The 57671-nt window shown below is 71.4% G+C and carries 55 protein-coding genes (2 of these 55 cut by a window edge); 2 read left to right on the top strand and 53 right to left on the bottom strand.

The window, feature by feature from the left end; translation table 11 throughout:
• The 10 genes from metK to carA form a co-directional block, all read right to left on the bottom strand.
• A protein-coding gene (gene metK, locus ABLE53_RS23840) for a methionine adenosyltransferase (protein WP_348861673.1) crosses the window boundary here: on the bottom strand, positions 1-409 show its 5' end (the start). Its footprint begins 788 nt before the window's first position; only the first 409 of its 1197 coding nucleotides appear in the window; it begins with the start codon at positions 407-409; its stop codon lies beyond the left edge, outside the window.
• Between the two features lie 152 nt (positions 410-561).
• Complete coding sequence (coaBC, locus tag ABLE53_RS23835; RefSeq protein WP_348861672.1) at positions 562-1761, bottom strand: bifunctional phosphopantothenoylcysteine decarboxylase/phosphopantothenate--cysteine ligase CoaBC; 1200 nt, start codon at positions 1759-1761, stop codon at positions 562-564.
• A 121-nt stretch (positions 1762-1882) separates the two neighbouring features.
• A complete protein-coding gene (rpoZ, locus tag ABLE53_RS23830) occupies positions 1883-2179 on the bottom strand; it encodes a DNA-directed RNA polymerase subunit omega (protein ID WP_348861671.1) in 297 nt (98 codons plus the stop codon).
• A gap of 8 nt (positions 2180-2187) precedes the next feature.
• The gene (gene gmk / locus ABLE53_RS23825) at positions 2188-2814 is read right to left on the bottom strand and encodes a guanylate kinase (RefSeq protein ID WP_348861670.1); all 627 of its coding nucleotides are present in this window, start codon (positions 2812-2814) and stop codon (positions 2188-2190) included.
• Positions 2807-3127, bottom strand: a complete 321-nt coding sequence (gene mihF, locus ABLE53_RS23820) for an integration host factor, actinobacterial type (protein ID WP_348861669.1) — start codon at positions 3125-3127, stop codon at positions 2807-2809. Before mihF ends, gmk begins: the two co-directional genes overlap by 8 nt.
• Positions 3128-3267: 140 nt before the next feature.
• Entirely contained in the window at positions 3268-3714 is a 447-nt protein-coding gene (locus ABLE53_RS23815; protein ID WP_348861668.1) for a hypothetical protein, read from the bottom strand.
• Complete coding sequence (gene pyrF, locus ABLE53_RS23810; RefSeq protein ID WP_348861667.1) at positions 3711-4562, bottom strand: orotidine-5'-phosphate decarboxylase; 852 nt, start codon at positions 4560-4562, stop codon at positions 3711-3713. The genes ABLE53_RS23815 and pyrF overlap by 4 nt, the downstream gene beginning before the upstream one ends.
• Positions 4563-4566: 4 nt before the next feature.
• Entirely contained in the window at positions 4567-5694 is a 1128-nt protein-coding gene (locus ABLE53_RS23805) for a quinone-dependent dihydroorotate dehydrogenase (RefSeq protein ID WP_348861666.1), read from the bottom strand.
• Positions 5687-8992, bottom strand: coding sequence for a carbamoyl-phosphate synthase large subunit (gene carB, locus ABLE53_RS23800; RefSeq protein WP_348861665.1), 3306 nt, complete (start codon positions 8990-8992; stop codon positions 5687-5689). The genes ABLE53_RS23805 and carB overlap by 8 nt, the downstream gene beginning before the upstream one ends.
• Positions 8992-10173 carry a glutamine-hydrolyzing carbamoyl-phosphate synthase small subunit gene (gene carA, locus ABLE53_RS23795; RefSeq protein ID WP_348861664.1) on the bottom strand — a complete coding sequence of 394 codons (1182 nt, stop codon included), beginning with the start codon at positions 10171-10173 and terminating at the stop codon, positions 8992-8994. Before carA ends, carB begins: the two co-directional genes overlap by 1 nt.
• 167 nt (positions 10174-10340) lie before the next feature.
• Here carA and ABLE53_RS23790 point away from each other — a divergent pair, with 167 nt between their 5' ends.
• Positions 10341-11396, top strand: a complete 1056-nt coding sequence (locus ABLE53_RS23790; protein ID WP_348861663.1) for a zinc-dependent alcohol dehydrogenase family protein — start codon at positions 10341-10343, stop codon at positions 11394-11396.
• A 6-nt stretch (positions 11397-11402) separates the two neighbouring features.
• On the opposite strand, the gene ABLE53_RS23785 is transcribed toward ABLE53_RS23790, so the two are convergent.
• The 33 genes from ABLE53_RS23785 to ABLE53_RS23625 all read right to left on the bottom strand — a co-directional run bounded on the left by ABLE53_RS23785 (position 11403) and on the right by ABLE53_RS23625 (position 45110).
• A complete protein-coding gene (locus ABLE53_RS23785; RefSeq protein ID WP_348861662.1) occupies positions 11403-13028 on the bottom strand; it encodes an ABC-F family ATP-binding cassette domain-containing protein in 1626 nt (541 codons plus the stop codon).
• 94 nt (positions 13029-13122) lie between these two features.
• Entirely contained in the window at positions 13123-14430 is a 1308-nt protein-coding gene (locus ABLE53_RS23780) for a dihydroorotase (RefSeq protein ID WP_348861661.1), read from the bottom strand.
• Positions 14427-15380: an aspartate carbamoyltransferase catalytic subunit gene (locus ABLE53_RS23775; protein WP_348861660.1), complete on the bottom strand. Its 954-nt coding sequence runs from the start codon at positions 15378-15380 to the stop codon at positions 14427-14429. Before ABLE53_RS23775 ends, ABLE53_RS23780 begins: the two co-directional genes overlap by 4 nt.
• Positions 15377-16015 carry a bifunctional pyr operon transcriptional regulator/uracil phosphoribosyltransferase PyrR gene (gene pyrR / locus ABLE53_RS23770; protein WP_348861659.1) on the bottom strand — a complete coding sequence of 213 codons (639 nt, stop codon included), beginning with the start codon at positions 16013-16015 and terminating at the stop codon, positions 15377-15379. Before pyrR ends, ABLE53_RS23775 begins: the two co-directional genes overlap by 4 nt.
• Positions 16016-16130: 115 nt before the next feature.
• Positions 16131-17147: an NADPH:quinone reductase gene (locus ABLE53_RS23765; protein WP_348861658.1), complete on the bottom strand. Its 1017-nt coding sequence runs from the start codon at positions 17145-17147 to the stop codon at positions 16131-16133.
• A 43-nt stretch (positions 17148-17190) separates the two neighbouring features.
• Positions 17191-18687, bottom strand: a complete 1497-nt coding sequence (locus ABLE53_RS23760) for a MinD/ParA family ATP-binding protein (protein WP_348861657.1) — start codon at positions 18685-18687, stop codon at positions 17191-17193.
• Between the two features lie 90 nt (positions 18688-18777).
• The gene (gene nusB / locus ABLE53_RS23755) at positions 18778-19206 is read right to left on the bottom strand and encodes a transcription antitermination factor NusB (RefSeq protein WP_348861656.1); all 429 of its coding nucleotides are present in this window, start codon (positions 19204-19206) and stop codon (positions 18778-18780) included.
• 3 nt (positions 19207-19209) lie between these two features.
• The gene (gene efp / locus ABLE53_RS23750; RefSeq protein WP_348861655.1) at positions 19210-19776 is read right to left on the bottom strand and encodes an elongation factor P; all 567 of its coding nucleotides are present in this window, start codon (positions 19774-19776) and stop codon (positions 19210-19212) included.
• Between the two features lie 151 nt (positions 19777-19927).
• Entirely contained in the window at positions 19928-20380 is a 453-nt protein-coding gene (locus ABLE53_RS23745; protein ID WP_348861654.1) for a type II 3-dehydroquinate dehydratase, read from the bottom strand.
• A complete protein-coding gene (gene aroB, locus ABLE53_RS23740) occupies positions 20377-21474 on the bottom strand; it encodes a 3-dehydroquinate synthase (RefSeq protein WP_348861653.1) in 1098 nt (365 codons plus the stop codon). The genes ABLE53_RS23745 and aroB overlap by 4 nt, the downstream gene beginning before the upstream one ends.
• Positions 21471-21989, bottom strand: coding sequence for a shikimate kinase (locus ABLE53_RS23735; RefSeq protein ID WP_348861652.1), 519 nt, complete (start codon positions 21987-21989; stop codon positions 21471-21473). Before ABLE53_RS23735 ends, aroB begins: the two co-directional genes overlap by 4 nt.
• 33 nt (positions 21990-22022) lie before the next feature.
• Positions 22023-23204, bottom strand: coding sequence for a chorismate synthase (gene aroC / locus ABLE53_RS23730; protein ID WP_348861651.1), 1182 nt, complete (start codon positions 23202-23204; stop codon positions 22023-22025).
• 70 nt (positions 23205-23274) lie between these two features.
• A complete protein-coding gene (locus ABLE53_RS23725; RefSeq protein WP_348861650.1) occupies positions 23275-23664 on the bottom strand; it encodes a type II toxin-antitoxin system VapC family toxin in 390 nt (129 codons plus the stop codon).
• On the bottom strand, positions 23661-23912 hold the full coding sequence (locus tag ABLE53_RS23720) for a type II toxin-antitoxin system VapB family antitoxin (RefSeq protein ID WP_348861649.1): 252 nt from the start codon (positions 23910-23912) through the stop codon (positions 23661-23663). The genes ABLE53_RS23725 and ABLE53_RS23720 overlap by 4 nt, the downstream gene beginning before the upstream one ends.
• Positions 23913-23953: 41 nt before the next feature.
• Positions 23954-25333, bottom strand: coding sequence for an MFS transporter (locus ABLE53_RS23715; RefSeq protein WP_348861648.1), 1380 nt, complete (start codon positions 25331-25333; stop codon positions 23954-23956).
• Complete coding sequence (locus tag ABLE53_RS23710) at positions 25330-25920, bottom strand: VOC family protein (protein ID WP_348861647.1); 591 nt, start codon at positions 25918-25920, stop codon at positions 25330-25332. The genes ABLE53_RS23715 and ABLE53_RS23710 overlap by 4 nt, the downstream gene beginning before the upstream one ends.
• Positions 25917-26060, bottom strand: a complete 144-nt coding sequence (locus ABLE53_RS23705) for a ribbon-helix-helix domain-containing protein (protein ID WP_348861646.1) — start codon at positions 26058-26060, stop codon at positions 25917-25919. Before ABLE53_RS23705 ends, ABLE53_RS23710 begins: the two co-directional genes overlap by 4 nt.
• Positions 26061-26085: 25 nt before the next feature.
• A complete protein-coding gene (locus ABLE53_RS23700; RefSeq protein ID WP_348861645.1) occupies positions 26086-26844 on the bottom strand; it encodes a prepilin peptidase in 759 nt (252 codons plus the stop codon).
• Positions 26845-27089: 245 nt separating this feature from the next.
• On the bottom strand, positions 27090-27920 hold the full coding sequence (locus ABLE53_RS23695; RefSeq protein WP_348861644.1) for a shikimate dehydrogenase: 831 nt from the start codon (positions 27918-27920) through the stop codon (positions 27090-27092).
• A 7-nt stretch (positions 27921-27927) separates the two neighbouring features.
• Complete coding sequence (mltG, locus tag ABLE53_RS23690; protein WP_348861643.1) at positions 27928-29181, bottom strand: endolytic transglycosylase MltG; 1254 nt, start codon at positions 29179-29181, stop codon at positions 27928-27930.
• Positions 29174-29647 (bottom strand): Holliday junction resolvase RuvX, encoded by a 474-nt coding sequence (gene ruvX / locus ABLE53_RS23685; protein ID WP_348861642.1) that lies wholly within the window; start codon positions 29645-29647, stop codon positions 29174-29176. The genes mltG and ruvX overlap by 8 nt, the downstream gene beginning before the upstream one ends.
• Positions 29647-32322: an alanine--tRNA ligase gene (gene alaS / locus ABLE53_RS23680; RefSeq protein WP_425474915.1), complete on the bottom strand. Its 2676-nt coding sequence runs from the start codon at positions 32320-32322 to the stop codon at positions 29647-29649. Before alaS ends, ruvX begins: the two co-directional genes overlap by 1 nt.
• Positions 32323-32345: 23 nt before the next feature.
• Positions 32346-32648, bottom strand: a complete 303-nt coding sequence (locus ABLE53_RS23675; protein ID WP_348861640.1) for a DUF6167 family protein — start codon at positions 32646-32648, stop codon at positions 32346-32348.
• A complete protein-coding gene (locus tag ABLE53_RS23670; protein WP_348861639.1) occupies positions 32645-33184 on the bottom strand; it encodes a hypothetical protein in 540 nt (179 codons plus the stop codon). Before ABLE53_RS23670 ends, ABLE53_RS23675 begins: the two co-directional genes overlap by 4 nt.
• Positions 33185-33208: 24 nt before the next feature.
• A complete protein-coding gene (locus tag ABLE53_RS23665; RefSeq protein WP_348861758.1) occupies positions 33209-34600 on the bottom strand; it encodes a replication-associated recombination protein A in 1392 nt (463 codons plus the stop codon).
• 60 nt (positions 34601-34660) lie between these two features.
• On the bottom strand, positions 34661-35779 hold the full coding sequence (locus ABLE53_RS23660; RefSeq protein WP_425474914.1) for an ABC transporter ATP-binding protein: 1119 nt from the start codon (positions 35777-35779) through the stop codon (positions 34661-34663).
• A gap of 197 nt (positions 35780-35976) precedes the next feature.
• The gene (locus tag ABLE53_RS23655; protein WP_348861637.1) at positions 35977-37068 is read right to left on the bottom strand and encodes an ABC transporter ATP-binding protein; all 1092 of its coding nucleotides are present in this window, start codon (positions 37066-37068) and stop codon (positions 35977-35979) included.
• Positions 37065-38072: an ABC transporter permease gene (locus ABLE53_RS23650; protein WP_348861636.1), complete on the bottom strand. Its 1008-nt coding sequence runs from the start codon at positions 38070-38072 to the stop codon at positions 37065-37067. The genes ABLE53_RS23655 and ABLE53_RS23650 overlap by 4 nt, the downstream gene beginning before the upstream one ends.
• A gap of 144 nt (positions 38073-38216) precedes the next feature.
• The gene (locus ABLE53_RS23645) at positions 38217-39992 is read right to left on the bottom strand and encodes an ABC transporter substrate-binding protein (RefSeq protein ID WP_348861635.1); all 1776 of its coding nucleotides are present in this window, start codon (positions 39990-39992) and stop codon (positions 38217-38219) included.
• Between the two features lie 75 nt (positions 39993-40067).
• A complete protein-coding gene (locus ABLE53_RS23640) occupies positions 40068-41081 on the bottom strand; it encodes an ABC transporter permease (RefSeq protein WP_348861634.1) in 1014 nt (337 codons plus the stop codon).
• A gap of 158 nt (positions 41082-41239) precedes the next feature.
• Positions 41240-43027: an aspartate--tRNA ligase gene (gene aspS / locus ABLE53_RS23635; RefSeq protein ID WP_348861633.1), complete on the bottom strand. Its 1788-nt coding sequence runs from the start codon at positions 43025-43027 to the stop codon at positions 41240-41242.
• Complete coding sequence (gene hisS, locus ABLE53_RS23630; protein WP_348861632.1) at positions 43024-44391, bottom strand: histidine--tRNA ligase; 1368 nt, start codon at positions 44389-44391, stop codon at positions 43024-43026. Before hisS ends, aspS begins: the two co-directional genes overlap by 4 nt.
• A 5-nt stretch (positions 44392-44396) precedes the next feature.
• Positions 44397-45110 carry an MBL fold metallo-hydrolase gene (locus ABLE53_RS23625; protein ID WP_348861631.1) on the bottom strand — a complete coding sequence of 238 codons (714 nt, stop codon included), beginning with the start codon at positions 45108-45110 and terminating at the stop codon, positions 44397-44399.
• Positions 45111-45269: 159 nt separating this feature from the next.
• On the opposite strand from ABLE53_RS23625, the gene ABLE53_RS23620 reads away from it, so the two are divergent.
• Positions 45270-46505, top strand: a complete 1236-nt coding sequence (locus ABLE53_RS23620; RefSeq protein ID WP_348861630.1) for a DUF349 domain-containing protein — start codon at positions 45270-45272, stop codon at positions 46503-46505.
• A gap of 119 nt (positions 46506-46624) precedes the next feature.
• Here the strand turns inward: ABLE53_RS23620 and ABLE53_RS23615 are convergent, their stop codons facing one another.
• From ABLE53_RS23615 to ABLE53_RS23570, 10 genes are all read right to left on the bottom strand, one after another.
• Positions 46625-47749, bottom strand: coding sequence for a hypothetical protein (locus ABLE53_RS23615; RefSeq protein ID WP_348861629.1), 1125 nt, complete (start codon positions 47747-47749; stop codon positions 46625-46627).
• Between the two features lie 10 nt (positions 47750-47759).
• Positions 47760-49991 (bottom strand): RelA/SpoT family protein, encoded by a 2232-nt coding sequence (locus ABLE53_RS23610; protein WP_348861757.1) that lies wholly within the window; start codon positions 49989-49991, stop codon positions 47760-47762.
• A gap of 110 nt (positions 49992-50101) precedes the next feature.
• Complete coding sequence (locus ABLE53_RS23605; protein WP_348861756.1) at positions 50102-50662, bottom strand: adenine phosphoribosyltransferase; 561 nt, start codon at positions 50660-50662, stop codon at positions 50102-50104.
• A gap of 5 nt (positions 50663-50667) precedes the next feature.
• Positions 50668-51921 (bottom strand): protein translocase subunit SecF, encoded by a 1254-nt coding sequence (gene secF, locus ABLE53_RS23600; RefSeq protein WP_348861628.1) that lies wholly within the window; start codon positions 51919-51921, stop codon positions 50668-50670.
• Positions 51921-53696 (bottom strand): protein translocase subunit SecD, encoded by a 1776-nt coding sequence (gene secD / locus ABLE53_RS23595; RefSeq protein ID WP_348861627.1) that lies wholly within the window; start codon positions 53694-53696, stop codon positions 51921-51923. Before secD ends, secF begins: the two co-directional genes overlap by 1 nt.
• Positions 53697-53698: 2 nt before the next feature.
• Positions 53699-54127 (bottom strand): preprotein translocase subunit YajC, encoded by a 429-nt coding sequence (gene yajC, locus ABLE53_RS23590; protein WP_348861626.1) that lies wholly within the window; start codon positions 54125-54127, stop codon positions 53699-53701.
• A gap of 174 nt (positions 54128-54301) precedes the next feature.
• On the bottom strand, positions 54302-55393 hold the full coding sequence (gene ruvB, locus ABLE53_RS23585) for a Holliday junction branch migration DNA helicase RuvB (protein WP_425474913.1): 1092 nt from the start codon (positions 55391-55393) through the stop codon (positions 54302-54304).
• Positions 55394-55398: 5 nt separating this feature from the next.
• On the bottom strand, positions 55399-55995 hold the full coding sequence (ruvA, locus tag ABLE53_RS23580; RefSeq protein WP_348861625.1) for a Holliday junction branch migration protein RuvA: 597 nt from the start codon (positions 55993-55995) through the stop codon (positions 55399-55401).
• The gene (gene ruvC, locus ABLE53_RS23575; RefSeq protein WP_348861624.1) at positions 55992-56552 is read right to left on the bottom strand and encodes a crossover junction endodeoxyribonuclease RuvC; all 561 of its coding nucleotides are present in this window, start codon (positions 56550-56552) and stop codon (positions 55992-55994) included. Before ruvC ends, ruvA begins: the two co-directional genes overlap by 4 nt.
• 115 nt (positions 56553-56667) lie before the next feature.
• A protein-coding gene (locus tag ABLE53_RS23570) for a calcium-binding protein (protein WP_348861623.1) crosses the window boundary here: on the bottom strand, positions 56668-57671 show its 3' portion. Its footprint extends 382 nt past the window's final position; only the last 1004 of its 1386 coding nucleotides appear in the window; its start codon lies off the right edge, out of view; its stop codon occupies positions 56668-56670.

Genomic DNA, 57671 nt, shown 5'->3' with positions numbered 1-57671 from the left:
CGAAGCCGAACATCAGCCCCTGGTCGCCGGCGCCCTGCCGGTCGAGCAGGTCGGCCGACGCCTCGAGACGCGCCTCGTAGCCGGTGTCGACGCCCTGGGCGATGTCGCCGGACTGGCCGCCGATCGCCACCATCACGCCGCAGCTGTGGCCGTCGAAGCCCTTGTCGGAGTGGTCGTAGCCGATCTCCAGGATGCGGTCGCGCACGACCTGCTTGACGTCGACGTAGCCGGTCGTGTCGACCTCGCCCGCGACGACGACGACACCGGTGGTCAGGAGCGTCTCGACCGCGACCCGCGACCGGGGGTCCTGCGCCAGCATGGCATCGAGGATCGAGTCGCTGATCTGGTCGGCGATCTTGTCCGGGTGACCCTCGGTCACCGACTCCGAGGTGAAGAGACGTCCGGTCACAGGAGAGCTCCGTTCAGCGGTTCGTGGTTCATCGAGCAGCAGTCTGGTCGAGAAAGGGTATCGGTCCCCGCGGTCGCGGCGGAGGCGGTCTCATTGTGTCAGCCCCCATATCGGGGAGACAGGCGGCCCGCCGTACGGCGGCTTACGCGGTGCTAGCGGGGAAGGCGGGCGACCACCTGGTCCCAGATGACCTCGGCGAGGGCCGCCTTGGCGCCCGACGGCACCTCGACGACCGCCCCGTCCTTGGCGAGGATGACCGCCTCGTTGTCGGGGCTGCCGAAGACCGCTCCCCCGCTCACGTCGTTGACGACGAGCAGGTCGCAGCCCTTGCGCTCCAGCTTGGCACGGGCGAGGTCGAGGACGGTGCCGGTGTCGTCGCCGGTCTCGGCGGCGAAGCCGACGATCACCGTGTCCGGGCGCGTCCGGTGGTGGCTGATCTCGTGGAGGATGTCGGGGTTCTGGGTGAGCTCGATGGCCGGCGCGGAGCCGTCGGCGGCCTTCTTGATCTTCGCCTCGCTCACGGTGGTCGGCCGAAAGTCGGCGGGAGCCGCGGCCATCACGACGGAGTCGGCGCCGGAGGCGGCGGCTACGACGGCGTCCCTGAGCTGGGCGGTCGTCTCGACCCTGACCACCTTGACGCCCGCCGGGTCGGCCAGGGTGACGTTGGCGGCGACGAGGGTGACCTCGGCGCCGCGTGCGGCGGCGGCCCGGGCGAGGGCGTAGCCCTGCAGCCCCGAGGAGCGGTTGCCGAGGAAGCGGACCGGGTCGAGGAACTCCCGGGTGCCGCCCGCGGAGACGACGACGTGCCGGCCGGCGAGGTCGGTACGTCCGCCGTTGACCAGCACGGAGCGGCACAGCTCGAAGATCTCGACCGGCTCGGGGAACCGGCCCTTGCCGGTGTCCTTGCCGGTCAGCCGGCCCTCGGCCGGCTCGATAACGAGGGCGCCGCGGCGGCGGAGCGTGGCGACGTTGTCCCGGGTCGCGGGGTGCTCCCACATCTCGGTGTGCATCGCCGGCGCGAAGACGACCGGGCAACGGGCGGTCAGGAGGGTGTTGGTGAGCAGGTCGTCGGCGAGCCCGTGCGCGGCCTTGGCGACGACGTCGGCCGTCGCGGGCGCGACGACCACCAGATCGGCGGTCTGACCGATCCGGACGTGGGGCACCTCGTGGACGTTGCTCCACACGTCGGTCGCGACCGGCTTGCCGGACAGGGCGCTCCAGGTGGGCGCGCCGACGAACTCCAGCGCCGCGGCGGTGGGTACGACGGTCACGTCGTGGCCGGACTCGGTGAACAGGCGCAGCAGCTCGGCGGCCTTGTAGGCGGCGATGCCGCCCGAGACGCCGAGAACCACCCTTCGAGACGGTCGCTGCGCGACCTCCTCAGGAACCGCACGGGGCCGCTCCCCGGTCGTGGGAGCGGCCTCGTGGGCGCTGCTGGTGGTCAGCGCAGGTCCTCGGACGGGGATCCGCCGCTCACTCGGCGGCGGCCTCCGCGGCGGCGGCCTCGGCCGGGTCGACGTCCTCGCAGGTCAGCAGGTCGTCGTTGATCTCGCGGAGCGCGATCGAGAGCGGCTTCTCCTGCACGTGCGTGTCGACCAGCGGGCCGACGTACTCCAGCAGGCCCTCGCCCAGCTGGGAGTAGTAGGCGTTGATCTGGCGGGCCCGCTTGGCGCTGTAGAGGACCAGCTTGTACTTGCTGTCGGTCTTCGTCAGCAGGTCGTCGATGGACGGGTTGGTCACGCCCTGGGCGTCGATTTCGGGGGCAGCCACGTTCAGCCTCACTGCGGATCGGGAGTCGTGCTCGGGGTGCCGAGCGTCATCAAGGCTACCAACTCCTCGGCCGCCTGATGAACTTCGCGGTTGACGATGGTCACGTCGAACTCCGGCTCGGCGGCGAGCTCGACCCGCGCCGTCTCCAGTCGGCGCTCCCGCTCGGCCTCGCTCTCGGTGCCGCGACCGACCAGGCGGCGTACGAGCTCCTCCCAGGTGGGCGGCGCAAGGAAGACGAACAGCGCGTCCGGCATCGTACGACGGACCTGGCGCGCGCCCTGCAGGTCGATCTCGAGCAGGGCCGGCCTCCCGGCCGCCAGCGCCTCCTCGACGGGGCCGCGGGGCGTGCCGTAGCGGGCGGACCGGTGGACCACCGCCCACTCCAGCAGCTCGCCGTCGGCGACCATCCGGTCGAACTCCTCGTCGGAGACGAACCAGTAGTGCACGCCGTGGACCTCGCCCGGCCGTGGCCGCCGGGTGGTGGCCGAGACCGAGAGGTAGATCTCGGGATGGGACTCGCGGATGGCGGCGGCCACCGTGCCCTTGCCGACCGCGGTCGGTCCGGCGAGCACGGTCAGGCGCGGCCGCGGCGCGGCGGCCCGGGGGTCTGCTGCGGCGGCCGGGCCGTCAGTCACGCGAGGAGAACTCCTCGGCGAGCGCCGCCGCCTGCTTGGCACCCAGACCGCGCACCCGCCGGCTCTCGGCGATCCCGAGCCGCTCCATGAGCTGCTTGGCGCGGACCTTGCCGAGGCCCGGCATCGCCTGCAGGAGGTCGAGGACCCTCATCTTGCCGACCACGTCGTTGGTCTGCCCGTCCTTGATGACCTCGGCGATCGACGCCCCGGAGTTCTTGAGACGGTTCTTCACCTCGGCCCGCTCCCGGCGGGAGGCGGCCGCCTTCTCCAGTGCCGCCTGTCGCTGTTCAGGGGTGAGCGGGGGCAGTGCCACGAAGGAACCTTTCGCCTCGACGCCGCCTCGACGGCGGCGGAACTGTTCGGTGAAGGACGGCTGACGCGCATGCGTCACGCCCGCGACAATCTAGCCACGTTGCGGACCGGGCAGCAATTGCTCGCGCCCCACGGGCATGTCTACAGGCTGAGCGGCGTGTGGCAGACGTCGCGGGCCTGCTGCTGCACGTCGACGGCTGCCTGCTGCGCGTCGGCGATCTCGTCGGCGGCGGCCGTGATCCGCGCCCGCTGGTCGGCGGTAAGCCCTTTCGGCGGCCTCCCGGCGTGGTAGTCCGACGGCTTGATCCCGGCCGCGTCGAGGGCGCTCTTCAGGTGGCTGATGGCGGCGACCAGCTGGTTCCAGTCCGCCCGGATGTCGTCGGGTGAGGAGTCGCGCAGGTCCTCCAGCGCGGGCAGCGCGTCGATCAGCGCACCGTCGCCGCCCTGCCCGAGCGTGTCGGTCAGCCCCGCCTGGTGGGCCTTGACCTTGTCGCAGTAGGCGTTGTAGTCGTTGCCGCCGCAGCCGACGAGCACCGGCACCAGGGCAAGGGCGCTGGCCGCCACCGCCAGGCGCCGCCGCGCGGTCACGCGAGGACGGCGAGCTCGTCGCGTACGGCGAGGGCGGCGTCGCGCAGCCGCTCCACTGACGGACCGCGCCGCAGCAGGCCGCGGCTGGAGCTCGCGACGACGTTGCGCGCGGCCGCCCCGAAGATCCGGGCGATGTCGGCGGGGGTGCCACCCTGCTCGCCGAAGCCGGGTGCCAGGATCGGCCCGTTGAACGAGAAGTCGTGGTCAGCGCCGTCGATCGTCGCGCCGACGACGGCGCCGTAGGACCCGAGCGGCTCGACGCCGTCGTTGAGCCGACGCAGATGGTCGAGCATGAGCCCGCCGACCGTCCCGCCCTCGGCGGGTATGGCCGAAGCGGAGCCCGAGGCAACGGGTACCGCGTGCTGGACCTCGGGGCCCTCCTTGTTGGAGGTGAGCGCGAGGACGAACAGCCCGGCGTCGTGCTTGGCCGCGGTCTCGACGAACGGCTGCAGCGAGCCGAACCCGAGGTAGGGACTCACGGTGACCGCGTCGCTGGCCAACGGGCTGGCGGGGTCGAGGTAGGCGTCGGCGTACGCCTGGCTGGTGGAGCCGATGTCACCGCGCTTCACGTCGAGCAGGACGAGCGCCCCGGCGGCCCTCGACTCGGCGATGACCCGCTCCAGCACGGCGATCCCGCGGGAGCCGAACCGCTCGTAGAAGGCGGACTGCGGCTTGATCACCGGGACGTACGGCGCGAGGCCCTCCACGGCGGTGAGCGCGAACCGCTCGAGCCCGGCCACGGAGTCGTCGAGTCCCCACTCGTGGAGCAGCGAGGCGTGCGGGTCGATGCCGGCGCACAGGTGCCCCCGCGCGTCGAGCGCTGCCACGAACCGGCTGCCGAACGTCATGGGCTCACTCTCCCCCATCGGCCCGTGCCCGGGTCGGACGGCTCGCCACGCCCTGCGCGATCCGGCGGGCCCACAGCGGGCCCTCGTAGATGAAGCCGGTGAAGCCCTGCAGCAGGTCGGCGCCCGCGTCGAGACGCTCGCGCGCGTCCTCGACGGTGGTGATGCCGCCGACGCCGATCAACGTCATACGGTCGGCGACGCGCCCCCGCAGCAGCCGCATGACGTCCGCGGCCCGATCCCGCAGCGGAGCCCCGGAGAGCCCGCCGGCGCCGATCTCGGCGACGTCGTGCGGGTGGCTGCGCAGGCCCTCCCGGCCGACGGTGGTGTTGGTCGCGATGATCCCGTCGAGGCCGATCGCGAGTGCCATGTCGGCGACCGCGTGGACGTCGTCGTCGGCGAGGTCGGGGGCGATCTTGACGAGCAGCGGCACCCGCTCACGGGTGACCGTGTCGGCGGTGGCGCGGACGTGCTCGAGCAGCGGTCGGAGCTTCTCGACCGACTGCAGCGTGCGCAGACCCGGCGTGTTGGGGCTGCTGACGTTCACGACGAGGTAGTCGGCGTACGGCGCCAGCAGGCGGGTCGACTTGGCGTAGTCGGCCTCGACGGCGGCCTGGTCGTCCTCGGGGACCACCTTGGTCTTGCCGATGTTGATGCCGAGGACCGGCCGCGGCCGGCCGCGGGAGTCGAGCCGGTCGAGCCCGAGCCGGCGCGCACGGGCGGCGAGCCGGTGGGCCACCACCTCGGCGCCGTGGTTGTTGAAGCCCATCCGGTTGACGATGGCCCGGTCGACCGGGAGCCGGAAGAGCCGTGGCTGCGGGTTGCCGGGCTGCGGCTCGCCGGTGACGGTGCCGATCTCGACGTGGCCGAAGCCCAGTGCGCCGAGCCCGTCGATGCCGACGGCGTTCTTGTCGAAGCCGGCGGCCAGGCCGAGGACGTTGGGGAAGATCAGTCCCAGCGCGTCGACCGGCTCGCCGGCGGGGCGTACGCCGAGCCGGTCGAGCCGACCCAGCACCGGGCCGGCCGCACGGATCGCCGCGAAGGCCTGCCGGTGGGCCCGCTCTGGGTCGGTACGGACCAGGACCTGGTCGAAGAGCAGCCGGTAGGCGCGCGCGGTCGCCGCCGGATCAGCCATGGTGCCCCACGAGCGCCGCCCATTCCTGCAGGCTGCGGACCTCGATGTCGCCACGGTTGAGCGCCTCGATCCCCTGGACGGCCGCGCCGAGCCCCTGGACGGTGGTGATGGACGCGATGTTGGCCATGACCGCGGCCGTGCGGATCTCATAGCCGTCGATCCGCGCCTCGCGGCCGCTGCTGGAGCCGTTGGGGGTGTTGATGACCAGGTCCACCTCGCCGTCGAGGATCATCTGGACGGTCGTCTTCTCGCCCTCCGGGCCAGCGCCCTCGAAGTGCTTCCGCACGACCGTCGACGGGACGCCGTTGCGGCGCAGCACCTCCGCGGTGCCCTGGGTCGCGAGGATCTCGAAGCCGTAGTCGGCAAGCACCTTGATCGGGAAGATCATCGTCCGCTTGTCCCGGTTGGCCATCGAGACGAAGATCCGTCCGCGCGTCGGCAGCGGCCCGAACGCGCCGGCCTGCGACTTGGCGAAGGCGCGGCCGAAGTCGGCGTCGAGCCCCATCACCTCACCGGTCGACTTCATCTCCGGCCCGAGCACCGTGTCGACCTGGCGGCCCTCCGCGTCGCGGAAGCGGTTGAACGGCATGACCGCCTCCTTGACCGCGATCGGCTGGGTCGGCGGCAGGGTGCCGCCGTCGCCCTCCGCGGGGAGTACGCCGGCAGCGCGCAGGTCGGCGATCGACTCGCCGAGCATGACCCGGGCGGCGGCCTTCGCGAGCGGCGTCGCGGTCGCCTTGGAGACGAACGGCACCGTGCGCGAGGCGCGCGGGTTGGCCTCGAGGACGTAGAGCACGTCGGAGCCGAGCGCGAACTGGATGTTGATGAGACCGCGCACCCCGACGCCCTCGGCGATCGCGTGCGTCGCCTTGCGGATCCGCTCCACCTCGGAGGCTCCGAGGGTGATCGGCGGCAGCGCGCACGAGGAGTCGCCGGAGTGGATCCCCGCCTCCTCGATGTGCTCCATCACGCCGCCGAGGAAGAGCTCCTCGCCGTCGTACAGCGCGTCGACGTCGATCTCCACCGCGTCGTCGACGAACTTGTCGACCAGGACCGGTCGGTCGGGGCTGATCTCGGTCGCCGCCTCGATGTAGGTCTTCAGCGCGTCGTCGTCGTAGACGATCTGCATGCCTCGCCCGCCGAGGACGTACGACGGCCGGACGAGGACCGGGTAGCCGATCCGCGCGGCGATCTCCTGCGCCTCCTGGAAGGTGGTCGCCATCCCGTGCTTCGGCGCGGTCAGGCCGGCCTGGGCGAGGACCCGGCCGAACGCGCCGCGCTCCTCGGCGAGGTGGATCGCCTCGGGCGTGGTGCCGACGATGGGTACGCCGTTGTCCTTGAGCGCCTGCGCGAGACCGAGCGGCGTCTGGCCGCCGAGCTGGCAGACGACGCCGACGACCGGGCCGGCCTGCTCCTCGGCGTGGACGATCTCGAGGACGTCCTCGAGGGTCAGCGGCTCGAAGTAGAGCCGATCGGAGGTGTCGTAGTCGGTCGAGACCGTCTCCGGGTTGCAGTTGACCATCACGGTCTCGTAGCCGGCCTCGGACAGCGCCAGCGACGCGTGCACGCAGGAGTAGTCGAACTCGATCCCCTGGCCGATCCGGTTCGGGCCCGACCCGAGGATGACCACCGCGGGCCTGGTGCGCGGCTCGACCTCGGTCTCCTCGTCATAGGAGGAGTAGTGGTACGGCGTGGCCGCGGCGAACTCGGCCGCACAGGTGTCGACGGTCTTGTAGACCGGCCGGATCCCGAGCGCGTGCCGCACGCCGCGTACGACGTCGGCGGTCATGCCGCGCAGCTTGCCGACCTGCACGTCGGAGAAGCCGTGCCGCTTGGCCAGCCGCAGCAGCTCGGGGGTGAGCTCCTCGGCCTCGAGGATCGCGACCGCGACCTCGTTGATGAGGAAGAGCTGGTCGACGAACCAGGGGTCGATCCTGGTCGACTCGACGATCTCCTCCGCGCCGGCGCCCGCTCGGATGGCGTCCATGACCTTCTTCAGCCGGCCGTCGGTGGGCGTCCTGATCTCCTCGAGGAGCGCGGCCTTGTCGAGGTCGACGTACTCGTGGCGCCAGTCGAAGACCGCCTCCGGCTTCTCCAGCGAGCGCAGCGCCTTCTGCAGCGCCTCGGTGAAGTTGCGGCCGATCGCCATCGCCTCGCCGACCGACTTCATGTGGGTGGTGAGGACCGGGTCGGCGCCCGGGAACTTCTCGAACGCGAACCGCGGCACCTTCACGACGACGTAGTCGAGGGTCGGCTCGAAGCTAGCGGGGGTCTCGCGGGTGATGTCGTTCTGGATCTCGTCGAGGGTGTAGCCGATCGCGACCTTCGCGGCGATCTTGGCGATCGGGAAGCCGGTCGCCTTCGACGCCAGCGCGCTGGAGCGGGAGACGCGAGGGTTCATCTCGATGACGATGAGCCGGCCGTCCTCGGGGTTGACGGCGTACTGGATGTTGCAGCCGCCGGTGTCGACCCCGACCGCGCGGATGATGCCGATCGCGAGGTCGCGCATCTTCTGGTACTCGCGGTCGGTCAGCGTCATCGCCGGCGCCACGGTGATCGAGTCGCCGGTGTGGACGCCCATCGGGTCGAGGTTCTCGATCGAGCAGACGATCACCACGTTGTCCCGGGTGTCGCGCATGACCTCGAGCTCGTACTCCTTCCAGCCGAGGATCGACTCCTCGAGGAGCACCTCGGTGGTCGGGCTCGCGGCCAGGCCGGCACCGCCGATGCGGCGCAGGTCGGACTCGTCGTACGCCATGCCGGAGCCGGCGCCGCCCATCGTGAAGGACGGGCGGACCACCATCGGGTAGCCGAGCTCGTCGGCGGCGGCGAGGAGGTCGTCCATCGAGTGACAGATCCGCGACCGGGCGACCTCGCCGCCGAGGTCCTCGACGATCTTCTTGAACTGCTGGCGGTTCTCGCCGCGGTCGATCGCCTCGATGCTCGCGCCGATCAGCTCGACGCCGTACTTCTCGAGGACGCCGGCCGCGTCGAGCGCGACGGCGCAGTTGAGGGCGGTCTGGCCGCCGAGGGTCGCGAGGAGCGCGTCGGGGCGCTCCTTGGCGATCACCTTCTCGACATACTCGGGCGTGATCGGCTCGACGTACGTCGCGTCGGCGAACTCGGGGTCGGTCATGATCGTGGCCGGGTTGGAGTTCACCAGGATCACGCGCAGGCCCTCGGCCTTGAGGACGCGGCAGGCCTGGGTGCCGGAGTAGTCGAACTCGCAGGCCTGGCCGATGACGATCGGACCGGAGCCGATCACCATCACGCTGGAGATGTCGGTGCGCTTCGGCATCAGAGCTCACCGCCCATCAGGGCCAGGAACCGGTCGAAGAGGTAGCCGGCGTCGTGCGGGCCGGCGGCGGCCTCGGGGTGATACTGCACGGAGAAGCCCTTCAGCCTGCCGTCCGGGCCCCTCAGCTCGAGGCCCTCGACGCAGTTGTCGTTGAGGTTGACGTGGGAGACCGAGGCGGTGCCGTACGGCGTCTGCGTCTCGCCCTCGAGCGGGGCGTCGACGGCGAAGCCGTGGTTGTGAGCCGTGACCTCGACCTTGCCGGTGGTGCGGTCCATCACCGGCTGGTTGATGCCGCGGTGGCCGTACTTGAGCTTGTAGGTGCCGAAGCCGAGGGCCCGGCCGAAGAGCTGGTTGCCGAAGCAGATGCCGAAGTACGGGATCCCGCGGCCGAGCGCCTGCCCCAGCAGCTCGACCTGGTCCTTCGTGGCGGCCGGGTCGCCCGGGCCGTTGGAGTAGAAGAGGCCGTCCGGCCCTCTTGAGTCGGCACCCACCGCCAGGACGTCGTCGAGGGTGGCCGTCGCCGGCAGCACGTGGACCTCGATGCCGCGCTGTGCCATGAGGTAGGGCGTCATGCCCTTGATGCCGAGGTCGAGCACGGCGACGGTGTGGCGGCGCTCGCCGACGGCGGGGACGACGTACGGCTCGCCGGTGGTGACCTCGTCGGCGAGCTCGGCGCCGCTCATCGCAGGCGCAGCGAGCACCTTCTGGAGCAGCGCGTCCGGGTCGGACTCGACGGTCGAGATGCCGACGCGCATCGCACCGCGCTCGCGCAGGTGGCGGGTGAGCGCGCGGGTGTCGATGCCGGATATCCCGACGACGCCCTGCACCCTCAGCTCATCGTCCAGCGAGCGCTTCGAGCGCCAGCTCGAGGGCACGCGAGCGGGGTCGCGTACGACGTACCCGGCGACCCAGATCCGGCGGGACTCGGGGTCCTCGTCGTTCATGCCGGTGTTGCCGACGTGCGGCGCGGTCATGACCACGACCTGCTTGTGGTAGCTCGGGTCGGTGAGCGTCTCCTGGTAGCCGGTCATGCCGGTCGAGAAGACCGCCTCGCCGAAGGTCTCGCCCTCGGCTCCGAACGACTCGCCGCGGAACGTACGCCCGTCCTCCAGGACGAGGAGGGCTGGTACGCCGGTCGGCCCGGTGATCGAGCCTGTCGAGATCTTGGCATGCAGCGGCACGCCGTACCTCCTTCTCCGCCTCACGGGACGGTGGTTAAAGGATGTCGGTCCGCGCCCGACCCTACCAGCGGGTCCCGCTGCGTCCGCACTCGGCGCGGGCCCTTCGGCCTGTTCGCCGGGTCACGTCAGGGCTAGCGTGCCGGATAGATCCTCGAAAGGAGCCTGGCATGCGCGCACTCGTCTACCACGGTCCCGGGCAGAAGGACTGGGAAGAGGTCCCGGACCCGACGATCCTCAAGCCGACCGACGCGATCGTGAAGGTCGAGACCACCACCATCTGCGGCACCGACCTGCACATCCTCAAGGGCGACGTCCCGGCCGTGACGGAGGGCCGCATCCTCGGCCACGAGGGGGTCGGCACCATCACCGAGATCGGCTCCGCCGTCACCGACCTGGCCGTCGGGGACCGCGTGATCATCAGCTGCATCTCGGCGTGCGGGAAGTGCATCTACTGCAAGACCGGCGTCTACTCCCACTGCCAGGCCGAGGAGGGTGCACCCGGGATCGGCTGGATCTTCGGACACCTCATCGACGGGACCCAGGCGGAGTACGTCCGGGTGCCGTTCGCGGAGACCTCGCTCTACCGGGTGCCCGACGGCGTACCCGACGAGCTGGCCGTCCTCATCAGCGACATCCTCCCGACCGGCCACGAGATCGGGGTGCAGTACGGCGCGGTCAAGCCGGGCGACGTCGTGGCCGTGGTCGGCGCCGGACCGGTGGGGCTCGCCGCCATCACCACCGCCGGGCTCTACGGGCCGTCGCGGGTCATCGCGATCGACCTCGACGCGAACCGGGTCGAGATGGCCAGGTCGTTCGGTGCGAGCGACGGCGTGGTCGCCTCCGACCCGGACTGGAAGGAGCAGGTCCTCGCCATGACCGACGGCCTCGGCGTGGACGTCTCCATCGAGGCCGTCGGCGTTCCCACGACGTGGGACATGGCGCTCTCGCTCGTCCGCCCGGCCGGCCACGTCGCCAACGTCGGCGTCCATGGCAAGCCGGTGGAGTTCCCGCTCGACAAGGCCTGGATCGACAACCTGACCATCACGACCGGCCTGGTCAACACCGACAGCTCACCGATGCTGATCAAGCTGCTCGCCCAGGGCAGGCTCGACGTGGGCGGGTTCGTCAGCCACCGCTACAAGCTGGCCGAGATCCTCGACGCGTACGACACCTTCGGCCGCGCCGCGGAGACCAAGGCGCTCAAGGTGGTCATGACGGCATAGGCCGGCTCAACCACCCAGGGCGAGCACCCGACCGTCCCAGTGACGGCGCAGCCAGCGGTCGTGGGAGGCGACGACGACCGTGCCTGTGGAGGCGCCGATCGCCTCCTCGAGCTCGCTCGCGAGGGCGAGCGAGAGGTGGTTGGTCGGCTCGTCGAGGAGCAGGAGGTCGGGCCCGGACGCGAGGACGACCGCCAACGCGAGCCGGCGGCGCTGGCCGGCCGAGAGCGCACCCACGGGCCGGTGCAGGTCTCGCGGGTGCAGCAGTCCGAGATCACGCAGCGGCCGCTCCGCGGCGAGCTCCTCGCCGACGACGTCGAGGTAGGTGTCGCGCGCACTGCGCCGCAGGTCGACGAACGCCGGGTCCTGGGTGAGCTCGGCCACCTGGCGAGCGGCGACCTGGACGTCGCCGGCGTACGACGTGATCCGGCCGGAGAGGACGCCGACGAGGGTGGACTTGCCGGAGCCGTTGGTCCCGGTGACGAGGAGGTGCTCCTCCGCCGTCACGTCGAGGACGGGGAGTTGGAGCCGGCCGGGTACGTCGAGGTCGCGGACCAGGACGATCCGACCACCGGCACCGGCGGCTCCCACCGTTGCGTTGAGCCTCAGCGGCGCCGGTGGCTTGCGGACCTGGGTGCGCTCGGCCTCGTCCAGTCGGCGCTGCGCGTCCCTCGTGCGGCGGGACACGGTGCGCTCGACCTTGCCGGCCTTGAAGCCGTAGAGGAACTTGTCGGCGTCCCGCGGTCCGCGGTTGTGCGAGACCGCCTCGGTGCCGATCCGCGTCGCCTGGCGCAGACGCCTGAGCTCGTCCTGCTGCTCGGCGTAGGTCTGCTCCCAGCGCCCTCGCGCCGCCCTCCGTGCCTGCTCGTACGCCGTCCAGCCGCCGCCGAACCGCCGCCCGCCCCCACCGTCGGTCCCGAAGGAGCCTGCCGGCACCGGGTCGAGGTCGACGAGCCCGGTGGCGACCTCGTCGAGGAAGACCCGGTCGTGGCTCGCGAACAGCACCGCACCGGGCAGGTCGCGCAGGAACTCGGCAAGGGTCCCGACCGCGTCGTCGTCGAGGTGGTTGGTCGGCTCGTCGAGCAGGAGCGCGTCCGGGCGACGGGTGATCGCGGTGGCGAGTGCGAGGCGGGTGCGCTGGCCGCCGGAGAGGGTGCCGACCCGGCGGTCCGGAGGGAGGCCCGAGAGCCCGAGACGCTCGGCGGCGAGGAGGGCCCGCCTGTCGGCGTCCCAGGCGTCGTGGGCGACCGCGAAGTCGAGCGCCTCGGCGTACCTCTGCCCCGACTCCGGCTCCTCCAGCCGGTCGGCCAGCCGCTCGACCGCGTCGACCGCCGCCCGCAGCGGGCGCAGCGTCGTCGCAAGGACCTGCGCCACCGTGTCGCCGTCGCGGAACGGCGGCTCTTGGGGCAGCCACACGAGGTCGGCGGGTGCCTCGGTGGTCCCGGACACCTGCGCGGTGCGTGGGAGCAGGCCGGCGACCGCCCTCAGCAGCGTCGACTTGCCGGAGCCGTTCTCGCCGACGAGGGCGACCCGCTGCCCAGGGGCGGCGGTGAGATCGATCCCGGTGAGCACCGGGCCGGAGCGGAAGGCGACCGAGAGGTCACGGACGAGGATCGGGGAGATGGGCGCTGGCATGGGCGCTGGCCTTCACTGAAGGTAGGCGAAGACCCGCCGGGCAGTGCCGCGGAAGCGGGTCGGGTCAGCGCTGGATCCACATGATGCGCCCAGTCTACGGACGGGTCCCCTCGGGCGCCACGAGGTTGCCGTCGAGGACGGTGGGGGTGCCGCGCAGGACGGTGGCCACGACCGAGCCGGTGAGCTTGCGACCGTGCCAGGGGTTGTTGCGCGAGAGCGATGCCGAGGCGTCCCGATCGACGACGGTCCGGGCGGCCGGGTCGACGAGCGTGAGGTTGGCCGGCGAGCCGACGGCCAGGGTGTGGCCGTGCCCGTCGAGACCGGCGATGCGGGCCGGCGCGGTCGACATGACCCGGGCGACGCCGGCCCAGTCGAGCAGCCCCTGTTCGACCATCACCGTCGTCACGACCGGCAGCGCCGCCTCCAGCCCGAGCATCCCGAAGGCGGCGTCGACGAAGGCGTGCTCCTTGTCGTGCCGCGCGTGCGGGGCGTGGTCGGTCGCGACCGCGTCGATGGTGCCGTCGGCGAGGGCCCGGCGGAGCACCTCGACGTCCTCGGAGGGGCGCAGCGGCGGGTTGACCTTGTAGGTCGGGTCGTAGGACTCCAGCAGGTCGGTCGTGAGCATGAGGTGGTGGGGCGTCACCTCGGCGGTCACGTTGATCCCCTGCGCCTTCGCCCAGCGGATGACCTCGACGCTGCCGGCGGTCGACACGTGGGCGACGTGCACCCGCGAGCCGGTGTGCCGCGCGAGCATCACGTCGCGCGCGACGACGACCTCCTCGGCCACGCCGGGCCAGCCCGGCAGCGCGAGCCGGCCGGAGAGCTCGCCCTCGTGGCAGCACGCGCTGGCGTACGGCGCGAGCGCCGGGTCCTGGCTGTGCTGGCTGATGACGCCTCCGAACGTCCTGACGTACTCCAGCGCCCGCCGCATCACCCGCGGGTCGGACACGCAGCGCCCGTCGTCGGAGAAGACCCTCACCCTCGCCCGCGAGCGCGCCATCAGGCCGAGCTCGGCGAGCTCCTCGCCGGCGAGCCCCTTGGTGACGGCACCGACTGGCTGCACGTCGACGAGGCCGGCCTCCCGGCCGAGCTCCCAGACCCCGAGCGCCGCCTCGGCGGTGTCGGTGACCGGCGTGGTGTTGGCCATGGCGAGCACGGCGGTGTAGCCGCCGACCGCCGCCGCGCGCGACCCGGTCAGCACCGTCTCGGCGTCCTCGCGGCCCGGCTCGCGCAGGTGGGTGTGGAGGTCGACGAGGCCCGGCAGCGCGACCAGGCCGGCCGCGTCGACGACCGTGTCGGCCGTCGTGCCGACGGAGCCGATCTCCTGGATCACTCCCCTGTCGACGTACAGGTCGGCGGTCCTCTCCCCGAGCAGGGAGGCGCCCTTGATCAGCAGACTCACTCGTTCTCCTCGCCGGCGAGCAGGTGGTAGAGCACGGACATGCGTACGGCGACGCCCGCGGAGACCTGGTCGAGCACGGCCGAGCCGGCCGCGTCGGCGGCGTCCGCGGAGATCTCCAGCCCGCGGTTCATCGGTCCGGGGTGCAGGATCGGCGCGCCGTCCTTGAGCAGCCGCAGCCGGTCCCGGGTGAGGCCGTAGCCGACGGTGTACTCCCGCGGCGACGGGAAGTAGCCGCCGCTCATCCGCTCGCGCTGCACCCGCAGCATCATCACCGCGTCGACCTCGGGGAGCACCGGGTCCAGCTCGTACGACGTCGTGAAGCCGTCGGCCTTCGACCACTCCCCGATCCCCGACGGCATGAGCGTGGGCGGCGCGACCGCCACCACCTCGGCGCCGAGCTTGCCGAGGCACTTCACGTTGCTGCGGAAGACCCGGCTGTGGGTGAGGTCGCCGACGATCGCCACGCGCTTGCCCTCGAGGCTGCCGAGGCCGCCGTCGGCGGCGGCGAAGTGTCGCTGGAGCGTGTAGCTGTCGAGCAGCGCCTGGGTCGGGTGCTCGTGCATGCCGTCGCCGGCGTTGATGACGGGTACGCCGATCCAGCCCGCGACCTGGTGCGCGGCGCCGGATGCGGAGTGGCGCATCACGAGGCCGTCGATGCCCATCGCCGTGACGGTGAGCACGGTGTCGCGCAGGCTCTCGCCCTTGCTCGCGCTCGACCCCTTCGCGGAGAGGTTGATGACGTCGGCGGAGAGCCACTTGCCGGCGATCTCGAAGCTCGACCGGGTGCGCGTGGAGTCCTCGAAGAACAGGTTGATGACGGTCCGGCCGCGCAGCGCCGGGAGCTTCTTCACCTCGCGGCGCTGCACGTCGTGCATCTCGGCCGCCGTGCCGAGGAGCGTCGCGATGTCGTCGGCGGTGAGGTCGTCGATGCTGAGCAGGTGGCGGTTCATGCCTCTCCTCCGTCCGTGCCGGCTCCGCCTCCGAGGGCGGCGCCGACGGGGGCGCCGTCCACGATGCGCACCTCGTCGCTGCCGTCGACCTCGGTGAGGCGTACGCCGACCCGCTCGGACCGGGCGGTCGGGAGGTTCTTGCCCACGTGGTCGGCGCGGATCGGCAGCTCGCGGTGGCCCCGGTCCACGAGCACGGCGAGGCGTACGGCGGCCGGTCGCCCGAGATCGGAGATCGCGTCCAGCGCGGCCCGGATGGTGCGGCCGGAGAAGAGCACGTCGTCGACGAGGACGACCACCTTCCCGTCGACTCCGCCGGCCGGGACCGTCGTACGGTGCGGGCGACGGGTCGGGTGGGAGCGCAGGTCGTCGCGGTACATCGTCACGTCGAGCGACCCGGTCGGCACTCGGAGTCCCTCCACCTCGCCGATCCGTGCGGCGATCCGCTGGGCGAGGGGCACGCCGCGGGTCTGCAGGCCCAGCAGGACCAGGTCGGCGGCGCCCTTGTTGCGCTCCAGGATCTCGTGGGAGATGCGGGTCAGCGCGCGGGAGATGTCGCGGGCGTCGAGGACGACGCGTCCGGCGGTGTCGGCCGACGGGCCGGTCTGGTCGGCCAGGGGGCCGACGGCGTCTGCCATCGCGGCGGGACCTCCTTCTCCGCCTCTCGTGGACGGCTCGTTAAAGGATGTCGATCGCCGCCACCCTACCGCCGCCGGAGCCCGGACGACGAACCGGCCGCGGACTCACGGCGGGTCACTCGAGATCGATCAGCACCTTGCCGACCGCGCCGTCCTCGACGGCCTGGTGGGCGGCGGCGGTCTGCTCGAGCGGGAAGTGGTGGAGGGGTACGCCGACGTCCTCGCCGACCCGCAGCGCCCCCGCGGCGACGGCGGCGGAGAGGTCCTCGGCGGCGGCCTGGATCAGGTCCTCGCCGAGCGCGTAGAGCAGGATGAACTGGTAGCGCAGGTTCTTCGAGAACGTCGCGCGGACCGGCATGGTGAGCTCGTCGCCGCCGTTGTTCGCATAGACCGCGATCGTGCCGCGCACGCGGGTCACCTCGCGGTCGATGTCGTTGTTCTGGGCGGGCGCGACCTCGACGACGACGTCGACGCCGTCGGGCGCCAGCGCCCGGATCTCCGCGACGGGGTCGCCGACGCGGTAGTTCACCGTCTGGTGGGCGCCGGCCGCGATCGCGAGGGCGCCCTTCTCGTCGCTGCTGACGGTCGTGAGGACCGTCGCCCCGGCCCACCGGGCGAGCTGGATCGCCGCGTTGCCCACCGCCCCGGCGCCGCCGTGGACGAGGACCGTCTGGCCCTCCATCGTCCCCGGCGCGAGCCGGCTGGTCGTCTCGCCCGTCGTCAGAGCCCGGTGCGCCGTGACCGCCGGGACGCCCAGGCTCGCGCCGAGGTCGTACGACGCCGTCTCGGGCAGAGGCATCGCGTGTGCGACCGGCACGACGGCGTACTCCGCGGCGGTGCCGTACGCCCGCCCGTGCTGCGCCAGCAGCAGCCACACCCGGTCGCCGACCGCCGGACCGCCGACGCCCTCCCCGACCGCGTCGACGACGCCGGCCCCGTCCTGCCCCGGGGTGATCTCCGGGTAGGGCAGGGCGGCGTAGGTGCCGCCGGCCCGCTGCTTCCAGTCGGTCGGGTTGACCCCGGCCCGGACCAGCCGGACCCGCACCTCGCCGGGCCCGGGCTCGGGGACGTCCCGGTCGACGAGCTTCAGGACGGAGGTCGGACCGGTCTCGGTGTAGACGACTGCGCGCATGGGACCGACGTTACTCACGCCGCCCCACGCTCCCGACGCCGGCTCAGAGCGCCTGGGACATCGCCGCGCACGCCTTGAGCCACGACATCCGGGTCTCCCGGGAGAGCTGGGAGTACTGCACCGTCGAGCCGCCCACCAGGATCGGGTCGAACGGCACCCGGTAGACCCCGCGCGTCCGCTGCTGGTAGACGTCGACGAGGTCCTGGGCGAGCTTGTCGTCGACCTTGTGGGAGGGGTCGGAGAGGACCGTGATCGTCTTGTACTTGAGGTTGGCGTAGCCCGACTCCTGCAGCGCGTCGAGCATCCACAGGCCGCTGTAGCCGGTGTCCTCGCGGACCGTGCTGGTGACCACGAGCAGGTCGGCGGCGTTGGCCGCCGCCAGCCAGTTCTCCGCGCGCATGTTGTTGCCGGTGTCGATGAGGATGACCCGGTAGAAGCGCTCGAGCAGCTTGTGGACCGCGTCGAAGTCGTCGGCGTGGATCTGGCCGGTGACGTCGGGGCGCTCGTCGGAGGCGAGGACGTCGAAGTGGGCGTCGCCCTGGGAGCGTACGAACGCGCCGAGGTCGCCGATCCGGCTCTGGTAGACGTCGCTGAACCGGCCCAGGTCCTCGAGCAGCTCGCGGGTGGTGTTGCGATGGGTGCTGCGGGTGCCACGGATCCCGAGGGTGCCGCGGGTCTCGTTGTTGTCCCAGGCGACCACGCCGCCACCGCGGACCGTGCCGAAGGTGAACCCGGCCGCGAGGACGCCGGTGGTCTTCGCCGCACCGCCCTTCGGGTTGATGAAGGCGATCGTGCGGGGTCCGTCGAAGTCGCGCTGGATGCTGGCCCGGTCCTGCTCGTACTCGAGCTCCCGGCGGCCCATCGACGGCTTGATTAGGCCGCCCGACATCCGGCGTACGGCTCCCCGCCAGCCCCAGGTCGCCGGGCCGTGCCCCACGGTGTCGGCGCGGCGGTCGAGGAAGTCGGTCGCGGTCATGAACCGCCGGACGTCCCCCTCGCCGGACTCCTGCGCCGCGAGCGGCTCCGGGTAGGCCAGCTCCGGGTACGCCTGCTCGGCGTACGGCTGCTCGGGATAGCCCTGGCCGTAGGGCTGCTGGGGAGCAGCCGGCCCTGTGTAGGGCGGGGGCTGCTGCGCCACGACGGGCTGCTGCCCGGGGCGGGTGTGAGACGGCTCCGCGGGTTGCGGCGCCGCGGTCTCCTGCGGCGGCGCCCAGCCCCACGAGTGCTGCGCGGGCGCACGCGGTGCGGGCGCCTCCGGCTCCGCGGGCTGCTGCGGCAGGGGCGGCGGAGGCGGCGCCGCGGCGCCCGGCGGTGGGGCGGGCGGACCCGACGGAGGGGGCCCGGACGGAGGCCCGGACGGAGGCGCGGCCCGGTCGGCGTGCTCGGGCTGCCCGGCGCGGGCCGCCTGCTCCGCCTGCTCGGCGGCGTACGCCTCCAGCTCCTCGGGTGTGTAGGGCCGGTCCACCGTGTCCTCGATCGAGTGGATCGGGTCGGTCAGCGGATCGGGCTGGTCTCCGTGCCCCGGGGTGGGGTGCGTCATGCGCTTCTCCTCCGAGCAGCAGGTGCGCTGTCGGTGCCCAGTATGCACACGTGCGCGCGGCTGAAACGTCGGCGACCGAGCCGTGGAGCGTCAGCCGAGGGTGGCCTTGTCGCGCTGGATCGCGCCGAGCACGCCGTTGACGAAGCTCGGCGACTCGTCGGTGGAGAGGTCGCGGACCAGCGCCATGGCCTCGGTGATGGCGACGTGGTCGGGTACGTCGTCGGCGTACAGCAGCTCCCAGACGCCGAGGCGCAGCACGTTGCGGTCGACGGCCGGCATCCGGTCGAGGGTCCAGTCCTGCGCGTAGCGCCCGATCACGCCGTCGATGCGCTCCCGCTCGGCCTCGACGCCGCGCACGAGCGTCACGGTGTAGGGGTTGCCCGGGACCTCGCCGTCGGCGAGCTGCTGGTCGAGCAGCGCGCCGGCGGCGATGCCGCGCGCCTCGGCGGCGAAGAGCAGGTCCAGGGCGCGCTTGCGCGCCTTGGTGCGGGCGGTGCCGGTGCCGGAGCGGGCGGGCATCGGCTAGCCCTTCACGCGGCTCAGGTAGGAGCCGCCGTCACGGGTGTCGACCTTGATCTTCTCGCCCTGCTCGATGAAGAGCGGGACCTGGATCTCGGCGCCGGTCTCGAGCGTCGCCGGCTTGGTGCGGCCGGTGGCCGAGTCGCCCACGACGCCGGGCTCGGTGTAGGTGATCGTGAGCTCGACCGACGGCGGGAGCTCGATGAAGAGGACACGGCCCTCGTTGGTGGCGACGATGGCGTCGGTGTTCTCGAGCATGAACTGCGCGGCGTCGCCGACGATCTCCGGGCCGACCTCGATCTGGTCATAGGTCTGGACGTCCATGAAGACGTAGTTGGTGCCGTCGTTGTAGAGGTACTGCATCGTGCGCTTGTCGACGGTCGCGGTCTCGACCTTCACGCCGGCGTTGAACGTCTTGTCGACGTTCTTGCCCGACTCGACGTTCTTGAGCTTGGTGCGGACGAACGCCGGGCCCTTGCCGGGCTTCACGTGCTGGAACTCGACCACCTGCCAGAGCTGGCCGTCGAGGTTGAGAACCATGCCGTTCTTGAGGTCGTTCGTGGTAGCCATTGCGTGCGAGCCAGCCTTCGTTCGTCTGTGTCTGCGATGCAGGTTGTCAATCGGTGCCGGACGCCGGTCCGGGGCGTACGCGCACCAGCGCGCACCAGCGGGCAATGCTATCGGGAGGGGCGTACGACGGCCGAATCCGACGGCGCCGACGTCAGGGGCGCCCGAGGAGACGCGCGATGACGGCGAGCGCCTCGGCGTACCCGTCGACGCCGCGGCCCGCGATGACCGCCACCGCGTGCGGCGTGACGTACGACGTGTGGCGGAACTCCTCCGGCCTCGTCAGCGGGTCGCTCAGGTGCACCTCGACGAGCGGTGCGGTGAGCTGCGCGCAGGCGTCGTAGATCGCGAGCGAGTAGTGGGTCCAGGCGGCGGCGTTGAGGACGACCGGCGTGGCGCTGTCGGCGGCGTCGTTGAGCCAGCCGACCATCTCGCCCTCGTAGTTGGTCTGCCGGACCGACACGTCGAAGCCGAGGTCGTGGCCCCACTCGACGCAGAGCTCGACGAGCTGCTCGTAGGACGTGGTGCCGTAGATCTGGGGCTGCCGGCGACCGAGCCGGCCGAGATTGGGGCCGTTGAGGACGAGGACCCGGGTGGTGGCGCTCACGACGCGACCGCCTCGAAGGCCTTGCGTAGCAGCGCGTCGTCGGGGCCGGCCAGGATCGTCGGGTCGGCGAGACCGCGCAGCACGAGGAAGCGGAGCTGCGAGCCGCGGGCCTTCTTGTCGACCCGCATCGCCCCGATCAGGTCGTCGAACCCCACACCGGTGACCGAGACGGGCAGCCCGACCCGGGCGAACGTCTCGCGGTGCCGTACGGCGACGTCGTCGGCGAGTAGCCCGGCGAGCCGGGCCAGCTCGGCGGCGTAGACGCACCCGATGGCGACCGCCTCACCGTGGCGGACGGTGTAGCCGGAGTGCTTCTCCACGGCGTGGCCGAGCGTGTGGCCGTAGTTGAGCACCTCGCGGCCGGGGTGCCCGCCCTCACCGCCGGTCTCCTTGAGGTCGGCGACGACGACCTCGACCTTGACGCGTACGGCGCGCTCGACGAGCTCGGCCAGCACCGGCGAGTCCGCATCGAGCGTCTCCGGATCGGTCGTCTCGACCAGCCGGAGGATCTCCGGGTCGGCGATGAACCCGCACTTGACCACCTCGCCGAGCCCGGCGACGAGCTCGGCGCGCGGGAGCGTGGCCAGCAGGTCGAGGTCGCAGAGCACGCCCGCCGGCTCGTGGAAGGCCCCGACGAGGTTCTTGCCCGCGGCGGTGTTGATGCCGGTCTTGCCGCCCACCGCGGCGTCGACCATCGCGAGCAGCGTCGTCGGGACGTGGACGACGCGCACCCCGCGCAGCCAGGTGGCGGCGACGAAGCCGCCCAGGTCGGTGGTCGCGCCGCCGCCGAAGGTGACGACCGCGTCGGAGCGGGTGAAGCCCTTCTCCCCCAGCGCCTCCCAGCAGTCGTTCGCGACCGCGCTCGTCTTGGCCGACTCGCCGTCGGGCAGGCCCAGCGCGAGGACGTCGTACCTCTCCACCAGCGCGTCGAGGAATGGCCCGGCCTGCTCGGCCAGGTCGGCGGCGTACAGCAGGGCGACCCGCTCCACCCTCTCCCCGAGCACGCCGGGGAGCCGGTCGGCGAGGCCGTGCCCGATGAGGACGTCGTACGGCGAGGCGCCGCCCACGTGGATCGGTGTCGTGGAGCCGGTCATCGCTGTCTCTCCCCTGTCAGTGCGGACCGGATGTCGCTGACCACCTCGTCGGTGGAGCGGCCGTCGGTCTCGACGACGACTCGCGCGAGCGACTCGTAGATCGGCGAGCGCTCGTCGAGCAGCGCCTTCAGCCGGGCGCGCACGTTGCCGAGGAGCAGCGGACGCCCCGACCCGAGGCCGACCCGCTTGACGGCGTCGGCGAGCCCGACCTTGAGGTAGACGACGTCGTGGCCGTGCAGCAGCCTCCGGGTCCCGGGGTCGAGCACCGCTCCCCCGCCCAGCGCGACGACGCCGTCGTGCTCGGCCAGCGCGGCGGCGACGGCGGCCCGCTCCAGCCGGCGGAAGTGCGCCTCGCCCTCGTCCACGAAGAGGTCCTGGACGGACTTGCCGGCCACCGCCTCGACGTCCTCGTCGGTGTCTCGCAGCGTCACGCCCCACGTGGCGGCCAGCTGCCGGCCGACGGTGGTCTTCCCGGCCCCCATCGGTCCGACGAGGACGGCCACCGGCTTCGTCATCGGCGTCGCTCCGCTCGCGGTCTCACCGCTGCCTCACCGGTACCTGAGCGTGTCGAGGTAGGCCTCGGCGTTGCGCTTCGTCTCGCGGACGGAGTCGCCGCCGAACTTCTCCAGCACCGCGTCGGCCAGCACGAGCGCCACCATCGCCTCGGCGACGACGCCGGCGGCGGGTACGGCGCACACGTCGGAGCGCTGGTGGTGGGCGACCGACTCCTCGCCGGTGGCCACGTCGACCGTACGCAGCGCACGCGGAACCGTCGCGATCGGCTTCATCGCCGCACGCACCCGCAGCGGCTCGCCGGTCGTCATCCCGCCCTCGGTGCCGCCGGAGCGGCCGGTCACCCGGCGGATCCCGTCGGGGCCGGGCACGATCTCGTCGTGCGCCTCGCTCCCCGGCGTCGAGGCCAACCCGAACCCGTCGCCGAGCTCGACGCCCTTGATCGCCTGGATCCCCATCAGCGCCCCGGCCAGCCGGGCGTCGAGCCGGCGGTCCCAGTGCACGTGCGAGCCCAGCCCCGGCGGCAGCCCGGAGACGACCACCTCGACCACCCCGCCGAGGGTGTCGCCGTCCTTGTGGGCCTGGTCGATCCGCTCGACCATCAGCTTGGAGGTGTCGGCGTCGAAGCAGCGCACCGGGTCCTCGTCGATCGCCGCCAGGTCGGCCGGACCCGGGAGGGGCGAGCCGGCCGGGACGCGTACGCCGCCGATCTCGGTCACGTGCGAGACGACCTGCGCACCGACGGACTGGAGCAGGAACGCCTGTGCGACCCGGCCCAGCGCCACCCGCGCGGCCGTCTCCCGCGCGGACGCGCGCTCGAGGATCGGCCGGGCGTCCCCGAAGTCGTACTTCTGCATCCCCACCAGGTCCGCATGCCCGGGCCGCGGCCGGGTCAGCGGCGCGTTGCGCGCCAGCCCCTCGAGCACCTCCGGGTCGACCGGGTCGGCGGCCATGACCTGCTCCCACTTCGGCCACTCGGTGTTGCCCACCTCGATCGCGACCGGCCCGCCCTGCGTCTCGCCGTGGCGTACGCCGCCGACCAGCGTGACCTCGTCCTGCTCGAACTTCATCCGGGCACCGCGCCCGTAGCCCAGCCGCCGCCGGGCGAGCCCGTCGGCGATCTCGCCGGAGGTGATGCGGACGTGGGCGGGCAGCCCCTCGAGGATCGCGACCAGGGAGGGGCCGTGGGACTCGCCCGCGGTGAGCCAGCGCAGCATGACGCCAGTGTTTCATCCCTCACCCGCGGCGGGCTCCCCGGTTCGCGAGGCTGAGACGCCAGCGCGCGTCTCACAGGGCGCTTGCCACGTCCGTGAGCGTGAAGTCGTCGCCCTTGAACAGCAGAGGTACGCCGGCCAGCCGGGCCGCTGCGTAGGCGAAGCAGTCCCCCAGGTTGAGCCCCGCGGGATGGCGCCCCTTCCCGAAGCGACGCCACGCGCCGAAGGCGGCGTCGGCGTGCTCGGCGTCGACCGGGACGACGCGTCCGACCGCCCCCTCGACGAGGAGCCCGAGATCGCGCGTCGCGTCGGGCCCCTGCCGCGCCTCGACGACGATCCGCGCCTCGACCAGGGAGACCGCCGACACCGTTGTCTCCTCGTCCTCGATGCGTGCCAGGTAGCGCTCGGCGTCCGGCTCGCCGAGGACCACCGCGACGAGCGCCGAGGTGTCGGCGACGATCACCGGGGCAGCCCGCGCTCGTCGTACCCGATGATCTCCTCGGCGCTGCGGTCGTCGACGGTCGGCCGCTGCCGCCCCCGCTGGATGATCTCCTCGAGCCCGGCCCTGCCCGCCGCCGACCGGCGCGCCCTGATCGCTGCCAGCTTCTCCTCGATGGCCTCGCGCAGCGCCGTGGTGATGGGCTGGCCCGTCAGCGCCGCCAGCTCCCGGGCCAGCCGGTCGGTGGTCGGGTCCTTGATGTTCAGCGCCACGCAGGAAGACTACGATCTTCCTCTGAAGATCACAATCTTCATCACGCCCGCTCGTCTCCGACGGGCACAGTGTGGGGCGCGGTCCTCGCCACGGCCGACGCCAGCGCTGCGGCGACCGCCACCACCGCGAGGACGGCGAGCGCCGAGCCGAGGGTGGTGTGGGCGGGGGCGCCGTCGACGTGGCCGAGGGAGTACCACCCGCCGACGGCCAGCGACCCGACCGTCGTCGCGGCGAGCTCGGCGAACTCCAGCGCGACGGCCGCCGGGGCGACCGCCGCGGTCTCCAGGCCGCCGAGGGCGTCGGAGAAGAGCTGGCGGTAGGCGACGCCCATGCCGGTGCCGCCGACCGTCCAGCCGCCGACGAGGAGCACCGGTCCGACGGGCCCGTCCGGCCGGGCCAGCAGCGTCGCGGCGAGGACGGCGAGCCCGACCGCGACCAGGGCGAGCCCGACGACGGGCGCGTCCCCGAGCAGCGTACGACGGCCGCCGCGGCGCAGCCCGGTCAATGACCAGGCGACCTGGGCGGCCCCGACCGTGACCGCGGCCGTGACCACGCCGCGACCGAGCCCTGCGACCGCGGCGAGCGAGGCGAGCTGGTGGCCGCCGAAGAAGGCGAGGCAGAGCAGCGCGAACGTCACCATCACCCGCAACCTCCCCGGGTCGCCGACCTGGTGACGCAGCACCGTGGCCGACGTCGCGGCGGCCAGCGCCACGCCGCCGACGAGCAGCGCGATCCCGGCCGCTCCGCCCGCCGCCGGCGCGCAGGCGGCCGCGGCGAGACCACCGAGGAGCAGGAGCGCAGGCCCGACGTCGAGCCGCCGGGCCTGCTCGCGCGTCCACGGTACGAGGTCGGCGTCACGCCCGACCAGCACGCGCGCGAGGACGACGAGCACCGCCGGCCAGGCCATCGCGACCCGCCAGGAGGACGCCAGCGTCACCACGCTGTTGAGGACCGGCCCGGCGAGCGAGGGCACCAGCCACACGACCGCGAACAGTCCGACCACCCGGGGCCGCAGCCGGTCGTCGTACAGCGCCCCGATCGCGGTCAGCCCGAACCCCGCGAGCAGGCCACCGGCCAGGCCGCGCACGACCATGCCGGCGAGGACGAGCCACATCGACCACGCACCGGCGCACAGCGCGACGCCGAGGAGGAAGCCGACCGTCGCCAGGAGCAGTGTCCGCCGCGCGGAGAGCCGCGTGAGCGGGCCGAGCCCGGTGGCGAGGACGAGGATCGAGGCGAGGTTGGCGGCGACCACGCAGGCGCCGTAGAGACCGGCACCGTGGAGCTCCTCCGAGGCGACCGGGAGGACGGTGGAGTAGGCGATCCCGGTGACCGCCGCGCCGAGCTCGGCCGCGAGCAGCGCGGCCAGCAGCCGGCCACGGCGACCGGCGAAGATCTCGCGCAGCGAGCCCTCGGTCACGTCACGACCCGCAGCCGCGCCCCGACGTACGCCGTCGGTCGCCCGGGCACCAGCCGGACGATCCCCGACCGGCGGTCGCCGAAGGAGACCCCGTCGTCGCCGGCGTCCAGTCCCAGTGCGCCGAGCAGCGGCTCCCAGCCGGCGGGGTCCCCGGTGGGCACCTCCGCGAGCACGACGCCGCTGCCTGCGACGCTCCGGTCACCCCGGAAGCCGTAGCGGTCGTGCTTGACCTCGGCGATCCGGAGCAGCCCGGCGTCGGGGGTCGCGACCCGGACCTCGCGTCCGTACGCCTCGTCGGTCACGAGCGCGTCCCCGAACCCGGCGGCGCGCAGCCGGTCGGCCGCAGCGTCGGCGTCCGCGACCTCGAACGAGAGCCAGGTCTCCCCCTCCGCGGTCGGCTGGTCGGCGCCGGCCGCCGAGTGGAGGGCGACCAGGCCTCCCTCCCCCGCGAGGTCCACCCAGCCTCCTGCGATCGACTCCTCGCGCGGGTGCAGACCGAGCCCGGCGAGCTCGTCGCGGACCTCGTCGAGCCGGTCGGTGAAGACCAGCGGGCGCACGACCGCGACCACCGCGCCGGCCACGGTCATCGCCGCTCCTTCGCGAGGTACGCCGTCAGCGCCGCCTCCACGAACGCCGACAGGCTCACCTGGTCGTCGATGGCGCGGTGCTTGACCGCGCGGATCAGCTCGGGCGGGAGGTAGATGGTGAACTGCGCCTTCTCCGGCATGACCACATGCTAGCAAGTGTTCACGTCACGAGAACAGCGTCACCGACCCGTCGACCAGCACGCCGAGGACGAGTCCGAGGACCATGAACGGGCCGTACGGCAGCGCCTGCTTCAGCGAGGCCCGCGAGCGCTTCACGACCGCCCGGCCGATCCCCCACAGCGCGAAGACGACGAGGCCGCCGTACAGCCCGAGGACCCAGTCGTTCCAGCCGAGCCGCCCCAGGACGAGGCCGACGAGCGCGGCGAGGCGTACGTCGCCGAACCCCATCCCCGCCTGCCTGACGAACCAGAGCAGCCAGAAGAACGACCGCGCGACCAGCATCGCGACGAGCGCGCGCACCAGCACGTGGGTCTCGCCCGTGAGCGCCCACTCGAGGAGCACGAGCAGCAGGACTACGCCGGTGGCGGGCAGGACGACGATCCGCGGCAGCAACCGGGTGCGCCAGTCCACGATCGAGAGCAGCACCAGCAGCGGCGCCAGCGGCACGAGCACGAAGAGGACCCGGTCCTCGGCGAGGCGCAGCCCGCACGCGCCGGCCACCACCGCCGACGCGAGCGCCGCGAGCGGACCGAGCAGCGGGAGTCGGGCCACGTCGGCGTACGCCTCCTTGGGGCCCTCCTCGCGCAGCATCCGCTCCAGCGCGGTCTCGGGGGGCGCATCTGCCTCGGACTCCCGCTCCGGGCCGGGCGGCGGCTCGGGCAGTCGGGCGATCGCCGCAGGCACGAGCAGGCCGAGCAGTCCGGCGACGACGGCGCACAGGCCCCCGACCGCCCATCCGCTCACGCCGCCGCCTCCGTGGGACAACACAAACGATACGGACGCGGCGGCGTGAGAGCACCAATGGTCGCTCGCTGGCGCTCGCTCATGCCGCCGCCTCCGTGGGACAACACAAACGATACGGACGCGGCGGCGTGAGAGCACCAATGGTCGCTCGCTGGCGCTCGCTCATGCCGCCGCCTCCGTGGGACAACACAAACGATACGGACGCGGCGGCGTGAGAGCACCAATGGTCGCTCGCTGGCGCTCGCTCATGCGCGGACGATACCGAGCGCGCTCTCGCCCGCGGCCCGCATCGCCGCGAGCGGCGCCTCGCGGCCGGTGAAGAGCGCGTGCTGCAGTGCCGCCTGGTGCACCAGCAGATCCAGCCCGGAGACGACGACGCCGGCGGCGGCCGCGACGAGGGGGGTCGGCCACGGGTCGTAGACGACGTCGAAGAGCACCGGCACCTGCCGCCACCGGCCGACCAGCTCCTCGTCCTGCGCGGAGGCCGGGATGGTCGAGACGAGGACGTCGGCGTCGGGCGTGGCGTCGAGGGGCGCGACGGTGACCGACGGCCCGGCCGGGTGGGCCGCGACGACTGCGACCGTCTCCTCGGCCCGGGACGCGTCGCGGGCGAGCAGCACGACCTCGCGCGCACCGAGCTCGACCAGTGCGAGCCCGGTCGACGCCGCGGTCGCGCCCGCGCCGAGGATCGCGCCCCGGGTGATGGGCGCCTCCGTCCTCTCGCGTACGGCGGCGACGGCGCCGGGCAGGTCGGTGTTGTCCCCCGCCCAGCCGTACGACGTGCGCACCAGGGTGTTGACCGCCCCGACGAGCCGGCCTCGGTGCGAGCAGGAGGCGACCAGCCCCATCGCCTCGCGCTTCAGCGGCATCGTCAGCGACAGCCCGCGCCACTCCCCCGGCGGCCACGCGCTGCCGGCCAGCGGCCCCAGGCCGCCGAGGAACGAGTTCAGAGTCCCCGCGGGCACCTGCACGGCGTCGTACGACCAGCCCTCGAGACCCAGCGCGTCGTACGCCGCCCGATGCAGCACGGGCGAGAGCGAGTGGGCGACCGGGTCGCCCAGGACGGCACACCTCATCGACACCTCAGCAGCGGTCCGACTGCGTCTCGCAGTACTTCTGGTACTCCGCCTTGTACTTCAGGAACTCGTCGTACGTCTCGGCGAACTTCGTCTCCCCGGTCCGCAGGTTGACGGTGACGTAGTAGTACCAGTCGCCCTCGGTCGGGTGCAGCGCCGCCTGGATCGCGTCGTCGCCCGGCGAGCCGATCGGGCCCGGCGGCAGCCCGGTGTGGGTGTAGGTGTTGTAGGGCGAGTCGACCTGCTGGTCCTCGGAGGTCACCGCCGTCGTGCCGCTGCGGCCGAGCGCGTAGTTGATCGTGGCGTCGACCTGGAGGTAGCCGGCCTGGCCGGCGGTGCCGGGGTGCTCGACGCGGTTGTAGATGACCCGCGCGACCTTGCCCATGTCCTTGCCGCGGCCCTCGGCCTGCACCAGGCTCGCCACCGTCATGACCTGCTCGGGCGTGTAGCCGAGATCCTTCGCCTCCGCCTCGACGTCGTTGTCGCCGATCGCCTGCTTCCAGCGGTCGACCATCGCCTTGATCATGTCGACGGGCTTGGCGTTCGGCCCGAAGGCGTACGTCGCCGGGAAGAGGTAGCCCTCCGCGTTGCCGTGGGCGTACGCCGGCAGGCCGATCTTCGAGGACTCGACCGCCTTCTCGAAGCGGCTCCTGGGCAGCTTCGTCTCCTTGGCCAGCGCGTCGACGATGTCCTCGACGCGGTAGCCCTCGGGGATGGTCACCATCGTCTGGACGAGGTTCTTCGGGTTGACCAGCACCTCGAGCGCGTCAGTGGCCTTCATCTGCTTCTTGAGCACGTAGTAGCCGACCTGGATGCTGCTCGCCCGGGAGTCGTCGTTGGCGGCGTCGATGAACGCGTCGACCGACTTCACCACGCCGGCGCTCTTGAGGTTGCGGCCGATCACGGTGGCCGTGTCGCCCTTGTGGACCTGGAAGGTCACCTTCCCCGTGCCGGGGCCGGCGTAGTCGTCCGGACCGCCGCTCAGCGCGTCGCTGAGCGCGTGGTAGGCCTTCGAGCCGCCGAAGTAGAGGCCGCCCACCACGACGACCAGCGCCACCAGGACGGCGAGGCAGCCGGGGATGGAGCGCCCGCGCCGCTCGGCGCGATGCCCGGCGCGGGGCAGCGGCGAGTCGTCGTGCTCGGAGTCGTACTCGGAGTCGTACTCGGAGTCGTACTCGGGGTCGTCGGGGTCCTCCGGCCCGAACCCGGGGACGTAGCCCCGCTCGTCCTCGGGGGTCTGGCCGTACTCGTGTTCAGGCATCGCTGACCTCCACGATCTCTCCAGGCGCATCCCCCGAGGCGCGTTCGGTGTCCAGGGCGTGTTGCAGGATGAGTACGGCGGCGGCCTGGTCGACCACCGCACGCCGGTCGGCTCCCTTGCGACCGCGGTCTCGGAGCATAGCCTCCGCCGAGACCGTCGTCAGGCGCTCGTCGACCAGCCTCACCGGGACGGGCGCCAGCCGACGCGCCAGCCGGGCGGCGAAGGCGCGCACCTTCGCGGTGGCGGGGTTCTCGCCTCCCTTGAGGGAGCGCGGCAGTCCCACGACCACCTCCAGGACGGTGCTGTCCTCGGCGATCTCGTCCACGATCGCCCGGATCCGGGCGAGGTCCCCGCGGCCGCGCCTCACCGTCTCGACGGGGGTCGCGAGGAACCCCGTCGGGTCGCTGCGCGCGACGCCGATCCGGGCGTCCCCGGGATCGATCCCGAGTCGCACGCCGGAGCGCATCAGCTCGCGTTCACCAAGCCGGGTACGAGTCCGAGCGCCTCGTCGATCCGGTCGACGTCGGTGCCGCCCCCCTGGGCGAAGTCGTCCTTGCCGCCGCCACGGCCTCCGACGACCGGGCCGAGCACCTTGATGATCTCGCCCGCGCGGATCCCGCGGGCCCGGGCGGCGTCGTTGACCGCGGCCACGATCGCCACCTTGCCGCCGGCGTCGCCCGCGAGCACGACCACCCCGGGCCGGTCACCTGGGATGCGGCCGCGCACGTCCTGCGCGAGCGTGCGTACGTCCCCGGCGCCGACGCCGGGGACGCGCTGCGCCACCACGGCGACGCCGTCGACGTCGAGGGCTCCGTCGGCGAGCGAGCCCGCCGAGGAGAGCAGCTGGGCGGTGCGGACCTTCTCGATCTCCTTCTCGGCGGCGCGCAGCCGCTCGACGAGGTCGCCGATCCGCTCGGGCAGCTCCTCCGGCCGGGCCTTGAGCTGCTCGGCCAGCTGGGCGACGAGCACGTGCTCGCGGGCCAGGAAGCGGTAGGCGTCGGAGCCGACGAGCGCCTCGACGCGGCGTACGCCGGAGCCGATGGACGACTCGCCGAGCAGCTTGATGACGCCGAGCCTGCCCGAGCTGCCGGCATGGGTGCCGCCGCACAGCTCACGCGCCCAGTCGCCGACGCTGACGACGCGCACCTGGTCGCCGTACTTCTCGCCGAAGAGGGCCATCGCGCCGGACGCGACCGCCTCCTTCTGGCTCATGATCTCGGCGCGGACCGCGAGGTCGTCGAGGATCACGTCGTTGACCCGGGCCTCGACGTCGGCCATCACCGAGGCGGGCACGGTGCCGGTCGCCGAGAAGTCGAACCGGAACCGGCCCGGGGCGTTCTCGGACCCGGCCTGCGTGGCCGTCTCGCCGAGCGCCTCGCGGAAGGCCTTGTGGACCATGTGGGTCGCCGTGTGGGCACGGCTGATCGCCAGCCGCCGCTCGATGTCGACGGTGGCCTGCGCGGCGAGCCCGGGCGTCACCTCGCCGGCGACGACCCGCGCCTTGTGCACGATGACGCCGGTGACCGGGGACTGCACGTCCTCGACGCGGACGACGGCGCCGTTGGCGAGCTCGATCGTGCCGTGGTCGGCGAGCTGGCCGCCGCCCTCGGCATAGAACGGCGTGCGGTCGAGGATCAGCTCGATCTCGTCGCCCTCGGTCGCGGAGGGGACGACGCCGCCGTCGGCGACGATGCCGCTGACGGTGCCCTCGTCGGTGGTCACGTCGTAGCCCGTGAAGCGGACCGCGTGGCCGAGCGAGTCGGCCACCTCGCGGTAGGCGGCGGCGTCCTTGTGGGCGCCGCGCTTGGCGCGCGCGTCTGCCTTCGCCCGGTCGCGCTGCTCCTGCATGAGGCGGCGGAAGCCCTCCTCGTCGACCGAGAGCCCCTGCTCGGCCGCCATCTCGAGGGTGAGGTCGATCGGGAAGCCGTAGGTGTCGTGCAGTGCGAACGCGCGGTCGCCGGAGAGCTGCGTGCCGCCGGCCCTCTTCACCTCGGCGGTCGCGAGGTCGAAGATCTGGGTGCCCGACCTCAGGGTCTGCCGGAAGGCGTCCTCCTCGGCGTACGCGACGGCCGAGATGCGGTCCCAGTCGCGGTGGAGCTCGGTGTAGGTCTCCCCCATCTTGTCGCGGCTCACCGGCATCAGCTCGGGCAGCACGCGGTCCTCGCAGCCGAGCAGCCGCATGGAGCGTACGGCGCGCCGCAGCAGCCGCCGCAGGACGTAGCCGCGGGCCTCGTTGCCGGGGGTGACACCGTCGCCGATGAGCATCATCGAGCTGCGCACGTGGTCGGCGACCACGCGGAAGCGGACGTCGTCCTGGTCGTCGGCGCCGTACTTCTTGCCGGTGAGCTCCTCGGCCTTCTCGATGACCGGGAACATCACGTCGGTCTCGTACATGTTGGCCTTGCCCTGCAGCAGGTAGGCGACCCGCTCGAGGCCCATGCCGGTGTCGATGTTCTTGCGCGGCAGCGAGCCGGCGATGGTGAACTCCGACTTGGACCTCACCTCCGAGAGGACGTCCTGCATGAAGACGAGGTTCCAGATCTCCATGTAGCGGTCGCCGGCGTCCCAGTCCCGGTCCTTGCCGTAGGCCCCGCCGCGGTCGACCAGGATCTCCGAGCTCGGCCCGCCGGGACCCGGTATCCCCATCGACCAGTAGTTCTCCTTCGGTGGCAGCCGCACGATCCGGTCGTCCGGCAGGCCGGTGATCTTCCGCCACAGGTGGACCGCCTCGTCGTCGCCGTCCAGCACCGACGGGTAGAGCACGCCCTCGTCGAAGCCGAAGCCGCCGTCGACCTGCGGCTTGGTGACCAGCTCCCAGGCGAGCGAGATCGCCCCCTCCTTGAAGTAGTCGCCGAAGGAGAAGTTGCCGCACATCTCGAAGAACGTGCCGTGGCGGGTGGTCTTGCCGACGTCCTCGATGTCGGGCGTGCGGATGCACTTCTGGATGCTCGTGGCCCGCTTGAACGGCGGGGTCTCCTGGCCGAGGAAGTACGGCTTGAACGGCACCATGCCCGCGTTGACGAAGAGCAGGTTGGGGTCGTCGACGAGCAGCGGCGCCGACGGCACGACGGCGTGGGGACCGACGGTCGTGTCGTCGGCGAAGTGCGCGGTGAAGCGCCGGCGGATCTCCGCGGTGCTCAGCGCGGTGCCGGACTCGGGGTCCATCAGGGGGTGCTGCCTTCCTCGTCGTACGTGCGGGCGGGGAGCTCGGCGACGTCGGCCGGGGTCCGGTGCGCCGGTAGCTGTGGGGTCGAGTCGTACGCCGCGGCGTACCGCTCGCGCAACTCCGATTCCTTCTCCGCGCGGCCCTGCGCCAGCTCCTCGCGGAAGATGCGCGCGCCCACGCCGAGCGCCTGCATCCGGTCGCGCAGGCCCTCGACCGTCAGCGCCTCGGCGGCGCGGCGGCCGCGGATCATCGCGTAGATCCCCGCGCCGGCGCCGGCGGCGAACCAGAACGCGCGGTTCACGCCACTTCACCGTCGGGGATGTCGGCGCGGTGCTTGGCGCGGTACTCCCGCAGCGCCTCGCGCACCTCGGTCTTGCGCTCCTTGCGCGTACGCCGCAGCTCGCGGCGCATCTCGAAGCGGATCCGGTTGCGCACCTCAGGAGAGAGCGCCCGGCGTACGCCGTGGGCGAGCGCCGCGGCGTGCACGACGGTGTCGCGCAGCACGGCGTCGGCGAACGCGCCCGCCGGCAGCGCCGGGACCGGTGCCGGCTGCTCGGGTCCGCCGAGCGAGGTGATGACGAACTCACGCTCCGTGCGTACGACGCCCCCCGGCCGGCCGCCGTTCGCGGCGACGGCACGCTCGAGCGCCTCGAGCCGCTCGAGCAGCTCCGCCCCGGCCGCGCGGGACTCCTCGGCACGGCGCCGCGCACGAGCCCGGCCGGCCAGAGCGAGCGCAACCGCCACGACGAGTGCGACGAGGACGATCCCGGCCGCCACGGCGGCCCACAGCGGCACGCTCCAGCGGCTCGCCATCGAGGCCATCAGAGGAGTCGTCATGACCCCCGACCCTATCGCGCCCGACTACCCCTGATCCTGCCCGCCCCGGACCATCCGGCGGATCCGCTCCCAGCGCTCCTTGACGGCCGCCTCGGCGCCGTGGGAGGTGGGCTTGTAGTACTCGGCGTCGGCGATCACGTCGGGGGCGTACTGCTGCTCGGCGATGCCGAACGGCTCGTCGTGGGCGTACTTGTAGGACTCCCCGTGACCGAGCTTCTTCGCGCCCGGGTAGTGCGCGTCGCGCAGGTGTGGCGGCACCTGCCCGATCTTCCCGGCCCTCACGTCGGCGACCGCCGCCCCGATGGCGGTGGTCACGGCGTTGGACTTGGGCGCGACGGCGAGCGCGATGGTCGCGTGGGCCAGGGTGAGCTGGCCCTCCGGCAGCCCGATCAGCTGGACCGTCTGGGCCGCGGCGACGGCGGTCTGGAGCGCGGTCGGGTCGGCGAGTCCGATGTCCTCCGAGGCCAGGATCATCAGCCGCCGGGCGATGAACCGCGGATCCTCCCCCGCCTCCAGCATCCGGGCGAGGTAGTGGAGCGCCGCGTCCGCGTCGGAGCCCCGCACCGACTTGATGAACGCACTCACGACGTCGTAGTGCTGGTCGCCCTGCCGGTCGTAGCGCACCGCCGCCTGGTCGACGGCCGTCTCCGCGGTCTTCAGGTCGATCACGGTCGCCCCGTCGGTCGAGCCCGTCGAGCCCTTCGACACCGTCTCCGCGGCGCCCGCCGCGGCCTCGAGGTAGGTGAGCGCACGCCGCGCGTCACCGCCCGAGAGGCGTACGAGGTGCTCGAGCGCGTCGTCGTCGATGGTGAACCGCCCGGCGAGGCCGCGCTCGTCGGTCAGCGCCTTCTGGAGGACGCCGCGTACGTCGTCGTCGGTCAGGGACTCCAGCCGCAGCAGCAGGCTGCGCGACAGGAGTGGCGAGATCACCGAGAAGAACGGGTTCTCCGTGGTCGCGGCGACCAGCGTCACCCAGCGGTTCTCGACGCCGGGCAGCAGCGCGTCCTGCTGGGCCTTGCTGAACCGGTGCACCTCGTCGACGAAGAGGACCGTCTCCCGGCCGGTCGAGACCAGCTCGGCACGGGCGGCGTCGATCGCCGCGCGCACCTCCTTGACCCCCGCCGACACCGCGGAGACCTCCACGAAGCGCCGGTCGGTCTGCGGGCTCACGCCGTGCCGGCCGGCGACGATGGAGGCGATGGTGGTCTTCCCGGTGCCCGGCGGCCCCCACAGCAGCAGCGAGAGCGAGTGGCCGCCCTCGATCAGCTGCCGCAGCGGCGACCCGGGCGCCCGGAGCTGCTCCTGGCCGACGAGCTCGTCGAGCGTCCGCGGCCGCATGCGTACGGCGAGCGGCGCCGCGGCATGGTCGCTGTCGGCGAGCGAGCCGCCCGGCGTACGGCTGCCGCCGGTTTCCATCTCGAAGAGGCCGTCCACCGTCTCAGCCTATTCGTGGTCTCCAGCGGGCTTCCGGGCTCCCTACGCTCGCCCGAAGGTGCGCTTCTCCAGGTCGAACCAGGTGTCGGCGTAGCCGGAGCCGGCGTCGAGGTTCTGCGCCGGGCCGGCGGCCGGGTCGGGGTTGCCCTGGTCGTCGACGCCGAGCAGCCGCGCGGTCAACGGGGACTCGGGGTGCTTGCCCAGCTCGCCCGGGAAGTGGCAGGCGACCTTGTGGCGCGGACCGGTCTGCATGAGCGGCGGCTCGACCTTCGCGCAGATCTCCTGCGCGAGCGGGCAGCGGGTCCGGAAGCGGCACCCGGACGGCGGGTTGATCGGGCTCGGGACGTCGCCCTCGATCTGGATGCGCTCGCGGCGCCCGCCGACGGCGGCCTGCTTGACGTCGGGGACCGCGGAGAGCAGCACTTGGGTGTAGGGGTGCTGCGCGTGGCTGTAGATGCTCTCGCGGTCGCCGATCTCGACGATCTTGCCGAGGTACATCACCGCGACCTCGGGGCAGAAGTGCCTGACCACGGCGAGGTCATGGGCGATGAACAGGAAGGAGACGTCGAACTCCTTCTGGATGTCCTGCATCAGGTTGATGACCTGCGCCTGGATGGACACGTCGAGCGCCGAGACCGGCTCGTCGGCCACGAGCAGCCGCGGGTTGAGCGTCAGCGCGCGGGCGATGCCGATGCGCTGCCGCTGCCCGCCGGAGAACTCGCTCGGGTAGCGGTTGTAGTGCTCCGGGTTCAGGCCGACGACCTCGAGCAGCTCCTGGACGCGCGGCAGGATCTTGTTCCTCGGCACCACGTTGTGGACCGCGAGCGGCGCCCCGATGATCGCGCCGACCGTGTGACGGGGGTTCAGCGACGTGTAGGGGTCCTGGAAGATCATCTGGACGTCGCGGCGCAGCGGCTTCAGCTCGCGGTTGCTGTACTTCGCGATGTCGACGGCCTTGTCGCCCTCGCCGAACCACATGCTGCCGGCGGTCGGCTTGTAGAGCCGGGTGATCATCCGGCCGGTCGTCGACTTGCCGCAGCCGGACTCGCCGACGAGGCCGAGCGAGCTGCCCTTGTGGACCTGGAAGGAGATCCCGTCGACGGCCTGGACGTGGCCGATCGTACGGCGTACGAGGCCGGCGCTCCTGACCGGGAAGTACATCTTGAGGTCCTCGACCCGGAGCACCGCCGGCGCCTCGGGGTCGAGCTCGGCGGCCGCGTGGGCGTCGCCGACGAGCTCGTCGAACGACGTCGTCTCGACCTCCTCGGTGGGGGCGAGGCCGGGAGCCGAGCCCTCGGGCTCGGCGCTCTTCTCGAGGTCGGCGCCCTGCTCGTCGATCTCGGGATTGACGTCGGACATCAGGCCTCTTCCTCCACGAGGTCGGGCGCGATCTCCGGAAGGACCTCGGACTCGTAGATCGCGTCGGGGTTGGCAAGGTGGCAGCGCTTCAGGTGGCCGGAGCCGCGCGTGCCGGGGACGAACTCGGGCAGCAGCGTGCTGCAGAGGTCGCCGGGCACCTTGTCCTTGTGCGGGCAGCGGGGATGGAACGGGCAGCCCGACGGCGGCGACAGCAGGCTCGGCGGGTTGCCGGGGATCGGGATGAGCCGCGCGTCGGTGCTGGAGTTGACGTCCGGCACGCTGGAGAGCAGGCCCCAGGTGTAGGGCATTTCGGGGTGGGTGAGGATCTCCTTGGTCGAGCCGTACTCGACCCCGCGGCCGGCGTACATCACCAGGACGTCGTCGGCCATCTCGGCGATGACGCCGAGGTCGTGGGTGATCATCACGACCGCCGAGTTGAACTCGCGCTGCAGGTCCTGGAGCAGGTCGAGGATCTGTGCCTGGACGGTCACGTCGAGGGCGGTGGTCGGCTCGTCGGCGAAGATGAGGGACGGGTCGTTGATCAGGCCCATCGCGATCATCGCGCGCTGCCGCATGCCTCCGGAGAACTGGTGCGGGTAGTCGTCGACGCGCCGGTCCGGCTGCGGGATCCCGACCCGGTCGAGCATCTCGATCGCCTTGCGGCGGGCGTCCCGCTTGGAGGCCTTCGGGTGGTGCACGAGGTAGGCCTCGGCCAGCTGTGAGCCCACCCGGTAGAACGGGTGCAGCGCGGCGAGGGCGTCCTGGAAGATCATCGCGATCTCCTGGCCGCGCAGCTTGCGCATGCCCGACTCGGACAGGCCGACGACCTCGGTGCCGTTGACCCGGATCGAGCCGGTGATGTGGCTGCGCTTGGGATCGTGCAGACCCAGGACCGCCATGCTGGAGACCGACTTGCCGGAGCCGGACTCGCCGACGATGCCGAGGGTGCGACCGCGCTGGACGGTGTAGCTGAGACCGGTGACAGCGGTGAGGAGGCCGTCCTCGGTCGGGAACTTGACCGTCAGGTCCTCGACGACGAGCAGCGGCTCCTCGGTCGCGGAGGAGTGGGCGGAGAGGGTCGGCTGGGTCACGAAAGCCTCACTCGGGGGTCGAGGACACCGTAGATCACGTCCACGATCAGGTTGCTGATGATCAGTGCGGTCGCGCTGAAGAGGGCGGTCGCCAGCACGACCGGGAGGTCCATGTGCTGGACCGCGTCGAGTGCCCAGTACCCGATGCCCTGGATCTCGAAGATGTACTCGGTGAAGATCGTGCCGGCCAGCAGGGTGCCGAACTCGATGCCGAAGATCGTGATGACCGGCACCAGCGCCGCCCGCAGGCCGTGCTTGTAGACGATAGTGCGCGTCGGCAGGCCCTTCGCCTTGGCCGTGCGCATGTAGTCCTCGTTGAACACCTCGACCATCGAGGCCCGGGTGTACCTGGTGTACGTCGTACACCCGAAGATGCCGAGGACGATCCAGGCGAGTGCGAGCCCCTGGAACCACTTCGCCGGATTGTCGGTGAGTGGGAAGTAGCCGGTCGTCTTCAGGCCCGGCACGCCGATGATGAGCGTGACGTAGAGCCACGCCAGGAGCGCGAACAGGTAGTACGGGACCGAGCTGAGCACGAGGAAGGACGAGACCAGCACCTTGTCCCCCAGGGTGCCTCTTCGTCTCGCTGCGGCGATCCCGATGGGGACGCCGAGGATCAGGTAGAGCGCGCCGCCGCCGACGGCCACCGAGAGCGTCGCCGGCAGCCGCCCCTTCATCTCCTGCCACACCGGCTGCGAGGTCTGGTACGAGACGCCGAAGCACGGGGCCTTGCAGTCGACCTTCAGGCTGCCGACCGGGATCTCACGCCCGGCGACGATGCCCTTCATGAACGTGCCGTACTCGGACAGCACCGGGTTGTCGTAGCCGAGCTGGTGCTCGAACCGGTGCAGCGCCTCGGGCGTGCAGTGGTTCGAGGTCGAGCGGTCGCAGATCGGCTGCGCGGGGCTGGAGGGGCCGTACCAGAAGAGCAGGAAGACTGCCAGGGAGACCAGGAACAGGACCAGGATCCCGGAGAGCAGTCGTTTGACGATGTAGGCGAACACGGTGTCCTTCTTGGGGCTGGAAGGTCGGTGCCGGTGGACGAACGGCAGTGGCTCCGCGGAGTGGGCGGGCCCGTGCGGACCCGCCCACTGCCGAGGAAGCGGTCCCGGTGGCCGGTCGGGCGGACCGACCACCGGGGTCAGGACTCACTTCGTGACGTAGAGGTCCTTGAAGTTCGGTGCAGCGATCTCGCCGTCACCGCTGTACCCGCCGATCTTCTTGCCCATCGGGAACAGGTAGTTGTTGTAGGAGAGCGGGATGACCGGGAAGTAGTCAGTCATGATCTTCTTGTCCAGGTCGCCCCAGGCGTCCGGCTGGTCCTCCAGCGGCATCGACGGGATCTTCTTGATCTGGTCGTCGACAGCCTTCTCCGAGAACTTCTCGAAGTTGTAGTACTGGCCGGTCTGCAGCAGCGGCGGGATGAACGTCAGCGCCGACGGCCAGTCGGAGCACCAGCCGACCGCACGGATGTTGAGCTTCTTGTTCACCTTGTTGTTGGCGTCACCGTAGACCGTGGACGGGCTGTCCTGGATCGGGTAGTAGGTGACGTCGAAGCCGGCCTGCTCGAGGCCCTTCTTGACCTGCTTCATCGTCGCGACGGCGAGCGGGTCGGGCTCGTAGTAGGCGGCGTACAGCTTGTACTCGCCAGGTGCGTAGCCGGCCTTGTCGAGCAGCTCCTTGGCCTTGGCCGGGTCGTAGGTGATCTGCTTCCCGTCGACCTGGAAGTCCTCGTCCTTGCCGGCCATGCCCGGAGGCATGATCGTGTTGGCCGGGACGCGGGTGACGTTCGGGACCTCACCGGCGGCGAGCCAGGCGTCGGCGTACGGGTAGCCGTAGGCGATCGCCTTGCGGACGTTGATGTCCTTGATCTTGGTGTAGTCCGGCATCCAGAACGAGGTGCACTGCGACGACTGCTGGATGAGGCGGTCGCCGAGGGTGCTCTTGAACTTGTCCAGGTTGGCCGAGGTGTTGATGCTGAACGACAGCGAGGTGTCACCCGCGCCGGAGTTGCTCAGCATGATCTGGTCGGTCTTGTCCTGGTCGGTGTCGAACTTGATGATCCACTTGTCGGCGTACTGGTGGCGCGCCGGGTCGGTCTTCGGGTCCCACTCCGGGTTCTTGACCAGAACCAGCTGCTTCTCGGGGTCGAACGACTGGATCTTGTAGGGGCCCGTGGCGAGCGGGTGCTTGCCGTACTCGGAGGCCGGGCCGGCGTTGAGCGGCACCGGACCGATCGCCATGAACGCGGCGTAGAAGTCCATGTCGGGGAAGGTCTGGCTCATGTGGATGGTCAGGGAGTTGCCCTTGACCGTCACGCCGCCCCACTTCTCCCAGGAGGTCTTCTTGTCGCTGTAGGGGCCCTTGTACTTACCGGCGTCCTTGAAGTAGGTCTGCGAGTAGGCCTGGCCGACACCCATCGGGAAGTTCTCGGTGTCCATCGACCGCGCGATGCCGAAGGCGACCTCCTTGGCGGTGACGGGCTTGCCGTTCTCCCACTTCACGCCGTCCTTGATGGTGAAGGTCCAGGCGGTGTAGTCCTTGTTGGGAGTGCCGAGGTCGGTGGCCAGGTCGGGGACCAGGATCATCTTGCCGGTCTCGGGGTCGCGACGGTACTGCGTCAGCGAGCGGGTGAGGAGCGCCTGCTCGATCGAGTTGCCGACGACCGACCAGCCGTTGTCGGGGTCGAGGTCCGGCGGGCCGGGGTCGCCCGGGTCGTAGACCGTGATGGTCCCGCCCTTCTGGGCGCCTTCGACCTCGGGGGCGGGTCCCTTCGCCGACGGGTCCTTGTCCTTCACATCCTTCTGGACACCGAAGGTGTCGTTGCCCGAAGGAGACTCGTCGCTCCCGCCGCCCGAGCCGCATGCGGCCAGGGCGAACAGAGCGACGCCAGCAATGGCCGCGAGCGGCTTGCTCCGTCTCATTGTCCAGCCTTTCCTTTTCATAGTCGTGCCCCGTCGAGGTTCGGGGCGACGTCGAGGGCCGCTGAGTTTGCTGGGTCAGCGGCGCGTCTTCGGATCGAACGCGTCCCGGACCGCGTCGCCGAGGAGGTTGAGGGCCAGCACCAGGACGACGACGCCGAGGAGCGGCTCCCAGAGGTAGAGCGGATAGGTGTCGAAGTAGTCCGACGCCTTGAGGATGACCTGGCCCCACGAGACCGCGCCGTTGAGGCCGATGCCGAGGTAGGCGAGGCCGGCCTCCGCCGACACGAACGTCGGCAGGGCGAGCGACACGCTCACGATGATCGGGCCGGTGAGGTTCGGCAGGAGCTCGCGGAAGAGGATCCGGCGGGTCGGCATGCCGAGCACGCGGGCGGCCTGGACGAACTCGCGCTCGCGCAGCGAGAGCACCTCGCCGCGCACGAGTCGGGCGATGCTCATCCAGTAGAAGAAGCTCAGGATCGCGACGAGCACCCAGAACTGGATCTGGCTGTAGTGGGAGCTGGTGTTGAAGCGCTGGTTGATGATCGGGGCGAGCACCAGCGCGGCGAGGATGAACGGGATCGTCAGGAACAGGTCGGTGAAGAACGAGATGACCTTGTCGACGATCCCGCCGAGGAACCCGGCGAGCAGGCCGAGCGTCACGCCGATCACCGTCGACACGACGGTTGCCATCGTCGCGATCTCCAGCGACGTACGGCATCCGTAGACCCACCACGCGAGGTTGTCGTCGGCGGTCTTCGGCGCGATGCCGAAGGGGTGGTTGGGGTCGAAGCCGTGCAGCGGCGGGCCCTTGAGCGGGAGACCGTTGCGCCAGTCGAGGTAGGAGCTGGCGAGCACGGTGTCGGTGCTGACGCCGAAGATCTTGCAGATCAGCGGCGCGAAGATCGCGATGAGCGCGAAGAGCACCACGATCGCGAGGCAGATCATCGCCAGCCAGTCACGCCGGAGCCGGCCGAGCGCGATCTGGAGGGGCGACTTGCCCGCGATCCCGCCCTGCGGGAGTCCGGAGTCGCTCGCGTCCTTCTCGTGCGCGGCCTCGACGGCCCCTTCTGCGGCAAGGTCTGCCGACATCTTCACCTCAATCACGTGCTAAGACCGGAAAATCGCTTGCCCGAGATGCGACCGGCATGTTTCGCGCCGCAAGGGACTCTATGTCACGGCGGCCGCGGTGGGAGTCGCTCGTGAGTAACGATCTGGTCTCAACCCGTTGTCGAGTTGTTTCGCGTAGATCAGCCCTCGGACGCGATCTCTTGCGCCGGAACGGCGTCCACACCGGCTTCCTTGCGCTGCTCGGCCGTGATCGGCGCGGGCGCTGAGGTGAGGGGATCGAAGCCTCCGCCGGACTTCGGGAAGGCGATCACCTCGCGGATGGAGTCCACCCCGGCGAGCAGCGCGACGATCCGGTCCCATCCGAACGCGATCCCGCCGTGGGGCGGCGCGCCGTACTTGAAGGCCTCGAGGAGGAAGCCGAACTTCTCCTCCGCCTCGGCCTCGCCGAGCCCCATCACCTCGAAGACCCGCTTCTGGACGTCCTCACGGTGGATACGGATCGAGCCGCCGCCGATCTCGTTGCCGTTGCAGACGATGTCGTAGGCCCAGGCCAGGGCGCTGCCGGGGTCCTTGTCGAACGACTCGAGGTCCTGCGGGCTGGTGAACGCGTGATGGACGGCGGTCCAGGCTCCGTGGCCGACGGCCACGTCGCCGGCGGCGGTGGCCTCGTCGGCGGGCTCGAAGAGCGGCGCGTCGACGACCCACAGGAAGCTCCAGGCGTCCTCGTCGATGAGGCCGCAGCGGCGGCCGATCTCGAGGCGGGCGGCGCCGAGCAGCGCCCTGCTGGGCTTGGGGAGCCCGGCGGCGAAGAAGATGCAGTCGCCGGGGTTCGCGCCGACGTGGGCGGCCAGGCCGGCCTTCTCCTCGTCGGTGATGTTCTTGGCGACCGGGCCGGCGAGCTCGCCGTCGTCCTGCACGAGGACGTAGGCGAGGCCCTTGGCGCCGCGCTGCTTGGCCCACTCCTGCCAGGCGTCGAGCTGCTTGCGCGGCTGGCTCGCTCCCCCGGGCATCACCACGGCCCCGACGTACGGCGCCTGGAAGACGCGGAACGGCGTGTCCTTGAAGTACTCGGTGCACTCCACGAGCTCGTGGCCCATCCGCAGGTCGGGCTTGTCCGAGCCGTACTTCGCCATGGCGTCGGCGTAGGTCATCCGCGGCAGCGGGGTGGGTACGTCGTACCCGACCAGCTTCCACAGGGCGCTGACGACCTCCTCGGCGAGCGCGATGACGTCGTCCTGGTCGACGAAGCTCATCTCGATGTCGAGCTGGGTGAACTCCGGCTGACGGTCGGCGCGGAAGTCCTCGTCGCGGTAGCAGCGCGCGATCTGGAAGTAGCGCTCCATGCCGGCGACCATCAGCAGCTGCTTGAACAGCTGCGGGGACTGCGGGAGGGCGTACCAGCTGCCGGGCTGCAGGCGTGCCGGGACCAGGAAGTCACGAGCCCCCTCGGGGGTGCTGCGGGTCAGCGTCGGCGTCTCGATCTCGACGAAGTCGTGGGCGTGGAGCACGTCGCGGGCGGCCTTGTTGACCTGGCTGCGCAGGCGCAGCGCGTTGCCCGGGCCGGTACGACGCAGGTCGAGGTAGCGGTGCTTCAGCCGCGTCTCCTCCCCCACCTCGCCCGCACCTTGCGACGCAGCGTCGTCGATCGGGAACGGCAGCGGGGCGGAGGCGCTGAGCACCTCGACGTCGGTCGCGACGACCTCGATCTCGCCGGTGGCGAGGTTGGGGTTCTCGTTGCCGGGCTTGCGCGCGACGACCTCGCCCGTGACCTTGATGCAGTACTCGCTGCGCAGGTGGTGCGCGACCTCCTCGTCGCGCACGACGACCTGGACGACGCCGCTGGCCTCGCGGAGGTCGAGGAATGCGACCCCGCCGTGATCGCGCCGCCGGGCCACCCAGCCGGCGAGCGTGACGGTCTGGCCGACGTGGTCGGCGCGGAGGGCGCCGGCGTCAAAGGTGCGGATCACTGCTGCTCACTCTCGTTGATCACGTGCTCGATCGCGTGCGGTCGGAGGTCCTCGACGGGCGGCTCCCAGGTCGCGGGGTCCGCCGGCACCTGCTTCCCGCTGCGGATGTCCTTGACCTCGTACGCCGCGGTTCCGTCCTCCTGGGTGGTGGTGAACCAGACGTACGGGATGCCGCGCCGCTCCGCGAAGCGGATCTGCCTGCCGAACTTCGCGGCGCTCGGCGAGACCTCGCACGCGACATTGTGCGCCCGCAGCTGGGCCGCGACCGCATCGGCGTCGGCCCGGTGCTCCTCGTCGGTCACCGCGACGAGGACGGCGCTCGGGACCGGCCGGCTCCCGGCGAGTACGCCGTCTGCGAGCAGCGGGATCAGCGAGCGGGAGACACCGAAGGAGACGCCGACGCCGGGGTACGTCGTACGTCCGTCGGACGCGAGCGCGTCGTAGCGGCCTCCGCCGCCGACCGACTTCAGCCGCTCGTAGCCGCTCATGAAGATCTCGACGACGGTGCCGGTGTAGTAGTCCAGGCCGCGGGCGATCCGGAGGTTGGCCTCCACCGTGACATGCCGGTGGTCGCCCGCCGAGCAGCCTTCGACGACGGCGGCCAGCTCGGCCAGACCTTCGTCGAGCAGCTCGTCCTCGACGCCGAGTGCCCGGACGCCGTCGACGAAGGAGGCGTCGCCGACCCGGATCGTGGCGAGCTCGAGGCAGCGCTGCGCCTGCTCGGGCGTCGCGCCGGCGTCGCTGACGAGCAGGTCGGCCACGGTCTCCGCCGGCAGCTTGTCGAGCTTGTCGATGGTGCGGATCGCGGCGGTGACGTCGGGCAGGCCGAGGCCGCGGTAGAAGCCCTGGATCAGCTTGCGGTTGTTGAACTGGAAGCTCACCGGCGGGATCGGGAGCGCGTCGAGCGCGTCGACCATCACCCGCATGACCTCGACGTCGTGGTGGAACGGCAGCACGTCCTTGCCGACGATGTCGACGTCGGCCTGGGTGAACTGGCGGTAGCGGCCCTCCTGCGGCCGCTCCCCCCGCCAGGCCGGCTGGATCTGGTAGCGCCGGAACGGGAACTCGAGGTGGCCGGCGTGCTCGAGGACGTAGCGCGCGAACGGCACCGTCAGGTCGAAGTGCAGGCCGAGGCCGGCGTCGCCCTCCTCCTCACCCGCCTGCAGGCGGCGGAGGACGTAGATCTCCTTGTCGATCTCCCCGCCCTTGGCGAGCCGGTCGAGCGGCTCGACCACGCGGGTCTCGATGTTGGCGAAGCCGTGCAGCTCGAAGGTGTGGGACAGCGACGAGATGACCTCGCGCTCCACGACGCGTGCGGCAGGCAGCAGCTCGGGGAACCCGCTCAGCGGGGTGGGCTTGCTCATGTGGCTCAAAGACCTCGGGTGACTCGACCCGCCTCGCCCTCGGTGTCGAGGTCGAGGAGGAAGGGGTTGGTCGCGCGCTCGCGACCGATGGACGTCTGCTCGCCGTGACCGGGGAGCACCACGATGTCGTCGGCGAGCGGCAGCACCTTGGTGGTGAGGCTGCGCAGCATCGTGGCGTGGTCACCGCCCGGAAGGTCCGTCCGTCCGATGGAGCCCGCGAACAGCAGGTCGCCGGAGAACATGACCTCGCTGACGTCGGGGTGGTCGGCGTACGGAGTCCGGAAGGTGACCGACCCCTCGGTATGGCCCGGGGTGTGGTCGACGGTGAACGTCAGGCCGGCGAGCTCGAGGTCCTGCAGGTCCGCCAGCTCGCGTACGTCGTCCGGCTCGGTGAACTCGTAGTTCCCGCCCAGCAGCATGGCGGCGCTCTCCCGGGAGAGGCCGGCGAGCGGATCGGTGAGCAGGTGGCGGTCGCTCGGGTGGATCCAGGCGGTGGCGTCGTACGTCCCGCTGACCGGCGTCACGCTCCACATGTGGTCGACGTGGCCGTGGGTCAGCAGGACCGCGACCGGCTTCAGCCGCTGCTCGCGGACCACCTCCGCGATGCCGTCGGCGGCGTCCTTGCCCGGGTCGATCACGACGCACTCGCTGCCGGGGCCGGTGGCCGCGACATAGCAGTTCGTGCCCCACGGTCCCGCGGGGAAGCCGGCGATCAACACGAGTTCACCCTATCGACTGGGACTCGGGAGCGTCGCATCGCGCCCTCTGACTACGATGGCACCCCGAGGTGCCGACAGCACCCTGTGCTAGATCGCGGGGACTGGTCGGACGCCGCCAGTGACACGCCGGCCGCGGCCGGCCAACGATGAGGAACATCTGTGACCAGCGAGCAGTGGGGTCGGGTCGACGAGGAAGGCACCGTCTACGTGAAGACGGCCGAGGGCGAGCGCGCCGTCGGGTCCTACCCCGAGGGGACGCCCGAGGAGGCGATGGCGTTCTTCACCAATCGCTTCGACCAGCTCGCCTTCGAGGTCGAGCAGCTCGAGCGCAGGGTCCACGCCGGCAAGACCTCGCCCGACGAGGCAACCGAGGCCGTGAAGACGGTCCGCACGAAGGTCCTCGAGGCGAACGCCGTCGGAGATCTCGCCGGCCTCGCCGCCCGCCTCGACGCCCTCACGCCGGTCATCGCCACCCAGCGGGAGGCCCGCAAGGCCGAGCGCGCGGCGCGGGCCGCGGAGGCGCGCGTGCAGAAGGAGGCGCTCGTCGCCGAGGCCGAGCAGCTCGCCCAGGGCAACGACTGGCGCAACGGCGCCAACCGGCTGCGCGAGCTCCTCGAGCAGTGGAAGGCGCTCCCCCGGATCGACCGCTCCAGCGACGATGCGCTCTGGCGTCGCTTCTCGACCGCGCGGACGGCGTACACCCGCCGCCGGAAGGCGCACTTCGCCGAGGTCAACGAGAAGCGGGAGGCCGCGCGAGCGATCAAGGAGCGGCTCGTCGTGGAGGCCGAGGAGCTCGCCGAGTCGACCGACTGGGGTCCGACGGCCGGGCGCTACCGCGACCTGATGCGGCAGTGGAAGGCCGCCGGGCCGGCGCCCAAGGACGTCGACGACGCGCTCTGGAAGCGGTTCCGCGGCGCCCAGGACACCTTCTTCGGCGCCCGCGACGCCGCCAACGCCGCGCTCGACGCCGAGTTCGCCGAGAACGCCAAGGTCAAGGAGGGCCTCCTCGCCGAGGCGCAGGCGCTCCTCCCCCAGCTCGAGAGCGGCGACCTCGACGGCGTGAAGCGGGCCTTCCGCGACATCGCCGTGCGCTGGGACGAGGCCGGCAAGGTCCCCCGGGACCGGATCAAGGAGCTCGAGTCCGGCATCCGGCGGGTCGAGCAGGCGATCAAGTCCGCCGAGGACGACCAGTGGCGCAAGTCCGACCCGGAGAAGTCTGCCCGGGCCGACGACATGATCAACAAGCTGCAGGCCGCCATCGCGCAGGTCGAAGCGGACCTCGCGACGGCCCGCACCGCCGGCGACGCCCGCCGCATCGCGTCGCTCGAGGAGAACCTCGAGTCCCGGCGGCAGTTCCTCGAGATGGCTCGGCGCGCCTCCGCGGACTTCAGCTGACGTTCGGCGGTTGCATGGTGGGAGTCCCCGGTTCACCGGGGACTCCTGAACTTCCCGGGCACCATTTCGCCCGCAAAGTTCAGCAACTGCCTCTTTCGTGTGACTGGAGTGAAAGCTGATCAGGGACGGCGTCGGGACGACCGCACCTCGAGAAGGACCTTCCAGATCCGCGCGGCCAGTCGCTCCGGGTTCGCGAGGTCGTCCCACGTGATCCTGATGCAGCGCCAGCCGGTGATCTCGCTGACATGTCCCTCCCGGCCCTTCTCCCGGAGCACGACATCCGTGACGCTCTCACCCGGCTTTCGGTGTCTCACGTACTTCACCTTGCCGTCGAACTCGAACCACACGCCCCACTCAGGCAGGGCGAAGTCAAGTCGGGCAACCAGGTCCCCCGCGTCGTCGTAGACCTCGTACTGTGGCTCTGGCTTCGGCAGGCTGTGTCGCCACATGAAGTGCCAGGTGCGCGCCTCGCCGACAGTCTCGATGCGCGGGTCGGCGAGACGGAGTACGAGCTCGGTGCGGAGCGAATAGGGCCATTGCTCCATCGTCTCCTCGTAGCGTTGCCGCAGGTCGTGAGGCGTCGTCAGCTTCCGGTGCAAGAGATCGCAGACCACGACAAGCGCTGCCTCGACCGAGCCGATCGTCGTCACCTCGAGCGCCGCCCTCGCCGCGTTCGTGAACGTGAGCCCGTACTTCGTCACCGTGTCGCCCTCGAGGAGCTTGCCGCTGTGCTGGCGGACGCCGGCCTCCCGCCGGCCGCTTCTCTCGTCGGTCCTGGTGAGGTGGACCTCATCGAGCCTCAGCCCCCAGACCGGTGCCTCCAGGAACGGCAGCGCCGAGGTGTGTGAGAGCACCACACCCGTCCTGGCCTGTCGGTACGCCGCACGACAGACGACGGCGTACCTCTGCTCCTCGCTCATCGTCGTCCACGTCGGGCCGGACACATAGGCACCCCAACGCACCCGATCCAGGTCCTTGCGCCTCAGTGCGTGGGCGAGCGACTTCTCGTTGTGCCCGGACGCAAGCAGCTCCTTGCGGAGCATGATCGGGGTCAGACGGGGATCATCGGCAGCAATGGTCATGCACCGGAGATGCCCCATGATCGTCGACCTACTCCGGCGATCATGCCAGTTGTGGACAACCGTCGTGCGGTCGCAACTGTCGGGGGTATTGCGTAACTTCCTGGGCACCATTTCGCCCGGGAAGTTCAGGAGTCCCCGGTGAACCGGGGACTCCTCCCCCACCCCGCCCGCGCTACTGGGTCACGCGGTAGGCGTCGAAGACGCCGGGGACGCCGCGGACCGCCTTGAGGACGGTGTCGAGATGCTTGGCATCGGCCATCTCGAAGGTGAAGCGGCTCTTCGCGACGCGGTCGCGGGTGGTGGTGAGCTGGGCGGAGAGGATGTTCACGTGGGCGTCGGAGAGCGCCATCGTGATGTCGGAGAGCAACCGGGAGCGATCGAGGGCCTCTACCTGGATGTTGACCAGGAACGTCGAGTTGGCCGTGGACCCCCACTCGACGTCGAGGAGCTTCTCGGGGTGGGTCTTGAGCTCCGCGGCGTTGGTGCAGTCCTGGCGGTGGACCGAGACTCCGCCGCCCTTGGTGACGAAGCCGAGGATCGGGTCGCCGGGGACCGGCGTACAGCACTTGGCGAGCTTGACCCACACGTCGGAGGCGCCCTTGACGATGACGCCCGCGTCGGTGCCGGAGGTGGAGACCTTGCCGCGGTTGCGGCGCCCGGTGATCGTGACCGCCTCGGCGAGGTCCTCCTGGGCGCCTTCGCTGCCGCCGTGCTCCTCGATCACCCGGCGTACGACGGCCTGGGCGGACAGGTTGCCCTCGCCGACCGCGGCGTACAAGGCAGTGACGTCGGCGATGTTGAAGTGCCGGGCGGCCAGCATGAGCGAGTCGTGGGACATCAGCCGCTTGAGCGGCAGCCCCTCCTTGCGCATCAGCTTGGCGATCTGCTCCTGGCCCCTCTCGATCGCCTCGTCGCGCCGCTCCTTGGTGAACCACTGCCGGATCTTCGCGCGGGCGCGGTTGGACTTCACGAAGGTCAGCCAGTCCTGTGAGGGACCGGCCGTCGGTGACTTGGAGGTGAAGACCTCGACGACGTCACCGCTCTCGAGGGTCGACTCGAGGGGTACGAGCCGGCCGTTGACCCGCGCGCCGATGGTCTTGTGGCCGACCTCGGTGTGGACGGCGTACGCGAAGTCGACCGGGGTGGCCTCGGCGGGCAGCGCGATCACGTCGCCGCGCGGGGTGAAGACGTAGACCTCGGTGCGGTTCATCTCGAACCGCAGCGACTCGAGGAACTCGCCGGGGTCCTCGACCTCCGACTGCCAGTCCATGAGCTGCTTGACCCAGCTCATGTCGTCCTTGGCGAGCTTGTCGGTGTCGAGCCCGGCGCGCGAGTCCTCCTTGTACTTCCAGTGCGCCGCGACGCCGTACTCTGCCCGGCGGTGCATCGCGAAGGTCCGGATCTGCATCTCCACCGCCTTGCCCGTCGGGCCGATGACGGTGGTGTGGAGCGACTGATACATGTTGAACTTCGGCATCGCGACGTAGTCCTTGAACCGCCCGAGCACGGGGTTCCAGCGCGAGTGGAGCACGCCGAGGACGGAGTAGCAGTCGCGGTCCTCCGCCACCAGGATGCGGATGCCGACCAGGTCGTAGATCTCGGAGAACTCCTTACCTCCGACGATCATCTTCTGGTAGATCGAGTAGTAGTGCTTCGGCCGCCCGGTCACGGTCGCCTTGATCTTGGCCTCGCGCAGGTCGTTCTCGACCTGGCTGATCACCTCGGCGAGGAACTTGTCGCGCGACGGCGCGCGCTCGGCGACCAGGCGCACGATCTCGTCGTAGATCTTCGGGTGCAGGGTCGCGAAGGCGAGATCCTCGAGCTCCCACTTGATGGTGTTCATGCCGAGCCGGTGGGCCAGCGGGGCGTAGATGTCGAGGGTCTCGCGGGCGCTGCGCTCCTGGCTCTTCTGCGGGACGTAGCGCAGCGTGCGCATGTTGTGGAGCCGGTCGGCGAGCTTGATGACGAGGACGCGGATGTCCTTCGACATCGCCACGATCATCTTGCGGATCGTCTCGGCCTGGGCGGAGTCGCCGTAGACCACCTTGTCGAGCTTGGTCACCCCGTCGACGAGGAGTGCGACCTCCTCGCCGAAGTCGCGGGTCAGCTCGTCGAGGGTGTACGGCGTGTCCTCGACCGTGTCATGGAGCAGCGCGGCGACCAGCGTCGGCTCGGTCATGCCGAGCTCGGCGAGGATGGTCGTCACCGCGAGCGGGTGGGTGATGTAGGGGTCCCCGCTCTTGCGCATCTGGGTGCCGTGGAGCTTCTCGGCCTTGGCGTAGGCACGCTCGAGCAGCGCGAGGTCGGCCTTCGGGTGGTTGGCGCGGACGGCGCGGAACAGCGGCTCGAGGACCGGGTTGCCGTTCTGGCTGCGCGAGCCCATCCGGGCGAGCCGGGCCCGCATGCTGCGACCCGAGGGTGCGCCGGGTCCGCCCTCGCGCACCTGGGCAGCACGCTCCCGGGGGGCTGCGACGGCGCGCTCCTCTGCCATACCCAGAGTCTAGTGCGGGGCCCTCAGACCGTCAGCAGAGACGTCAGCGGGAGGTCCCCGATGGCATCGCGGCCGGACAGGAAGGAGAGCTCGAGCAGGACCGAGACGCCGGCGACGACGCCACCACTCTTCTCGACCAGCTGCCGGGTCGCGCCGAGCGTGCCGCCGGTCGCCAGCACGTCGTCGACGAGCAGCACCCGCTCCCCCGGCTGGACGGCGTCGCGGTGGATCTCGAGGGTGGCCTCGCCGTACTCCAGCTGGTACGACACGGCGTACGTCGGACGGGGCAGCTTCCCGGCCTTGCGGACCGGCACGAACCCGACGCCGAGGTCGAGCGCGACCGGCGCGCCGAGGATGAACCCGCGCGACTCCATGCCGAGCACCTTCGTCACCGCCGGCCGGCCGGCCCCGTCACGCCCGGCGGCGGAGAGGGCGTCCACGACCTGGGTGAAGCCGTCGTGGTCGGCCAGCAGCGGCGTGATGTCCTTGAACATCACCCCGGGCTCTGGGAAGTCGGGGACGTCGGCGACGAGTCGCGCGAGGACCTCCTCGAGCGACGACCCCGGGCTCGGCACTGTCGTCACCTGGGTCACTTGCCCCGCTTGGACCGCGGCTTGCGGCTGGGCTGGGGACGACCTGACGCGCCGCTCTCGCGCACGGGACGGTGCTGGGAAGGGGCGGTCCGACCGCGACCCATCGGGTCGGAGCGCGGGCGGGAGGCGGTCCGCGAGCCGGCGGGCTCGTCGACGTCGGCCTCGTCGGTCGGGCCGGGCTCGGCGTCGGCGAGCTCGGCCGGCTCGTCGGCGACCGGCAGGTCGTCGGTGAAGACGGGGACGTCGGCGTACTTGTCGGCCTGCTTGATCCGCGCTCGCGCACGGCGCTCGGCGTCGACGACCTCCTTCTCGCCCGACTTCAGGTGCACCAGCAGCGGCGTGGCGATGAAGATCGAGGAGTAGGTGCCGGCCGCCATGCCGATGAACAGCGCGAGAGCGATGTCCTTCAGCGTGCTCGTGCCGAGCTGGACGGCGCTGACGTAGAGGATCGCGATGACCGGGAGCAGGGCGACGATCGAGGTGTTGACCGAGCGGACCAGGGTCTGGTTCAGCGCCAGGTTGGCCGCCTCGGCGTACGACCGGCGGGTCGCTCGGAGGTTCTTGGTGTTCTCCCGGACCTTGTCGAAGACGACGACGGTGTCGTAGAGCGAGAACCCGAGGATCGTCAGGAAGCCGGTGACGGTCGCAGGAGTCACCTCGAACCCGCTCAGCGCATACACGCCGACCGTGATGACCACGTCGTGGGCGAGCGCGACGACGGCCGCGACCGACATCTTCCACTGTCTGAAGTAGCCCCAGATGAAGAGCACCACGAGGACCAGGAAGACGACCAGGCCGGTGGCGGCCTTGGTCGCCACCTGCTTGCCCCAGCTGGCGCCCACGCCGACGCGGCTGATGTCGTTGGCCTTGACGTCGGCCGTCTTCGTGATCGCCGACATGACCTTGTCGTCATCGGCGGAGTTCTCGTTGATCGTCTTGGTCTCGATGACCACCGAGTGGTCGCCGGCGGTCATGACCGTCGGCGTCTCGGCCTCGGGTACGCCGCTCGTGCCGACCGCGTCCCGCAGCTGGTCGGCGAGCTTCTGGCTCGCCTGACCGGAGATGGTGACGGTGTAGCGGGTGCCGCCCTTGAAGTCGATGCCGAGGTTGAGGCCCTTGACGCTGAGCCCGAGGACGACGACGACGATGATGACGGCCGAGATGGCGTACCAGAGCCACTTGCGGCCGACGAAGTTGATCGACTTCCGGCCGGTATAGAGGTCGCCGCCGAGGCGGGTGAGCTTGCTCATCAGGCCTTGCCTCCCGTCGCGACCCGGCCGATCCCGATCGCCTCCTTGTCGAGACCGGACAGCCTGTGGCCGCGGTTGAAGAACTTCATCCCGGACAGCAGCTTGACCGTCGGATGGGTGAAGAAGAAGAAGATGATCAGGTCGATCACCGTCGACAGGCCGAGCATGAACGCAAAGCCCTTCACCTCGTTGCTGGCGAAGATGTAGAGCGTGAGCGCCGCGAGGAAGGACACCGCGTCGGCCGCCAGACAGGTGTTGCGGGCCCGGGTCCATCCGGCGTCCACCGCGACCCGCATCGACTTCCCCTCGCGCATCTCGTCACGGATGCGCTCGAAGTAGACGATGAAGGAGTCGGCGGTGATGCCGACGGCCACGATCAGACCGGCGATGCCGGGCAGGTCGAGCGTGACGCCGGCGGTCTTGCTGAGCAGCAGCACCATGCCGTACGTCGCGAACCCCGCCACGATCAGCGAGCCCACGACCACGACGCCGAGGCCGCGGTAGTAGAGCAGGCAGAACACCATGACGAGCAGCAGCCCGACCGCGCCCGCCCAGAGACCGGCGGAGAGCTGGTTGCCGGCCAGCGACGGGCCCACGTTGCGGGTCTGGATGCCGTCCTGCGGGAAGTCGAGCGGCAGGGAGCCGTACTTCAGGTTGTTGGCGAGGCTCTTCGCCGTCGACTGGCTGAAGCCGCCGGTGATCTGGGCGCCACCACTGATCCGGCTGTCCGCGGTCGCCGCCGAGATGACCTTGCCGTCGAGGGTGATCGCGAACAGCTCCCCGGTGCCGGCGATGGCGCCGGTCGCGTCGGCGAAGGCCGAGCGGCCCTTGCTGTGGAAGTCCAGGGTCACGGCGTACGACGCGGCGTTCTGCGGGATGCCGTAGTCGGCGTCGCTGATCTCGGTGCCCTCGATGATCGCCGGCGTGAGGAGGTACTTGACCTGGCCCTTGTCGTCACAGGTGAGCAGCGGCTTGGTCGGGTCGTCCTCGACCGGCTTCGCGCCCGCCGCCGGGCAGGTGTAGTTGGAGAACTTCGTCTGCCACTGCGAGGGGACGCTGCGCATGAACGAGAGCGCGTCGTCGACCGAGACGACCGCGTCGTCGTCGCTCCCGGTCGAGGAGGCGTTGGGGGTCGGGCTGGCCGACGGGCTGCTCGAGCCGCTGGCCGACGGGCTCGCCGACGCGCTGCTGGAGGGAGTAGCCGACGGGGAGGAGCTGGACGCCGCCTTCGGCTTCTTGCCGAAGGCCACCGGCGCGCGGTTGGAGCCCGTCGAGGCGCCGGCGGACGGCGACGCGGAGCTCGACGGGCTCGCCGAGCCGCTCGCTCCGCCGTTCTGCAGCAGGTTGTCGAGCTGGCTCTGGCTGGAGGACGAGCTGGAGCACCCGGTGCTGCTGGAGCTGTCGCAGGCGACGAGCCGGAAGCGCAGCTTCGCGGTCTGGCGCACCCGGTCGGCGAGCTCACGCTGGATCGCGCCGGTGCCGGGGATGCTCACCTTGATGACGTCGCTGCCCTCGGTCGTGACCCGCGCGGAGGTGACGCCGGAGCCGTTGACGCGCTGGTCGATGATGTCGCGCGCCTCGTTGAGGCTGTCCTTGCTGACCGAGCCGCCCTGGGAGTTCTTGGCGGTCATCGCGATCTCGGTGCCGCCGCGCAGGTCGAGGCCCAGCTCGGGCTTCCAGGACCCGCCGATGGCCACGAGGGCGTAGATGATCGCGAGGACCAGGAAGAACACCGCGAGGGTGCGTCCCGGCCGCGCGGTCTTGCGGGGCGCCATGACTACCGGTTCTCTCCCTGCTTGTTGAGCCGCTCGAGGGTCTCCTCAGGGGTCTCCTCAGGGGTCTCCGCCGCGCTCTGCGCGTCGGGCTCGCCCGCGGCCGGCGCGCCCGCGACGCTCTCGTCCTCGGTCGGGTCGTCGGCGACGGCCTCGCTCTCGGCGGCGTCCTCGAGCGGGCTCTCCTTCGGCGTGACCTGGCCGATGGCGGCGCGGACGACCTTGAGGGTGACGCCATCGGCGACGTTGACGAGGACATGGTCGTCGGCGATCGCCTCGACGGTGCCGAAGATGCCGGAGGTCAGCATGACCTCGTCACCGGCGGCCAGGGCCGACTGCATCTCACGCACCTGCCGCTGCTTCTTCTGCTGGGGCCTGATGAGCAGGAACCAGAAGGCGATGATGATGACGAGGAACGGAAGAACGGTAGCCACGGGGAAAGATCTCCAGCCGATACGAGGAAAGGGGGCCGTCAGGGCGGCCGACGGGCAAGTGTAACCAGGGGATGAGAGCGCATCGCGAATCGGACCGACCGGGTCCGGTCACGACTCGGTCACGGTGGGTTGTCACCGACCACCGTACGACGGCCGCCCGTCGCGCGGGCTGTCTCAGTCGTCGAAGAGCGCCTCGTCGGTGAAGGCGCTGCCGGGCGGGGCCGTCAGTCCGAGGTGGCTCCAGGCCGCGGGGGTGGCGACCCGCCCCCTCGGCGTACGCGCGAGGAAGCCGTTGCGGACGAGGAACGGTTCGGCCACCTCCTCGACGGTCTCCCGCTCCTCGCCGACGGCGACCGCCAGCGTGGAGAGGCCGACCGGCCCGCCTCCGAAGCGGCGGCACAACACGTCGAGGACGGCACGGTCGAGCCGGTCGAGGCCGAGCGGGTCGACCTCGTAGAGGTCCAGCGCGGCCTGTGCGAGGTCGAGCGTGACGACCCCGTCGGCGTGGACCTGGGCGTAGTCGCGGACCCGCCTCAGCAGCCGGTTGGCGATGCGGGGTGTGCCGCGGGAGCGGGACGCGATCTCCACCGCCCCGGCGTCGGTGAGCTCGACGTCGAGCAGCCCGGCGGAGCGACGGACGATCAGCTCGAGCTCGCCCGGCTCGTAGAACTCCAGGTGGCCGGTGAACCCGAACCGGTCGCGCAGCGGACCCGGGAGCAGACCGGCGCGGGTGGTGGCCCCGACGAGGGTGAACGGCGGGATCTCGAGCGGGATCGCCGTCGCGCCCGGCCCCTTGCCGATGACGACGTCGACCCGGAAGTCCTCCATCGCCATGTAGAGCATCTCCTCGGCGGGCCGGGACATCCGGTGGATCTCGTCGACGAAGAGGACGTCGCCCTCGTTCATCCCCGAGAGGATCGCCGCGAGGTCGCCGGCGTGGGTGATGGCGGGGCCGCTGGTGAGCCGGAGCGGCGAGGCGAGCTCGGCGGCGATGATCATCGCGAGCGTGGTCTTGCCCAGCCCGGGCGGCCCAGAGAGCAGGACGTGGTCGGGCGCCCTCCCACGTCGCCGGGCCGCTTCGAGGACCAGGCCCAGCTGGGCACGGACACGGCCCTGACCGACGACCTCGTCGAGAGTGCGCGGGCGCAGCGCCTGCTCGACCGCGCGCTCGTCACCCTCGGCCTCCGCCGCGGTCAGCGAGCCCGGCTGGCCCGTGTGGGACGCGAGGTGGGCCTCCTCGGCGGCGGCCAGGTCGTCCTCGTGCACCTCGGTCACGCCTTCGACAGGGTACGGAGGGCTGCGCGCAGGAGCGTGCTGATGTCGGGCGCGTCGCCCACCTGCTCGCTGACGGCGTCGACGGCCTTGTCGGCGTCCTTGGCGGCGTAACCGAGGCCGACCAGCGCCTGGGCGACCTGGTCGCGCCACGGCTCGGCGGGCGCGGGCGCGGCGGAGACCCGCCCGCCGGTGGGTGCGCCGACCCGGTCCTTGAGCTCGAGGATGATCCGCTGCGCGCCCTTCTGGCCGATGCCGGGCACCTTGGTGAGGGTCTTGACGTCGTCGGCGGCGATGGCGGCACGGATCCCGTCCGGCGAGAGCACGGCGAGCATCGCCTGCGCCAGCTTCGGACCGACCCCCGACGCGGTCTGCACGAGCTCGAAGAGACTCTTCTCCTCCTCGTCGGCGAAGCCGAAGAGGGTGAGCGAGTCCTCCCGCACCACCATGCTGGTGGGCAGGTTGGCCTCGCTGCCGGTGCGGAGCCCGGCGAGGGTGCCAGGCGTGCACTGCAGCTCGAGGCCGACGCCGCCCACCTCGAGGACGGCACTGGACAGGGTCACCGCGGCGACCCGTCCGCGGACGAACGCGATCATCGGACCTCCGTCGGTCGAGCGTTCTGTGCTGGTCGAGCCTGTCGGGATCCCGCCTTGGCGAGCGCCGCGTCGATGCGGGACTGGGCGCTGCCGCGCCAGATGTGGGTGATGGCGAGCGCGAGGGCGTCGGCGGCGTCCGCCGGCCGCGGCGTCGCCGGCAGCCGGAGGATCCGCGTCACCATCGCGCCCACCTGCGCCTTGTCGGCCCGGCCGTTGCCGGAGACCGCCGCCTTCACCTCGCTCGGGGTGTGGAGCGCGACCGGCAGGCCGCGGCGGGCGGCGCACACCATCGCGAGGCCGCTCGCCTGGGCGGTGCCCATGATGGTGCTGACGTCGGAGCGCGCGAAGATCCGCTCGATCGCGACGGCGTCCGGCCGGTAGTCGTCCAGCCACGCGTCGACGCCCTTCTCGATGGTGACCAGCCGTTCGGGCACCGGGACCTGCGACGACGTACGCAGCACATTGACGTCGACGAGCGTCAGGGGCCGGCCGAGCTCGCCGTCGACCACCCCCATGCCGCAGCGGGTCAGGCCGGGATCGATCCCGAGCACGCGCACCAGGTGGCCTCGCTTTCCGACGCAGGTCGAACGTCTGTTCGCAGAGCAACGCTAACGGGTGGCACCGACACGTCGTCGTACGACACGCGGAGCCAGGCCCGGATGAGCGCCTTCATCACTGATGGCAGCTGCCGCGGTGCTCGACGTTGACGCAGGTGTCGTCGCCGCCCCCGGCGTGGTCGGTGTCCTCGCCCGGCCCGCCGTCGACATAGTCGCTGGAGCCGAAGCTCTCGACGTAGTCGTCGCCCCCGCCCATGACGGCGTGGAGCGCCCTGCCCTGGTCCTGGAGCCACTCGGCCTCGTCGGTGCCGCTGAACCGCAGCCGCGCGCCGAAGTCGAGGAAGTAGAACCGCTCGCCCCCGGAGAGGGTCGCCGTCGTCGACGTGCCGTCCACCGTGTGGGTGATGCTCCCGGCGGCGTTGTCGATGGCGTAGCTGCCCTGCGGGATCTTGCCGGCGTCGTCGCCCGCGCTCAGGTAGACGGTGTCGTAGCCGGCGCCGAGCGCGATCGCGGAGCCCTTCAGCCGCCCCGAGGACGGCCCGTAGTCGACGAACACGCTGTCGTCGCCCGCGCCGGTCGTGACCTGCAGCGGCTTGGTCTCGTACGCCGTGACGGTGTCCGCCCCGGTCCCGCTGTCGACAGTGTCGGCACCGGAGTAGGAGTACACCTCGTCGCTGCCCGCCCCGCCGTCGATGGTGTCGGAGTCCGCCGGTAGCTGGTAGTCGTCGCCGGAGAGCTGGTCGTTGCCGCCGTTGCCGACCACGGTGTCGTCCCCCTTGCCCGCCCAGAGCAGGTCGCGCCCCGCCGACCCGGTCAGCACGTCGTCGTACGACGAGCCGGTGACCTGCAGCTCCGGGTGCCAGGCGATCGTGTCGGCGCCCTGGCCGGTGGCGCTCCCCCGCACCGTGGTGGTCGCCCTGCTGAGGTCGATCCGGACGGTGCGGGTGGCGCCGGCGTACGAGACGGTGTCGGGACGGTACAGCTCGTCGTAGCGGCTGCGGTCCCAGCCGGTGTCGAGGTAGTCGTCGCCCCAGCCGCCGTCGAGGACGTCGCCCCTCTTCCAGTCGCCGCCGCGGTCCAGCCCGGTCGCGTCGGCGCCGCCGTAGAGCCGGTCGGCGC

It is taken from the genome of Nocardioides asiaticus, from assembly GCF_040049175.1.
In the GTDB taxonomy this organism is placed as follows: Bacteria; Actinomycetota; Actinomycetes; order Propionibacteriales; family Nocardioidaceae; genus Nocardioides; species Nocardioides cheoyonin.
This window is presented reverse-complemented; position numbering and strand designations above follow the sequence as displayed.

What these genes read in the sequence shown, in the direction of transcription:
- ruvX (WP_348861642.1), bottom strand. Translation starts at nt 29,647, where the DNA reads ATGCGCTCCGGCGTGCGACTCGGGATCGATCCCGGGGACGCCCGGATC.
- mltG (WP_348861643.1), bottom strand. Translation starts at nt 29,181, where the DNA reads ATGCCTGAACACGAGTACGGCCAGACCCCCGAGGACGAGCGGGGCTAC.
- ABLE53_RS23645 (WP_348861635.1), bottom strand. Translation starts at nt 39,992, where the DNA reads ATGAGACGGAGCAAGCCGCTCGCGGCCATTGCTGGCGTCGCTCTGTTC.
- ABLE53_RS23805 (WP_348861666.1), bottom strand. Translation starts at nt 5,694, where the DNA reads ATGGCTGATCCGGCGGCGACCGCGCGCGCCTACCGGCTGCTCTTCGAC.
- pyrR (WP_348861659.1), bottom strand. Translation starts at nt 16,015, where the DNA reads ATGGCAGACGCCGTCGGCCCCCTGGCCGACCAGACCGGCCCGTCGGCC.
- ABLE53_RS23705 (WP_348861646.1), bottom strand. Translation starts at nt 26,060, where the DNA reads ATGCCGGAGAAGGCGCAGTTCACCATCTACCTCCCGCCCGAGCTGATC.
- ABLE53_RS23775 (WP_348861660.1), bottom strand. Translation starts at nt 15,380, where the DNA reads ATGAACCGCCACCTGCTCAGCATCGACGACCTCACCGCCGACGACATC.
- ABLE53_RS23735 (WP_348861652.1), bottom strand. Translation starts at nt 21,989, where the DNA reads ATGACGAAGCCGGTGGCCGTCCTCGTCGGACCGATGGGGGCCGGGAAG.
- carB (WP_348861665.1), bottom strand. Translation starts at nt 8,992, where the DNA reads ATGCCGAAGCGCACCGACATCTCCAGCGTGATGGTGATCGGCTCCGGT.
- pyrF (WP_348861667.1), bottom strand. Translation starts at nt 4,562, where the DNA reads ATGACGTTCGGCAGCCGGTTCGTGGCAGCGCTCGACGCGCGGGGGCAC.
- ABLE53_RS23670 (WP_348861639.1), bottom strand. Translation starts at nt 33,184, where the DNA reads ATGACGACTCCTCTGATGGCCTCGATGGCGAGCCGCTGGAGCGTGCCG.
- ABLE53_RS23710 (WP_348861647.1), bottom strand. Translation starts at nt 25,920, where the DNA reads ATGACCGTGGCCGGCGCGGTGGTCGCGGTCGTGCGCCCGCTGGTCTTC.
- ABLE53_RS23665 (WP_348861758.1), bottom strand. Translation starts at nt 34,600, where the DNA reads ATGGAAACCGGCGGCAGCCGTACGCCGGGCGGCTCGCTCGCCGACAGC.
- hisS (WP_348861632.1), bottom strand. Translation starts at nt 44,391, where the DNA reads ATGAGCAAGCCCACCCCGCTGAGCGGGTTCCCCGAGCTGCTGCCTGCC.
- ABLE53_RS23785 (WP_348861662.1), bottom strand. Translation starts at nt 13,028, where the DNA reads ATGCCAGCGCCCATCTCCCCGATCCTCGTCCGTGACCTCTCGGTCGCC.
- secF (WP_348861628.1), bottom strand. Translation starts at nt 51,921, where the DNA reads ATGAGCAAGCTCACCCGCCTCGGCGGCGACCTCTATACCGGCCGGAAG.
- ABLE53_RS23765 (WP_348861658.1), bottom strand. Translation starts at nt 17,147, where the DNA reads ATGCGCGCAGTCGTCTACACCGAGACCGGTCCGACCTCCGTCCTGAAG.
- ABLE53_RS23610 (WP_348861757.1), bottom strand. Translation starts at nt 49,991, where the DNA reads ATGCGGGCCCGGCTCGCCCGGATGGGCTCGCGCAGCCAGAACGGCAAC.
- ABLE53_RS23660 (WP_425474914.1), bottom strand. Translation starts at nt 35,779, where the DNA reads ATGTACTTCCCGGTCAGGAGCGCCGGCCTCGTACGCCGTACGATCGGC.
- nusB (WP_348861656.1), bottom strand. Translation starts at nt 19,206, where the DNA reads ATGCCCGCCCGCTCCGGCACCGGCACCGCCCGCACCAAGGCGCGCAAG.
- efp (WP_348861655.1), bottom strand. Translation starts at nt 19,776, where the DNA reads ATGGCTACCACGAACGACCTCAAGAACGGCATGGTTCTCAACCTCGAC.
- ABLE53_RS23695 (WP_348861644.1), bottom strand. Translation starts at nt 27,920, where the DNA reads ATGAGGTGTGCCGTCCTGGGCGACCCGGTCGCCCACTCGCTCTCGCCC.
- aroB (WP_348861653.1), bottom strand. Translation starts at nt 21,474, where the DNA reads ATGACCGGCTCCACGACACCGATCCACGTGGGCGGCGCCTCGCCGTAC.
- secD (WP_348861627.1), bottom strand. Translation starts at nt 53,696, where the DNA reads ATGGCGCCCCGCAAGACCGCGCGGCCGGGACGCACCCTCGCGGTGTTC.
- ruvA (WP_348861625.1), bottom strand. Translation starts at nt 55,995, where the DNA reads ATGATCGCGTTCGTCCGCGGACGGGTCGCCGCGGTGACCCTGTCCAGT.
- ABLE53_RS23640 (WP_348861634.1), bottom strand. Translation starts at nt 41,081, where the DNA reads ATGTCGGCAGACCTTGCCGCAGAAGGGGCCGTCGAGGCCGCGCACGAG.
- aroC (WP_348861651.1), bottom strand. Translation starts at nt 23,204, where the DNA reads ATGCTGCGCTGGCTCACCGCGGGCGAGTCCCACGGCCCCTCCCTGGTC.
- ABLE53_RS23760 (WP_348861657.1), bottom strand. Translation starts at nt 18,687, where the DNA reads ATGACGCACCCCACCCCGGGGCACGGAGACCAGCCCGATCCGCTGACC.
- ABLE53_RS23790 (WP_348861663.1), top strand. Translation starts at nt 10,341, where the DNA reads ATGCGCGCACTCGTCTACCACGGTCCCGGGCAGAAGGACTGGGAAGAG.